Origin of the sequence: Nocardia sp. NPDC051832, from assembly GCF_040681285.1 — a bacterium.
In the GTDB taxonomy this organism is placed as follows: domain Bacteria; phylum Actinomycetota; class Actinomycetes; order Mycobacteriales; family Mycobacteriaceae; genus Nocardia.
In genome coordinates this window covers 113649-170196 of record NZ_JBFAYL010000009.1, presented here as the reverse complement: position 1 = coordinate 170196, position 56548 = coordinate 113649, and the positions used below count along the sequence as shown (strand labels likewise).

The window sequence follows — 56548 nt, the reverse complement described above, 5'->3', positions numbered from 1 at the left end:
CGACAATCCGGTGACGCGCCGCGAGGCGGCCACCGAGCAGGTCGAAAACCAGCGCACCGCGGACAAACCGGACGGCGGTCTCTCCGAGCGGGTGCTCTGGGACGCGCTCGACGCCGGCGCCGACCCCACCGACGACAGCCCGAAACCCGGTGCGCAGGCCACTGATTCGCCCGGCGGCAAGGCCGGCTGACGTGACCGCTACCACTTTCGGCGCCCGATTGCCTCGAATTCGCGAGCGGCCCGCGCGTCGCCAGCCCAACCCCGGCGCGACCGGGAAACTGCCCGCCATTTATTCTTTGTCAGCATCGGTGAGACAGCGCCTGGGGGGATTCTCAGGCAGCAAGTCCGTCTCCCCAGAAAGGATTCGAGCCAGATGACGGTACTCGACTCGATTCTCGACGGGGTCCGCGCGGATGTGGCCGCTCGGGAAGCCCTCCTGGATTTCCAGGCCATCAAAGCCGCCGCGACCAAGGTCCCCGCCCCGCTCGACGCGCGCGCCGCGCTCCTCGAAGACGGCATCGGCGTGATCGCGGAGGTCAAGCGGTCTTCGCCCTCCAAGGGCGCGCTGGCCGACATCCCGGACCCGGCCAGCCTCGCCAAGGCCTACGAGGACGGCGGCGCCCGGATCATCTCCGTGCTCACCGAGGGCCGCCGCTTCGGCGGTTCGCTCGACGACCTGGACGCGGTCCGCGCCTCGGTGTCGATCCCGATCCTGCGCAAGGATTTCGTGGTCGGCCCGTACCAGATCCACGAGGCGCGCGCCCACGGCGCCGACGTCATCCTGCTGATCGTGGCGGCGCTGGAACAGGACACCCTCTCCGCGCTGATCGATCGCACCGAATCGCTGGGCATGACCGCCCTGGTCGAGGTGCACACCGAAGAAGAGGCCGACCGCGCGCTGGAAGCCGGCGCCTCGGTGATCGGCGTGAACGCCCGCAACCTCAAGACCCTCGAGGTGGACCGCGACGTGTTCGCGCGCATCGCGCCGGGCCTACCCACCGAGGTCATCCGCATCGCCGAATCCGGCATCCGCGGCACCGCCGATCTGCTCGCCTACGCGGGCGCCGGTGCCGATGCCGTACTGGTCGGCGAGGGCCTGGTGACCAGTGGCGACCCGCGGGCCGCGGTCCTGCAGCTGGTGACCGCCGGTACGCACCCCTCCTGCCCGAAGCCGGCGCGGCGGGGCCGGTGATGAGCGCTCTGCCCAAGGCCAGCGACGGCGTCCACGACAAGAGCGCGCACGAACCCGATCCGGGCGGCCACTGGGGCGTCTACGGCGGGCGGCATGTGCCCGAGGCGCTGATGGCCGTGATCGAAGAGGTCACCGCCGAATACGAGAAGTGCCGGCTGGATCCGAACTTCCTCGACGAGCTGGATCGGCTGCAGCGCGATTACACCGGGCGCCCGTCGCCGGTGTTCGAGTGCACCAAGCTGGCCGAACACGCCGGTGGCGCGCGCATCCTGCTGAAGCGCGAAGATCTGAACCACACCGGTTCGCACAAGATCAACAATGTGCTCGGTCAGGCGCTGCTGGCCAAGCGAATGGGCAAGACCCGGGTCATCGCCGAGACCGGCGCGGGCCAGCACGGCGTCGCCACCGCCACCGCGTGCGCGCTGCTCGGACTCGAGTGCGTCATCTACATGGGCGCGGTCGACACCGCCCGGCAGGCGCTGAACGTGGCCCGGATGCGGCTGCTCGGCTCCGAGGTGGTCTCGGTGGATACCGGTTCGCAGACCCTCAAGGACGCGATCAACGAGGCGCTGCGCGACTGGGTATCCCACGCCGAGGACACCTACTACTGCTTCGGCACCGCCGCGGGCCCGCACCCGTTCCCGATGATGGTGCGCGATTTCCAGCGCATCGTCGGCATGGAGGCGCGCGCCCAGGTGCTGACCCAGACCGGGCGGCTGCCCGACGCGGTCGTCGCCTGTGTCGGCGGCGGTTCCAACGCGATCGGCATCTTCCATCCCTTCCTGGAAGACCGGGACGTGCGGCTGATCGGTTTCGAGGCGGCCGGTGACGGCGTCGAAACCGGAAGGCACGCGGCCACTTTCACCGGCGGCACGCCCGGCGCCTTCCAGGGCGCGTACTCGTACCTGCTGCAGGACGAGGACGGCCAGACCATCGAATCGCATTCGATCTCGGCCGGTCTGGACTACCCGGGCGTCGGCCCGGAGCATGCCTACCTCAAGGATGTCGGCCGCGCCGAGTACCGGCCGATCACCGACACCGAGGCGATGGACGCGCTGTTGCTGCTGTCCCGCACCGAAGGCATCATCCCGGCGATCGAATCCGCGCACGCGGTGGCGGGCGCGCTGCAGCTGGGCAAGGAGCTCGGCGAGGGCGCGATCATCCTGGTGAACCTGTCCGGTCGCGGCGACAAGGATATGGACACCGCCGCGAAGTGGTTCGGGCTGATCGACGAGAACGCCGAGGAGCAGAAGTGAGCCAGCAGTCCCGCCTCGCGGACACCTTCGCCGCGGCGCGCTCGGAGAACCGGGCCGCGCTCATCGGCTACCTGCCCGCGGGCTACCCGGATCTCGACGGTTCCATCGCGGTGTGCAAGGCGATGGTCGAATCCGGGTGCGACATCATCGAAGTGGGCGTCGCCTACTCCGATCCGGTGATGGACGGCCCCACCATCCAGCAGGCCGCCGAGCAGGCGCTGCGCGGCGGCGTGCGGGTCAAGGACGTCTTCACCGTGGTCGAGGCGATCACCCAGGCCGGCGGCCAGGCGGTCGTGATGACCTACTGGAACCCGGTGCTCAAGTACGGCGTGGACCGCTTCGCGCGCGACCTCGCCGGTGCGGGCGGCGCGGGCCTCATCACCCCCAATCTCATTCCCGAGGAAGCCGACGACTGGTTCGTCGCCTCGGCGGCACACGATCTGGATCGCATCTTCCTGGTCGCGCCCTCCTCCACCGAGGAGCGTCTGGTCAAGACGCTCGAGGCGTCGAGCGGCTTCATCTACGCGGCCTCCACCATGGGCGTCACCGGCGCCCGGGACGCGGTGTCGTCGATGGCGCCCGCGCTGTGCGCGCGGGTCCGCGCGCACTCCGATATCCCGATCGGTGTCGGCCTGGGCGTGCGTTCCGGCGCGCAGGCGGCGGAGATCGCCTCCTACGCGGACGGCGTCATCGTCGGCTCGGCTCTGGTCAGCGCCGCGGGCGAAAGCCTGGACGCGGTGCGTGCTTTGACCGCCGAACTCGCCGAGGGCGTGCGCTCGGCCACGGTCTCCTCCTAGCGGCTACCGCCCGTCGTCCCGGCGCGCGCCGGGCCCCGGTACGGTGGCCAGCGTGACCGTACAAGCCTTGGCAGACACCGCGGCGGCCGGAACCAGCGTGCTGGCCTACATCCCCAGCCCGCCGCAGGGGGTGTGGCACCTCGGGCCGCTCCCGCTGCGGGCCTACGCCCTGTGCATCATCATCGGCATCATCGTCGCCATCTGGTGGGGTGACAAGCGGTGGCAGGCGCGCGGCGGGCAGCAGGGGACAGTCCTCGACGTCGCGATGTTCGCGGTGCCCTTCGGCTTGATCGGCGGCCGCCTCTATCACGTGGCGACCGATTGGCAGAAGTACTTCGGCGCCGGCAAGGACCCGATCGAGGCGCTCTATATCTGGCAGGGCGGCCTGGGCATCTGGGGCGCGGTCTTCCTCGGCGGCGTCGGCGCCTGGATCGGCTGCCGGGTGTACCGAATCCCGTTGCCCGCCTTCGGCGATGCCATCGCGCCGCCGATCCTGCTGGCGCAGGCCATCGGCCGGCTCGGCAACTACTTCAACCAGGAGCTCTACGGCCGCGAAACCGACCTGCCGTGGGGCCTGGAGATCTACCCGCGCTTCGACGACAACGGCAAGCTGGACATGATGAACGGCGTCTCCAACGGGATCGCCGAGAAGGTCGTGCAGCCGACCTTCCTGTACGAGCTGGTGTGGAACGTGCTGGTGGTCTATCTGCTGGTGCAGATCGACAAGCGCTACCGGATCGGGCACGGGCGTTTGTTCGCGCTCTACGTCGCGGGTTACTGCGTCGGCCGCTTCGTAGTGGAGTTGCTGCGCGACGACGAGGCCACCCACATCGCGGGTATCCGGATCAACTCCTTCACCGCGGCGCTCGTATTCCTCGCCGCCATCGCCTATTTCGTGTTCGCCACCCGCGGCCGGGAGACCCCGGCGCAGTTGCAGCCGGGCGGGATGGAGCGGCCTTGGCCCTGGCAGATCGGCGCCTTGCGCCAGGCGGGCGCCGAATCCGCTGCGCCGGAAAAAGAATCCGAGCCCGATGTAAACGAATCCGAGACCACCGGCGATAAGGATCCGGAGACCGGCGATACCACGCCGGCGGCCGAGTCGTCGGGGATCGATGCGACAAAATCGGGTGATTCGGGCAAGAATGTCACCTGATCGTCGCGGGTAGCTTGTTCGCCCCGTTCGGCAGATCGACGAAAGCCGGGGGCCGGCAAGGGGTACCCGCGCACGAATGAGGAGGACATTTAGTGACCGACCCTTACCAGAACAATCCTGGATACGGCGGCCAGCCACAGTACGGCCCGCCCGGTACGGGTCCTGATCTGAGCAAGCAGCCGTCGGATCCGTATGCGCAGCAGCCGCAGTACGGCCAGCCGCCGTCGGATCCGTACGCGCAGCAGGCGCAGTACGGTCAGCCGCAGTACGGCCAGCCCGGTGGCTACCCGCCGGCCGCTCCGTACGGCGGCATGCCGGGCATGGATCCGGAAGCGCCGTACGGCCGCGACATGTACGGGGTTCCGTTCTCCGACAAGCAGAAGCTGGTCGCGGGCCTGCTGCAGATCTTCCTCGGCGCGTTCGGCGCGGGCCGCTTCTACACCGGCCACACCAACCTCGCCATCGCGCAGATCGCGGTGGTCTGGCTGACCTGTGGCATCGGCGGCATCTGGCCGCTGATCGACGGCATCCAGATGCTGATGGGCAGCGTGCCCGACGCGCAGGGACGTCCGCTGCGCGAGGGCTAGACTTCGACAGCACAACACCCCACTTCGTTCAGAAGTGGGGTGTTTTCGTTGTGTCAAGTGTTTCGTGCGGCAAGATCGCGTTACTGTGCAACGCAATGGACCCGGAGTAGGTTGGGTCGGATTTTGCGCTTAAGAGATGAGGGATCCCGATGCGCCGCAAGCTATTCGCCGCCGCCATGCTCGCCATCGTCGCCGCCACCGGGCTGTCCGCCTGTGGCAGCGACGATTCGTCCGTGCTCAAGGTCGGCACCGAGGGCACCTACGCTCCGTTCAGCTTCCAGGGGCCGGGTCTCAAGCTCACCGGCTACGACGTCGAGATCATCGAGGCAGTAGGCCAGAAGCTGGGCCGCAAGGTGGAATTCGTGCAGACCCCGTGGGACGCGATCTTCGCCGGCCTGGAGTCCAAGCGCTTCGACCTGGTCGCCAATCAGGTGACCATCAACGACGAGCGCAAGAACAAGTACGCGCTCTCGCAGTCCTACACCACCTCCGAGGGTGTCATCGTCACCAAGGCCGACAACAACAGCATCAGCACGCTGGCCGATCTGAGCGGCAAGACCTGCGCCCAGTCCGCGACCTCCAACTGGGGCAAGGTCGCCACCCAGGCGGGCGCCAAGGTCGAATCGGTGGAAGGTTTCGTGCAGGCCATCCAGCTGCTCAAGAACAGCCGCGTGGACGCCACCCTGAACGACACCCTCGCGGTCGCGGAGTACACCAAGAAGACCGGTGACACCGGGGTGAAGGTGGCGGGCAAAACCGGCCAAACCAGCCAGCAGGCTTTCGCCGCCCGCAAGGGTGACGCGCTGATCGGCGACGTCGACAAGGCGCTCAACGATCTGCGTGCCGACGGCACCCTGGCGAAGATCTCCGAGAAGTACTTCGGCACCGACGTCAGCAAGTAACCGCTGGTGGATGCGAATACGAAGGAGCTGATCTGGCAGAACCTGTGGCCGATGTTGAAGGCCACAGTGCAGATGACGCTGCCGCTCACCGCGGTCAGCTTCGTCATCGGCTTGGCCATCGCGCTGTTCGTGGCGCTGGCCCGGATGTCACCGGTGCGGCTGCTCTCGGCGGCCGCCCGGTTCTACATCTCGATCATCCGGGGCACGCCGCTGCTGGTGCAGCTGTTCATCATCTTCTACGGTCTGCCGCAATTCGGGATCACGCTGGATCCGATCCCGGCGGCGATCGTGGCGTTCAGCCTCAATGTCGGCGGGTACGCAGCCGAGGTGGTGCGCGCCGCGATCCTGTCGGTGGCGCACGGTCAGTGGGAGGCGGCCGAGGCGCTGGGCATGTCCTACGCGCAGGAGATGCGGCTGATCATCCTGCCGCAGGCTTCGCGGATCGCGGTGCCGCCGCTGTCGAACACCTTGATCTCGTTGGTCAAGGACACCTCGCTGGCGTCCACCATCCTGGTCACCGAATTGTTGCGGACCGCGCAGATCGCGGCGGCGCCCACGTTCGACTTCTTCGCCCTCTACGGTGTCGCCGCGGTCTACTACTGGGCGATCTGCCTGGTCCTGGGCTTCGGACAGACCCGATTGGAGACGCGACTGTCTCGGCATGTGGCTCGCTCGTAGCTTCGCCCAAACTGCGGTTCATTATTTTCACCCACTTTTCACCGAGGCCACGGCAGCACCTGGTACCCCGACGGGATTAGGCTCTAACCCGTGATGCGACGGACGAAGATTGTGTGCACGCTCGGCCCGGCCACTGCCACCGAGGAACGGATCCGCGAACTCGTCGAGAGCGGTATGGACGTAGCGCGGCTGAACTTCAGCCACGGTGAGCACGCCGACCATGCCGAGAACTACAAGAAGGTGCGTGCGGCCTCCGACGATCTCGGCCGCGCGGTCGGCATTCTCGCCGACCTGCAGGGCCCGAAGATCCGGCTCGGCCGTTTCAAAGAGGGCAAGACGATGTGGGCGACCGGTGAAGAGGTGCGCATCACCGTCGACGAGATCGAGGGTTCCCACGATCGCGTCTCCACCACCTACAAGGAGCTGGCCGCAGACGCCAAGCCGGGCGACCGGCTGCTGGTCGACGACGGCAAGGTCGGCCTGACGGTCACCGCGGTCGAGGGCAACGACGTGGTCTGCCGGGTCACCGAGGGCGGCCCGGTCTCCAACAACAAGGGCGTTTCGCTGCCGGGCATGGACGTGTCCGTGCCGGCGTTGTCCGAGAAGGACATCGAGGACCTGGAGTTCGCGCTCGAACTGGGCGTCGACTTCATCGCGCTGTCGTTCGTGCGGTCGCCGTCGGATGTCGAGCTGGTGCACGACATCATGGACAAGGTCGGCAGACGAGTTCCGGTCATCGGCAAGCTGGAGAAGCCCGAGGCCATCGACAACCTCGAGGCCGTGGTGCTGGCCTTCGACGCCGTCATGGTCGCCCGCGGTGACCTCGGTGTCGAGCTGCCGCTGGAGCAGGTGCCGATCGTGCAGAAGCGGGCCGTGCAGATGGCGCGCGAGAACGCCAAGCCCGTCATCGTCGCGACCCAGATGCTGGAGTCGATGATCGAGAACTCGCGCCCCACCCGGGCCGAGGCCTCGGACGTGGCGAACGCGGTGCTCGACGGCGCCGACGCGGTCATGCTCTCCGGTGAGACCTCGGTCGGCGCGTACCCGATCGAAACAGTGCGCACCATGGCTCGGATCGTGAGCGCGGTCGAGGCCGAGTCGACCCGGGTGCCCCCGCTGACTCACGTGCCCCGCACCAAGCGCGGCGTGATCTCCTACGCGGCCCGCGATATCGGCGAGCGGCTCAACGCCAAGGCGCTGGTGGCGTTCACCCAGTCCGGTGACACCGTGCGCCGCCTGGCCCGGCTGCACACCCCGCTGCCGCTGCTCGCGTTCACCCCGCTGCCGGAGGTGCGCAGCCAGCTGTCGCTGACCTGGGGCACCGAAACCTTCATCGTGCCGACGGTGGACAGCACCGATGCGATGATCCATCAGGTGGATGTCGCACTGCTGTCGCTGGGCCGTTATCAGAAAGGTGACCTCGTGGTCATCGTGGCCGGCTCGCCGCCGGGTACTGTCGGATCCACCAACCTGATCCACGTGCACCGCATCGGCGAGGAGGACCACTGATTTGTCTGCACCCCTAGGCGGTTCCGTCGGGCTCGGAGCCGCCGCCGGCACCTCCGATCTCGATGTGCTGCTGGGCCTGCTCGATCTGGAGCAGGTCGACGAGGACGTCTTCGTCGGCCAGCATCCGGCGAAGGTGTGGAGCCGCACCTTCGGCGGGCAGCTGGTGTCCCAGGCCATCATGGCCGCCGGGCGCACCTGCGGTGATCGACCGGTGCATGCCGTGAACGCGCATTTCGTGCGCGGCGGCGACACCAAGCAGCCCATCGAATATCGCGTCGACCGCCATCGCGACGGCCGGGCCTTCGCCAACCGCACCGTCACCGCCAGCCAGGACGGGCAGGAACTGTTCGTCATGCTGGCCGCGTTCCAGGACTGGGGCAAGGGGCTGGAGCATTCCCATGCTCAGCCGCAGGTGCCCGATCCGGAGACGCTGCCGCGGGTGGAGGAGAGCTTCGAAGGCTTGGAAGACAAGCTGGAGATGTTCGTCAAAGCGCCGCATCCGATCGACATGCGCTACACCAACGACCCGGCCTGGATCCTCAAAGGCACCGGGGAGCGGCTCAACCACAACCGTGTCTGGATGAAGGCGGACGGCACCCTGCCGGACGATCCGCTGATTCACGTTGCGACGCTGGGCTACTCGTCCGACACCACGGTGCTGGATTCGATCATCACCACACACGGCCTGTCCTGGGGCCTGGACCGGATCGTGGCGGCCACGGTGAACCACTCCATCTGGTTCCATCGGCCGTTCCGGTTCGACGACTGGGCGCTGTACTGCACCGAGTCGCCGGTCGCGGCGGGCTCGCGCGGGCTGGCGACCGGGCGGTTCTATTCGCGCTCGGGTGAACTGCTCGCGACGACCGTGCAGGAAGGCCTTATCCGGCACTTTCCGGCGCGTTCGCGCTAGATCTCGACCGGGGAGCCCCGTCGTCCACTCGGGCGGCGGGGTTTTTCGTTCAGAGGTATTCGCGTTCGAATTCGAAGTCGAAACTGTCGCGCCGTTGCGTCCGGATCGTCCGGGGAATTTCCAGATCCGTTGTGGCCCGGGCTGTTTCGAGCATCAGTCTGCGTTCCAGCGCGGCTAGGCCGGGCGCGGTGAGATCGCGCGGCGCGCCGACCAGGCTGAGCGCGATTTCATAGGTGCGCCGGTCGCCCGGATCGGCTTCGGGATGATCCACCCGCCACTGGGATTCCAGGACGATATGCGCCGGGTCCTCCGGATCGACCGGGAGGGTGAATCGCCAGGCGAACACTTCACGGTCTTGCAGGTGATCGTCGACGACATCGCGGACCGTCTCGACCACCTGGTCGAGAGTTTCCGGTGTCACATAAACATGGAGCGAAACATCCGAAATGCGTTTCGGCATGTCGATTCCTGTCGTGTCCGAACCAGCAACGGCGGAATTGTGTCCGCGGGGAGTGTAATCCCTGCATTGGTACGAATCACAGAGGCGACGGCGATTTGCCCGGCGCGTCCGGTGTTTCGGGTCCGGTGTCACCGGATGCGCTGTGCCGCCAGGAAGCTCGCGAGCGGGGCCGGACCGGCCACTGGGCCTACCACCAGGCCGGGCTCGTCCTGGGCGGGGCGGCTCTGCTCCCGAGGCGCCAGCGCGACCAGCAGGGGCACAAGCGCTTCGGCGATGCGGTCGCCGACTTCGCAATAGGCGGTGTCGGACAGCCCGACCGGATCGGCGATGTTCTCCCGGCCGACCAGCGAAAGGTCATTTCGCGCGTCATGTAATTCGGCGATGGTGTGCGCACCGGTCACTTTTGCGATCCGATGCGCTTCCAGCAGGGTGAAAGTCCGGGCGCCCACCCCGAATCCCATGTCGGCGATCTGGTCCCGGATCTGCTCGGTCATGGTGAGCACCAGATCCGCCCGATCGATCATTTCCGGCTTCAGTTTCCGGGCCCGAAACCCGTCCGGATCCGCCCCGAGCCCCGCAATGGTCTGCGCGGCAAGCGGTTCCACCGGAAAACCGACCAGCGCCCGGGTTCCGGCGCTTTCGGCGGTCAACCCCGCCAGTTCGTATTCGATCGCCACCGCCCGCGCCACCCGCTCAGCAATCACCGACCTACAGACATTGCCATTGCAGACGAACAGGACGTGCATGCGCTCACGCTAAAACGCCGGCCCGGGTTCCAAAACCTGCTCGGCACCGAATCACACCCGCACAGAAATATATTCATCTGGACGTAGCGCGCCGTATACCGACCGCACGGTCGGTGGTCTGCTGTCGGCTCAGGTTTGTTCCGGGCCGCCGGCGGGGAGCGCGGGTGCGCCCGAGGTGCGGCCGGGAATCGCTGCGGCGCCGAGTTCCTGGCGCATCGCCGTTTTCAGCCGTTCGAGCGCGCTGCGAAACGGTTGGTGGACAGCGTGCCATTCGGGGGAGCCGTTGTTCGGGCCGCCAACGGTCAGGGTGGTGGTCGCCAGCGTTTCTCGGATATCCCGCAACCGCTCGTACGTGTGCTGCGCTGATTCGCGCACCTCGTGCGGGGCCACGAGCTCCAGTTCGAGTAGGGCGGCGACCAGATGGTGAGACCGGAACGCGGCGATGCTCTCCTCGCGGCCCAGCGGTGTCGGTCCGCCGATGGCCAGCGCCTGCATGGCGTTGTCCGTCTGGACGACAGTGGTCAGGAACTTCACGTAGATCTGGCGTTGGATGTCGTTGGATCGCAGCGCTTTGTCGCGCCGCGCCCGGATGACGTCGGCGAGCAGTGTGGTGCCGGCACCGACCACAGCGCCGCTCAGGGTGCCGATGATCGCCAGCCATTCCATGGCCATGATCACCACCCTAGCCGACCCGGGAACCACTCTCGGTCTGGAAAGACCAGAGCTGCAACGGCTTTGCCGTTATCCGGCGACACTGTCGAAGAGCTCGAGTTGTTCGCTGCCGGGCAGCGGCAAGCGCGGCGGTCGGCGCGTGATCCTTGGGCGCGGTGCAGCGGCCCGCGTCGGCGGTCCGCCCAAGCGGACCGCGACCACCTCGGGGGCGATCCCGTCGCGCAGCATCTTCTGCTCCGCGGTTGCCCGTAGCACCTCCGCGGACAACTCCACACCCGCGTCGCGGCCGATCCCGCGCACCACGTCGTCGAGCGTGCGCTGGAGCAGTCGGCGCGGGGGAGCCTGTTCGGTGAGGAACAGCGCGCGGTGCTCTTCACCGCGCAGAATCCGGCGGCGTTCGGGCAGCCATGCGGCCACGGCGGCGCGGGACACCGGCGTCAACGGCACCGTGCGGCTTCCGCCGGCGGATTCCGGGATCCCCAGTTGCCCCGGCCATTTCGCGAGCTCCAACCCCGTCAGATCCATGGCGGCGAGTTCGGCGGTGCCGAGGGCGAGGTCGAGAGCGAACACGATCAGCGCGTAGGCGCGCGGGCCGCGGGCGGCGGCCGCGCGCAGCACGGCGCGCTGCTCGGCCAGCGCCAGGGCGCGCGGGTCCACCGGGGTGGTCATGACCCGCGGCACCGCGGGGCGGCCCAGGCCGAGCCATTCGTAGAAGGCGTTCAACGCGCTCAGGCTCAGTTCGATCGTGCGCCCGGCCACGCCCCGATCCGCCACGGCCGCACCGAGATAGGCGTCGACCGCGCGGTCGCGGCCGCGGGCGCAGTGCAAGGCGTCGGCGAAACCGCCGGTCTCGCGGATCCAGGCGAGGAAATCCCGCACCCGCTCCCGATAGACCTTGCGCGACCGGGGCGCGAGATCCGCCCGTGCGCCGAGCAGCGCGCCGAACCCCGTCAGCAGCGGCCCCGCCGCGACCTCGATCGCGAACAGATCCATCGGCGCCTCCATGGCGTCCATCCCCACCTCCGGCCCTCCCGTGCGATCGGTGACGACCACAGCATCGCAGCGGCCACCGACATACTCGGTGGCCGAAGGGGGGTGAAAAGAATAATGGCGGCCCGGTAAGGGGCCGCCACCTCGGTGCCGATGGTGGGACTCGAACCCACACATCCTTTCGGATAACGGTTTTTGAGACCGTCGCGTCTGCCAGTTCCGCCACATCGGCTAGCACCGGGAGAGAACTATAGCCGGTCGGCGGCCGAAACCACGAACCGGTTGCGACTTGCGTCACCGCGGCCCGGTTTGCGCAGGGTATATACGGTCTGAGGGCGGGTGAACGGTACTCTTTACATCACTCGACGCCCGCGGCGGGCGGGCGGAGGCTTGGGTAGATCGGTCTCGGCTGCCGTGCTGTGCGTCGTGACAGGCATCGGAACCAGAGGGGTCTACCTATGAGTGAAACAGCAGGGGGCGCCGGCTCGAAGCGCGACGCCGGGGCGAAGCGAGTCGTCGTTGCTGAGGATGAGGCGCTCATTCGGATGGATCTGGTGGAGATGCTGACCGAGGAGGGCTACCTCGTCGTCGGCGAGGCCGGCGACGGTCAGCAGGCGGTGGATCTGGCCGTGGAGCATCGCCCGGATCTGGTCATCATGGATGTGAAGATGCCGCGCCGCGACGGTATCGACGCCGCGGCCGAGATCGCTTCCAGACGGGTTGCGCCCGTGGTCATCCTGACCGCGTTCAGCCAGCGTGATCTGGTGGAGCGGGCCCGCGACGCCGGCGCCATGGCCTACCTGGTGAAGCCGTTCACCAAGTCGGACCTGGTGCCCGCCATCGAACTGGCCGCGAGCCGCTTCCACGAGATCGCCGCGCTGGAGAGCGAAGTCGCGAACCTGTCGGATCGCCTGGAGACCCGCAAGCTGGTCGAGCGTGCCAAGGGTGTGCTCATGCAGACGCACGGTCTGTCGGAGCCGCAGGCTTTCAAGTGGATTCAGCGCACCGCGATGGACCGTCGCACTACGATGAAGGCGGTAGCCGAGGTAGTGCTGGAGAACCTGACGCCCAAGTGAGCCGGAGCAGTTCGTTTCCAGCCCTCGGTCGCTGGGGGCTGGAAAATTTGCTCAGACTTCACACGATCTTCAGAAATCCTTCGAATAAAGGTCATCGGCATCACTCGAATGTGATGCGGATCTAACGTACCAACGCTATGTTCTGGACGGGCCAACGTAGTAGGTCCACCCTGATGAGGGTTCAGCAGGACGTAGAGGTGAGACGTGCTTAGTTCGACATGGCGCAGTCGTTCCACGCGAGGCGCATTGGTTTTCAGCGCTGCCGCCGCGCTGGTGCTGTCCGGATGCAGTGACAAGTCGACCGACGACGGGAAGGCCACCGGCACGGAGGGGAACGGCAGCAGTCTGTCGATCTCGCCTGTGGTGCAGGTGGACTCCGCCGGCAAGGAAGTCAAGGCGACGGACGCGGCCAAGGCCGCGGACCCGGCCGGTGACGGCAAGGCCACCTGCCCGGCAGGTACGGCGATCGCCTTCGCGGGCGCGTTGACCGGCCCGAACGCGCAGCTCGGCATCAACATCAACAACGGTGCGAAGCTGGCGTTGGATCAGCACAACAAGGCCAACCCCGGCTGCAAGATCGAGCTGAAGTCCTTCGACACCGAAGGCGATCCGCAGAAGGCCACCTCGGTCATCCCGCAGATCGTCAACGACAAGTCGATCATCGGTCTGGTCGGCCCGGCCTTCTCCGGTGAGACCCGTGCGACCGGCAAGGTGCTCAGCGACGCCGGCCTGGTCTCGGTGACCTCCTCGGCCACCAACGCCGGCCTGACCAAGAACGGCTGGACCACCTTCTTCCGCGGCCTGGCCAACGATGACGTGCAGGGCCCCTCGGTGGCCAAGTACCTGGTCAACTCCGCCGGCTACAAGAAGGTCTGCGTCGTCGAGGACAACAGCGACTACGGCACCGGCCTCGCCCGCAGCATCAAGGAAGGCCTCGGCGCCGCCGCGGACCCGAGCTGCGCGGCCGCCATCAAGGCCGGTGACAAGGACTTCTCCGCCACCGTCACCAAGATCAAGGGCGCGAACGCCGACGCCGTGTTCTACGCCGGTTACTACGCCGAGGGCGCGCCGTTCGCGTCGCAGCTGAAGTCCGGTGGCGTCAAGTCGGTCTTCGTCGGACCCGACGGTGTGAACGACCCGCAGTTCCTCAAGCAGGCCGGTAACGCCGCGAAGGGCGCCACCCTCACCTGCCCGTGCGGCCCGGCCCCGGAGAAGTTCGCCAAGGACTACCAGGCCCTGAACAACGAGCCGCCCGGGGTCTACTCGGTCGAGGCCTACGACCTGGCGACGATCCTGATCAAGGGCATCGACGGCGGCAAGGTGACCCGACCGGATCTGCTCGAGTTCGTCCGCTCCTACGACGGCGCGGGCCTGGCCCGTCAGTACAAGTGGAGCCCGGACGGCGAGCTGACCAACGCGCTCATCTGGATTTACACGGTCAAGTAGTCGGGTAGCCCGCGGGCACGGCAGCGCAGCACGCATGGGGTTCGTGCGAATCCCATGCGTGCTGCTTTCGTGACCGGGGTGACGGGATGAGGGCGAAATACGCATGACAACAACAGCATTGGCCGAGGGCGTACAAGTCCTCGGCGGGTCGATCGACTTCAATTACACCGCGGTGATCGACAATTTCTGGCAACTGACCGTTGACGGAGTGACCTACGGCGCTATATACGCCCTGGTCGCCGTGGGCTACACCCTGGTCTACGGCGTGCTGCGGCTCATCAATTTCGCGCACTCGGAAGTCTTCATGCTCGGCTTGTTCGGGCAATTGATCGGGTTGATGATCTTCGGCTTCGCCGCGGCGCCCGATCCGTATGCGCAAGGCGCGGTCCTGACGATCGTCTATCTCGCGCTGGCGGGCATCGTCGGCGCGATGATCTCCGGCGGCGCCGCCGTCGCCTTGGAGCGGTCGGCTTACCGCCCGCTGCGTCGGCGCGGCGCGAAACCGCTGAGCTTTCTCATCACGGCCATCGGCATGTCGTTCGTGCTGCAGGAATTCGTGCACTTCATCCTGCCGAAGCTGTGGCCCAACATGGGTGGCACCAACGCCCAGCAGGGTGTCCAGCTGGTCGAGGCGACCGATCAGTTCTCCTTCGGTGGCGCCAGCGTCACCAACATCATGATCATCATCGTGCTCGCCGCAGTCGTCCTGGCGATCACCACCGAATACCTGATCAACCGAACCAAATTCGGCCGCGGCATTCGCGCCGTGGCGCAGGATCCGGACACCGCGACGCTGATGGGCGTCTCCCGGGAACGGGTCATCATGCTGACCTTCCTCATCGGCGGCATCCTCGCCGGTGCGGCGGCGCTGCTGTACACGCTCAAGATCCCCAACGGCATCATCTATTCCGGCGGTTTCATCCTCGGCATCAAGGCGTTCAGCGCGGCGGTGCTCGGCGGCATCGGCAACCTGCGCGGCGCGCTGCTCGGCGGTCTCATCCTCGGCGTGGTCGAGCAGTACGGCCAGTTGTTCTTCGGCACCCAATGGCGTGACGTGGTCGCGTTCGTGGTGCTGGTGCTGGTGCTGATGGTGCGTCCGACCGGCATTCTCGGCGAGAGTCTGGGGAGGGCCCGGGCATGACGACAGACACGATCAAAACCCAAGCGCCGCACGAGCGTCACGGTATCGGCGACGCGCTCCGCACCTGGTGGGAGGGGCTGAGCCGACCCGGGCAGTGGGCGGTCGGCGTGCCGTTCATCCTGCTGCTGGCGCTGCTGCCGCTGTTCCCGCCGCCGCTGGTGGACACCCCCGCCTACAACTTCGGCCTGGTGATGGCCAAGGTCGCGATGTTCTGCCTGATCGCGATCGGCCTGAATGTCGTTGTCGGACAGGCGGGTCTGCTCGACCTCGGCTATGTCGGCTTCTACGCGGTCGGCGCGTACACCGTCGGCCTGCTCACCAGTAAGAACAGTCCGTGGAATCAGACCGACGGCGGCTGGCTCGATCCGAAATGGGCCTGGCTGGCCTGTCTGCCGCTGGCGGTGCTGGTCACCGCGTTCTCGGGCTTGATACTCGGGTCACCGACGCTGCGCTTGCGCGGTGACTATCTGGCCATCGTGACGCTGGGCTTCGGTGAGATCGTCCGGCTGCTCGCCGACAACCTCGGCGAGATCACCAACGGCAGCCTCGGCCTGTCCGAGGTCGCGTACCCGCGCATCGGCGAATCCGAGGAGAAGCCGAACGGCGTGTTCTCCGCGGGCAATATCGGCGACGCGGATTCCTCGAACCTGCTCGACCGCGCCAGCTACGGAACCTATTGGTACTGGCTGGGAATGGCGCTGATCATCGTCATGCTGCTGATCGTCGGCAACCTGGAACGCAGCCGCGTCGGCCGCGCCTGGGTCGCGATCCGCGAGGACGAGGATGTCGCCGAGATCATGGGCGTGCAGACCTTCAAGTACAAGCTGTGGGCCTTCATGATCGGCGCGGCGGTCGGCGGCATGTCGGGTGCGCTGTATGCCGGGCAGGTGCAGTTCGTGAACCCGACCCGCTTCGACATCGTCAACTCGATGTTGTTCCTGTGCGCGGTCGTGATCGGCGGCCAGGGCAACAAGCTCGGCGTGCTGGTCGGCGCGTTCATCATCGCCTACCTGCCGGACCGGCTGGCCTCGGTGCAGCTGGTCACCAACGAGAGCACCGGCTACACGCTGCTGATCCTCGACGTCGCGGCGTTCATCGCGCTGGCGCTGTTCTGGCGGTTCAAGGGCAAGTATCTGGATGGCTGGCGAAAACGCGGGATCACGCTCGGCATGGTGATCACCGGCGTCATGGGTGCGCTGTTGCTAGGCAGTGTGCTGTTGTTCCGGCCGGGCGGCGCGCAGTCGCTCGGTGATCTCAAGTATCTGTACTTCGGTATCGCGTTGGTGGTGATGATGATTCTGCGTCCGCAGGGTCTGTTCCCGGTGCGGCAGAAACTGCTCACCTACGGCCGGCAGGTCTACCAGGCGGTCCGCCGCCCGGGCGCGTCCGGAGCGGGACAGTGACCGGCCCGGGCGCGGGTGACGCGCTGTTCGACAACGAGGACATGGCCGCCGGTCACGTGCCCCCGCCCGAGGCGGAGAGTGCCGGCGAGGTCGACCTCACCGCGGTGATCCCCGAGCTCGGCGATGCCGAGACCGTCGCCGAAGTCGTTGCGCCGCATCGCGAGATCGAGACCGAGGTCGGTGCGCCGCTGCTGCGCACCGAGGGGCTGACCGTGAAGTTCGGTGGTCTCACCGCGCTGGATTCGCTGGACTTCGAGATCCGCCGCGGCGAGATCCTCGGGCTCATCGGGCCCAACGGCGCGGGCAAGACGACCTGCTTCAACGCGATCACCGGTGTCTACAAACCGGCGTCGGGGCTGGTGTACTTCGACGGTAAGCCGCTGACGAAGTCCAAGCGCAACGAGATCACCCGGCTCGGCATCGCGCGCACGTTCCAGAACGTGCGGCTGTTCAACGAGATGACGGCGCTGGAGAACGTGGTGGTCGGCACCGACGCCCGGCACAAGACCTCGGTGCCGGGCGCGATCATCCGCACCCCGCGGCATCGCCGCGAGGAGCGCGACGCGATCGAGCGCGGCATGGCGCTGCTCGAATTCGTCGGTATCGCACCGCGTGCGGTGGAGAAGGCGCGCAATCTCTCCTACGGCGATCAGCGCCGGCTGGAGATCGCACGCGCGCTGGCCACCGAGCCGAAGCTGCTGTGCCTGGACGAGCCGGCCGCCGGGTTCAACCCGGCCGAGAAGGCCGCGCTCATGGATCTGATCCGCAAGATCCGCGACGACGGGTTCACCGTGCTGCTCATCGAGCACGACATGCGCCTGGTCATGGGTGTGACGGACCGGATCGTGGTGCTGGAGTTCGGCCGCAAGATCGCCGACGGGCTGCCCGCGGCGGTGCGCGAAGACCCGGCCGTGATCGCGGCCTACCTGGGCGTGCCGGACGAGGACGCGCACGTGGCCGAGTCCGAACCGGAGCACGAGCCCGGGGCCGAATCCACGCCGCCCGCGGGGGATATGCGGGACGACCCGCCCACCCAGGTGCTGCCGATTCCCGAGCCCGGACGCGGTCCGGACAAGGTGTCGATTACCAAGCGGACGCCCAAGGCCGGACCGGAGCGCGACTTCACCGACGCCCCGGTGCTGCTGGAAGTCCAGGACATGGTGGTCAACTACGGCAGAATCCAGGCGCTGCACGGGATTTCGCTGAAGGTGGCGGAGGGCGAGCTGGTCACGCTGCTGGGCGCCAACGGCGCGGGCAAGACCACCACCATGCGGGCGCTGTCGGGTCTGCTGCCGCTGACCCGCGGCAAGATCCTGTTCGAGGGCCGCGACATCACCGGCGTGAAAGCGCACGACCGGGTGACCGACGGGCTCATCCAGGCGCCGGAGGGCCGCGGTGTGTTCCCCGGCATGACGGTGCAGGAGAACCTCGATATGGGTTGCTACGGCAGGCCTTTCAAGGTGAAGGCGGAGTACGACCAGACCTTGGACTGGGTGTTCGAACTCTTCCCGCGGCTGTCCGAACGTCGTAAGCAGGTCGGCGGCACGCTCTCCGGTGGTGAGCAGCAGATGCTGGCCATCGGCCGGTCCCTGATGGCGCGGCCGCGGCTGCTGCTGCTCGACGAGCCGTCGATGGGCCTGGCGCCCATGGTGATCCAGCAGATATTCAAGATCATCAGCGAGATCAACCGGCAGGGCACCACCGTGCTGATGGTGGAGCAGAACGCGCAGCAGGCGCTGGTGCGCAGCGACCGCGCCTACATCCTGGAGACCGGCGAGGTCACCAAGTCCGGTACCGGCGGGGATCTGCTGGTGGACTCGGCGGTCAAGTCGGCCTATCTCGGCGTAGGTTAAGTTCAGCCAAAGCGGCGGCGGCACATCGGGTTTCCGGTGTGCCGCCGCCGTCGTGTTGGCATGATGGCCACCATGAACTCCCACGAAGAGTTGATCAACCTGGCCGATCAGTACTGGGACAGCAAGCTCGAAGCCGCGCCTACCGCCGCGACGCTGCTGGGCGACCATCGCTTCGACGACCGCATCGAAGACCTGTCCGCCGAAGCCGAAGCCCGCCTTCTCACCACCTGCCGCGAGCTCCTCGCGCAGGTAGACGCCCTGGATCCGAGCGGACTCAGCCTGCAGGACCGCACCACCCGCAGCCTGCTGCACGCCGAGCTCACCGGCGCCATCGACCAGTTGTCCTGGCGGCCGTTGGAAATGGCCTCCGATCAGATGATGGGCGTGCACGCCGAACTGCTGACCATGGCGCCGCAGATCAGCGCGCCGAAACCCGAGAACGCCACCGCGCTGGTGCAGCGGCACCGCCAGATCGGCACCCTGCTCGAACAGGCGGTCGAGCGCTTCCGGGCCGGCCTGGCCGCCGGGCGCGCCCCGGCGAAGATCACCATCGAGCGGTCGCTGAACCAGCTCGACGGCTACCTGGACTCCGACCTCACCGGCGATGCGTTCGTCACCCTCGAGGGTCCGCCGGACTGGGCCGGCGAGGAGGCCTGGCGCGCCGAATTGGCGCAGGTCGCAGCTGAAGTCATCCGCCCGGCCTTCCGCCGCTACCGGGCGGCGCTCGCCGAGGAGCTGCTCCCGGCGGCGCGCCCGGACGACCGGGCCGGACTGTGCTGGCTCGGCGACGACGGCGCGGACATCTACACCCGGCTGCTGCGCGAGCACACCACGCTGCCGGATCTGGGCGCCGAGGAGATCCACCGCACCGGGCTCGCCGAACTGGAATCGCTGCGGGCGGAATACGCGGAGATTGGGGCGCGCCAGTTCGGCACTTCCGACCTGGCGGAAATCTTCACCCGGCTGCGTGAGGACCGGGAGCTGCGCTACCGCGACGGCGACGAGATCATGACCGACGCGCGCAGCGCGCTGACGGTGGCCACCGCGGAGATGAAGAACTGGTTCGGGCGACTGCCCCGGGCCTCCTGCGACATCGTGCCGGTGCCGGAGTTCCTGGAGGCGGATTCCGCGACCGCCTACTACTTTCCGCCGCCGGCCGACAACTCCCGCCCCGGCACCTACTTCGTCAACCGGCACCAGCCGACCGAGCAGCTGCGCTACGAAACCGCCTCGGTGGCCTACCACGAGGCCATTCCGGGACATCACCTGCAGCTGGCCATCGCCAACGAGCTCGACCATCTGCCACGCTTCCAGCGCCAATCCTTCGCCAACACCGCGTTCGTGGAAGGCTGGGCGCTCTACGCCGAACGGCTGGCCGACGAAATGGGTTTGTACGCCGACGATCTGGGCCGGCTCGGCATGCTGGCCGGGGATTCGTGGCGCTCCTGCCGATTGGTCGTCGACACCGGGATCCACGCCATGGGCTGGAGCCGGCAGCAGGCCGTCGACTTCATGATCGCCAACGCGCCGGTGGGCGAGAACCACATTCGGGTCGAGGTCGATCGCTATATCGCGATGCCCGGTCAAGCCGTCGCCTACAAGACCGGCCAGATCGAAATTCGCACCCGGCGTGCGGAAATCGAGCGGAAACTCGGAAACGCGTTCGATATCAAGGGTTTCCACGATGTCGTGCTCGGATCCGGCTCGGTGAGCCTGCCGGTGCTCCGGGAACTCGTTGCCACACTGTGACCCGCGGAGGGCCTGCCCGAGTTGCAGGCCCCCGCGCCGTCGGCTTCCATAGAAGGGCGTCGACGGACCTTGGTCAGGGGGAAACATGAACCAGCCGTTGACATCTCGCCAGCCGCCCGGTAACCGCGGGCACGGCCTCCCGATCACCGCGATCTGCGGCGCGATCGCGATCATCGCCATGGTCGGTCTCGTCGTCGCGGCGGGCTGGCCCGCCGGTGCGCCCCGGCCGGCCGATCGGGCCGGCGCGTACGCGATCGGCGCCGGGCTGGCATTCGGTCCCGGATTCACCGGCGCCCCTTCCGATCCCGCGAAACCGGCGGGCTTTTCCGCCGCCCCGGTGGATCCGGTGCGGCTGTCGGGCGCGGCGCAATTCCCGTCCAGCCGGCAGGTTTACGCGCTGGCCGACCACCCGTTGTTCGCCCAGCATGTCGGGTTGACGAAGGTCGACTGCACACTGCCCGGCTGGGGCGCCGACGCCACCGCGGCCCGCGCGTTCTATCTCGCCGCCATCGACTGCCTCGACGCCGCGTGGGAGCCGACGCTGCGCGGCGCGGGCCTGCCGTTCCGCTCGCCGCGGGTCGCGGTGCCCGCGCAGCCGGGCACCCTCAGCAGCCCGTGCGCCCGGGAGGAGGGCGACATCGCCGAATCCTTCTACTGCACGCTCGACGAGACGATCATCCTGCCGTTGGACGGATTGCGGTCGGTGACCAATGGCTCGCGGCGCGGCGCCCAGCTGGCCGTGCTCGCCCATGAATACGGGCACCACATCCAATCGCTGATCGGCGTCATGCGCGCCTACCAGGACAAACGCCTCGGAGCCGGCTGGGATACCGGACCCGGGCAGGAGCAGAGCCGCCGGCTGGACCTGCAAGCCTCGTGCTTCGCCGGAATGTTCTTCGGTAGCAACTACGGCCGGCTGGACCTGGATCAGCAGAGCTGGGACGAGGCGGTGCGGGTCACCCGGGTCGCCGGTGATCGCCCCGGGTACGCGCGGCTGCACGGCACCGACTTCAATGTCTGGGGCTGGTGGAAATGGGGCGCCGATCTGGGCGATACCGCCGAGTGCAATACCTGGTATTCGGCCGCGCCCTACGTGGCGTGAGCAGTGATTCGCGCCCTGCCGTGGACTTGTCGGTGGGTCTCAATAGACTCTGACACGTGACTCCAGCGACCACCGATCAGCGTCCGGGTTCTGCCTCCAGCACCGCCGTCGAAGTGCCGGGGGAGCGGCCGACGCTGCTGTTGCTGGATGGGCATTCCATCGCCTATCGCGCCTTCTTCGCCTTGCCCGCGGAGAACTTCAAAACCGTCACCGGGCAGACCACCAACGCGGTGTACGGCTTCACCGCGATGCTGATCAACCTGCTGCGCGACGAGAAGCCCAGTCATGTGGCGGCCGCGTTCGACGTGTCCCGCAAGACCTTCCGGACCGAGGCGTACCCGGAGTACAAGGCCAATCGCAGCCAGACGCCGGACGAGTTCCGCGGCCAGGTGGAGCTCACCAAGGACGTGCTCGGCGCGATGGGCATCCCGGTGATGGCGATCGACGGCTTCGAAGCCGACGACCTGATCGCCACGCTCACTACCCAGGCCACCGCGCAGGGTTTCCGTGTGCTCATCGTCTCCGGCGATCGCGACTCCATCCAGCTGGTCAATGACGATGTCACCGTGCTGTACCCGCGCAAGGGCGTCTCGGATCTGACCCGTTTCACCCCCGACGAGGTGATGACGAAATACGGCCTCACCCCGTCCCAGTACCCGGATTACGCGGCGCTGCGCGGCGACCCGAGCGATAACCTGCCCGGCATTCCCGGGGTGGGGGAGAAGACCGCCGCCAAGTGGATCCGCGAATACGGCGATCTGAACACCTTGGTGGAGAAGGTCGACGAGGTGAAGGGCAAGGTCGGTGACGCGCTGCGCGCCAACCTCTCCAGCGTGGTGCTCAACCGTCAGCTCACCGAGATGGTGCGCGACGTCCCGCTGCCGTACACCCCCGATCAGCTGGCGCAGCAGCCGTGGGACCGCAACAAGATCCACCAGCTCTTCGACGATCTGGAATTCCGGGTGCTGCGCGACCGGCTGTTCGAGACGCTGGCCCCGAAGGAGCCCGAGGCCGAGTCCGGTTTCGAGATCAGCGGTGGCGCGCTGGAAATCGGCGGGGTCGCGTCCTGGCTCGGCGAGCACGCGAAAGCGGGTGTGCGCCATGGTGTTTCCATCGTCGGCAGCGGCACCCCGGGCAGCGGCGACGTGAAGGCGCTCGCCATCGCGGCCGCCGACGACGAGAGCGGCTACATCGACGTCACCGTGCTCACCCCGGAAGACGAAGCGGCGCTGGGCGCCTGGCTCGCCGATCCGGAGGTGCCCAAGGCGCTGCACGAGGCCAAGTCGGCCATGCACATGCTGCGCGGGCGCGGCTGGACCCTGGGCGGGCTCACCAGCGATACCGCCCTGGCCGCGTATCTGGTCCGTCCCGGCCAGCGCAGCTTCAACCTCGACGACCTCTCGCTGCGCTACCTGCGTCGCGAGCTGCGCGCCGAAACCGACGACACGCAACAGCTCTCCCTGCTCGACGACGCCGAGACGGTGGACGCCGAAACCGCGCAGACCGAAATGCTGCGGGCTCGCGCCGTCCTCGATCTCGCCGCGGCGCTCGACACCGAACTGCTGCAGATCGAATCCGTGGCGCTGCTCGACGATATGGAGCTGCCGCTGCTGGGCGTGCTGAGCCGCCTGGAGGATTCGGGCATCGCGGTCGACGTCGAACAGCTGGAGACGCTGCAACGGCAGTTCGCCGACAAGGTCAGCGCGGCCGCCAACGCCGCCTACGAGGTGATCGGCAAGCAGATCAACCTGGGCTCGCCCAAGCAGCTGCAGGTGGTGCTGTTCGACGAGCTGGACATGCCGAAGACCAAGCGCACCAAAACCGGGTACACCACGGACGCGGACGCGCTGGAATCGCTGTACGAGAAGACCGAGCACCCGTTCCTGCAGCATCTGCTCGAGCATCGCGACGCGACGCGCTTGAAGGTCACCGTCGACGGGCTGCTCAAGTCGGTCGCCGAGGACGGGCGCATCCACACCACCTTCAACCAGACCATCGCGGCCACCGGCCGGCTGTCCTCCACCGAACCGAACCTGCAGAACATCCCGATCCGCACCGACACCGGCCGCCAGATCCGCGACACCTTCGTCGTCGGCTCCGGCTTCACCGAGCTGATGACCGCGGATTACAGCCAGATCGAAATGCGCATCATGGCGCACCTTTCCGGCGACGAGGGCCTGATCGAGGCCTTCAACTCCGGCGAGGACCTGCACACCTTCGTCGCCTCCAAAGCCTTCGACATTCCGCTCTCGGAGGTGCATCCGGAGATGCGCCGCCGCATCAAGGCCATGTCCTACGGTCTGGCCTACGGCCTGAGCGCCTTCGGCCTGTCCGCGCAGCTGAAGATCAGCACGCAGGAGGCCAAGGAGCAGATGGACGTCTACTTCGAGCGCTTCGGCGGCATCCGCGACTACCTGCAGGACGTGGTCGATCAGGCCCGCAAGGTCGGCTACACCGAGACCCTCTTCGGCCGCCGCCGCTACCTGCCCGACCTGGATTCCAGCAACCGCCAGCGCCGCGAGGCCGCCGAGCGCATGGCATTGAACGCCCCCATCCAGGGCACCGCCGCCGACATCATCAAGGTCGCGATGATCAACGTGAACAAGGCGATCGAGGCCGCGAACCTGCGCTCCCGCATGCTGCTCCAGATCCACGACGAACTCGTCTTCGAGGTCGCCGAGGGCGAACGTGACGCCTTGGAGGCGCTGGCCCGCGAACACATGGCCGCCGCCATCCACCTGTCGGTGCCACTGGACGTCTCCGTCGGCACCGGTCGCAGCTGGGACAGCGCCGCGCACTGACGCATGGCATGGCCGCCGCGGTTCGGGCGGCTGTGCTGGTTCGCGGTCAGCGGGGTTGCAGGCCGAGCATGACGTGGGCGACGAGGCCGTCGAGCCATTCGTCGGCGGCGTCGGCGGCGACGAGACCCGAGCCGAGGAAGGTGGCCAGGCCTTGTAGGGCGGCCACGGCGGTGAGGGCGATGCGGCGGGGGTCGCCGGGGATGATCTCCCCACAGTCTTGGCCGTGGGCGATCAGCGAGACCGGGACGGCGAAGGCGCGGTCCACGGCCTGGGCCATGGCGTCGCCGGCGACGGGGCTGTGCCGGCGGGCGAACATCAGGGCCAGCAGCGCCGAGTTCTGGGTGGCGAAGTCCAGGTAGGTGCGGGCCATGGTGCGGATCGGGTCCGTGGATACCGCGTCGCCGGTGAGGTTTTCGAAGCTGGCCCCGAGGCGCTCGAAACCGGCGACGGCGAGGGCGTCGAGCAGGGCCTGCTTGTCGCGGAAGTGGCGGGTGGGCGCGGCGTGGCTGACGCCGGTGTCGCGGGCGAGCTGACGTAGCGACAGTCCGTCGACGCCCGCCGTTCGCAGGGTCGTCTCCGCGTGCTGCAACAGCTCGGCGCGCAGGTCGCCGTGGTGGTATGAGCGAGCGCGGGTCTTGGTCATGGTGAGTGCAGGATAACAAAATGTAGGCGTTGACTACTTTGTAGGCACTGCCTACATTCGATTCCATGACGGTTCGGAACTTCACCGCCCCGGTCGCGCTGCTGACCGTGTTCGCCGCGCTCCTCGCCACCATGTACCTCGGCTATGCCAGCAATACCGAGAAGAACCTGCACGACTTCCCGGTCGCGCTGGTCAATCAAGATCTCGGCGACGTCATCGACGGCACGCCGACCAATATCGGCGACCAGATCACCGACGGTCTGGTCGCGGGTATCCCGGCCGACAAGGTCGATCTGCGGGTCGTCGGAATCGCCAGTGCGCGAGCGCAACTGGAGAACGGTCAGGTCTACGGCGCGATCGTCATCCCCTCCGACTTCACCAAGCGCCTGGCCATCCTCGGCGCGGCGGCGGTGCTGCCCGGCGACGTGGAGCGCCCGGTCATCACCGTGCAGAGCAACCCGCGCATCGGTCCCTACACCGCGGGCATCATGTCGCGTATCGCCGACCGCGCGCTGGCGCAGGTCCAGCAGACCGTCGGCAAGAACCTCGCGGAACGCGTGAACACTGCTGTGGGCCCGGATGGGGCTGCCCAGATCAGCGGCGCGGCCCGCCTGGCCATCGCCGACCCGGTTCACATCGTCGACGTCCCGTTCCGCCCGATGTCCGACGGCGCGGGCCAGGGCTTGGTCGCCTTCTTCTACACCCTGATCCTGCTGCTGGCCGGATTCACCGGCGCGATGATCATCCACACCCTCATCGACTCAGTCCTCGGTTTCACTCCCACCGAATACGGCCCCTGGTTCGTTCACCCGCCCGCCACCGGCACCAGCCGCCTGCGCACCCTGCTCATCAAGTGGGCGGTGATCGGCACCGCCGCACCGCTGCTGTCGGGCGTATTCCTCGGTACCGCAAAGATTTTGGGCGTCCCGCTGACCAGCCCCCTGCTGCTCTGGCTCTACGGCACCCTCGCCATCATCGCCGTCGGATTCACCGCGCTATCGGTCCTGGCGACCTTCGGCACCGCGGGTCTGATGGTCAACCTCGTCCTCTTCGTGGTCCTCGGCCTGCCGTCCTCGGCCGCCACCGTCCCCCTGGAGGCCGTTCCGACCTACATCGCGGCCCTGGCGCGCTTCGAGCCCATGCACCAGATCTACCTTGCCGTCCGCGCCATCCTGTTCTTCGACGGCCGCGCCGAAGCCGGTCTATCCCAAGGTATCTGGATGACGCTGGTCGGACTGGCAGTCGGCATCACCCTCGGTGTCGCGGCGACCTTTGCCTACGACCGCCGTGGCCTGCATCGCACGGCGGGCGACGCCAAGGGGTAGCGTGAGCTGCGCGGATGGTACTCGCGAGTAGCGAAACCCACTGCGGAATATGGTTGCTAATACGCCGCGATGTGCCTATTGTCGATCGCGTGCCGAATCCCGCCTGCCGCCACAGCATCGTGCTGAACGTCGCAACCCGCGACGCACTCAGTGCTGTGCTTCCGCTCACCGCGATGGTGGCGCAGGCGCGACTTCTCGTAGTAACCCGCCGTAGCGGGGTCTGATTCGGACCGGCCCCCTCGCTGCGGGCTGTTGATTGTTGAAGCTGGTCCCCTCCACCGACATTCTTCGGGAAGACCTGAATCGCAATGACCACATTGACCTTTGATACCCACCTGTTCATCGCCGCCGCGCCCAAGGGTTTGCGGGCAGAATGCGCCGGCCTGACACCGGAACAGTTCTTCGACCGGTACTGCGGCCAGGACGGCCCGATCCGGATCAGCGACTGGGCCGCGACCGGCGGGCGCATGGCCGCCTTCACCGCGACCCTGGAATTCGCCGATCGCCTGCGATCGGTCGCCGCCATCGGCAGCCCGGTCGCGGCGCTCACCTCGGCGCTCTACGACGAGGGCTACCCGGTCGAGATCCTGCAGTTCCATCAGCGCCGCACCGAGCTCGGCACCGCCACCTTCGTGCAGTGCGAGTTCAACGGCCGACGCGGCTGGGGCGCGGCCCTGGCCGACGGCAGCGCCGAATCCACCGCTCGCGCAATGATTTCCGGCGTCAACCGGCTCGGCGCCTGAGTTCACGCAGCAGAACCGGCCGTGCACCACGAATGGTGCACGGCCCGTTCCAGGTCGTCTTATTCCGCGGTGGCCTGCTGCTCGGCCAGCTGCTTGCGCACTTCGTCCATGTCCAGGCCCTTGACCTGGGTGACAAGGTCCTCCAGCGCGGCCGGCGGCAGCGCGCCCGGCTGCGCGAAGACCAGCACGCCCTCACGGAACGCCATGATGGTCGGGATCGAGCGGATGTTCGCGGCCGCGGCGAGCCCCTGCTCGGCCTCGGTGTCGACCTTGCCGTGCACGACGTCGGGGTACTTCTCCGAGGAGGCCTCGAAGGTCGGTGCGAATTGCTTGCACGGTCCGCACCAGTCTGCCCAGAAGTCGACGAGTACCACGTCGTTTCCGGTGACTACCTCATCGAAGTTCTGCTGCGTCAGTGTCTGGGTGGCCATGACGTCCTCTCGTCTAGTTTGTCGCCAGCTATAACACCCGGCTCGAGCACTATCTTCCCTCGCGACCGGTTACCCACTCGCGCCGCGATAGAACCTCCCCGGCGTGTCCGCAGGCCCGGTGCCCGGCCGGCGCCGGGCCGGGCGCGAGGATAGGGGCCGTGAGCAGAGCGAAGGAACGGCTACGACTAGGCCTGATCGAGGGCGACGGCATCGGACCCGAGGTCGTGCAATCCACCCGCCGGGTGGTGGACGAGGCCTTGGCCGCCGCGGGCGCGTCGCCCGTCGAGTGGGTGCCGTTGCTGATGGGTCACCGCGCCATCGAGGAATTCGGCGCGCCGCTGCCCGAGCAGACCCTGCGGACGCTCGAAGGTCTGGACGCCTGGATTCTCGGCCCGCACGACAACGCCTCCTACGCCGCCGAACACCGTCGCGCGGTCGCCCCCGGCGGCGCTATCCGCAAACACTTCGGCCTGTATGCCAATATCCGCCCGGCGCGCGCTTTCCCGGGGGTCCGCGCCACCGCCCCCGACATCGATCTGGTGATCGTCCGGGAGAACAGCGAAGGCTTCTACGCCGACCGCAATATGTTCGCCGGTTCCGGCGAGTTCCGTCCGACTCCGGATGTCGCGATGGCCGTCGGCGTCGTCACCCGGCGCGCCTGCGAGCTGATCGCGCACGAAGCCTTCCGGCTGGCCTCGGCGCGCCGCAAGAAAGTCACCATCGTGCACAAGGCCAATGTGCTCCCCATGACCATGGGTCTGTTCCGCGACGTCTGCTATGAGATTGCGCACTCCTACCCCGGGGTGCAGGTCGAGGACGAGCATGTCGACGCCATGGCCGCGCATCTGGTGCGCTCGTCCGGCGCGTACGACGTCGTGGTCACCGAGAATCTCTTCGGCGACATCCTTTCCGACCTCGCGGGTGAGCTCAGCGGCTCGCTCGGCATGGCGGCCTCGCTGAATTGCTCGGCCACCCGCGCCATGGCCCAGGCGGTGCACGGCGCCGCGCCGAGCCTGGCCGGGCACAACCGCGCCAACCCGGTCGCACTCCAACTATCTGCTGCGATGTTGCTGAATTGGCTCGGCACGCGCGACGGCGACCCGAAGCCGGTGCACGCCGGCGAGCGGATCGAGCACGCGGTCGCGGCGACCTTCGAGGCCGGGATCGCCACTGCGGATCTCGGCGGAATCGCCTCCACCAGCGAATTCACCGAGCAGATCTGTGCTAGGGTCCACCGCCGGTAGTCGATTGCCCGTCTGGATGAGTTCTGCACAGGGCGGGGTTAATCTTCCGTTTCTTGCCAGCACGAAGCGTCTCGGTCGCTTAGATTGCCAAACGGGTGGTAAAACCCGGGTTTCACGTATCCGAAATGTGGAGGGCTGCTGTGTCTGTTCGTACCGTGCTTGGCAGGCGCGCGTTGGAGGTGATGTGCGTACTCACCGGTGGCGCACTGATCCTGACGGGTTGTTCGAATACCGAAGATTCCGGAGCTCCGGTCTCGAAGGAAACGGTGGAGAAGGTCGACTCGATCGCGTCGACGCTCCCCGACAAGATCAAGTCCTCCGGCAAGCTCGTGGTCGGGGTGAACATCCCCTATCAGCCCAACGAGTGGAAGGACGGCGACAAGATCGTCGGCTTCGACGTCGATCTGATGGACGCCATCGCCTCCGTGCTGGGCGTCAAGGCCGACTACGTCGAGTCCGCCTTCGACAAGATCATTCCCGCGACCCAGGCCGGCACCTACGACCTCGGCATGTCCTCGATCACCGATACGAAGGAACGCGAGCAGCAGGTCGACTTCGCCAACTACTTCATCGCCGGTGTCCAGTGGGCGCAGCCCAAGGGCAAGGCGATCGACCCGAACAACGCCTGCGGCAAGCGGGTCGCGGTGCAGGCCACCACGTATGAGCACACCGAGGAAGTGCCCGCCAAGAGCGCCAAGTGCGTCGCCGAGGGCAAGGCCCCGATCGACATCAAGGCCTTCGACGAGCAGAGCGCCGCGACCAACGCGCTGATCCTCGGCCAGGTCGACGGCATGTCCGCCGACTCGCCCGTCACCGCGTACGCGATCAAGCAGAGCGAAGGCAAGATCGAGGAAGCCGGCCCGGTGTTCGAGTCGCAGCCCTACGGCTGGGCCGTGGCCAAGGGCTCGCCGCTCGCGGGCGTCCTGCAGAAGGCGCTGCAGCACCTGATCGACAACGGCCAGTACAAGAAGATCTGTGAGAACTGGGGCGTCCAGGAAGGCGCGATCACCAAGGCCAGCATCAACGGAGCCGTGGGCTGATCTATGTCCGACCCGAAAACCGACACCGTGCCCGGCGATCCCGGGCACGGTGGGGGCACAGAGCCGGAACCGATCAAAGCGGTTCCGCTACGCCGGCCGGGCCGCTGGATCGCCGCGGCCCTGATTCTCGTTCTGCTCGGACTCTTCGTCTACGGCGCCGCGACGAAGGAGGAGTACAAGTGGAACACCTTCGGGAAGTACCTGTTCGATAAGCGCATCCTCGACGGCGCGCTGGTCACCCTCGAACTGACGGTGCTGTCGATGGCGCTGGCCATCCTGCTCGGCATCGTGCTCGCGGTGATGCGGCTGTCGCCGAACCCGGTGCTCCGCTCGGTCGCCTGGGTGTATCTCTGGGTCTTCCGCGGCACCCCCGTGTACGTCCAGCTGGTGTTCTGGGGCCTGTTCCCGTCGCTGTACCAGCACATCGTCCTGGGCGTTCCGTTCGGGCCGTCGTTCGTCGATTTCAATGTGCAGGAGTTGCAGGCCGCGTTCCTCTTCGCGGTCATCGGCCTCGGTCTGAACGAGGCCGCCTACATGGCCGAAATCGTCCGCGCCGGCATCAATTCCGTGGGTGAGGGACAGCGCGAGGCCTCGGTGGCGCTCGGCATGTCCTGGACCCAGACCATGCGGCGGACCGTGCTGCCCCAGGCGATGCGGGTGATCATTCCGCCCACCGGCAACGAGCTCATCGGCATGCTGAAGACCACCTCGCTGGTCACCGCGCTGCCGCTGACCACCGACCTCTACGGGCGGGCCCGCGACATCTCCAGCGTCAATGCCCAGCCGGTGCCGCTGCTGCTGGTCACCGCGGCCTGGTATCTGGCGATCACCAGCGTGCTGATGGTCGGGCAGTTCTACCTGGAGCGGTACTACTCGCGGGGTATCTCCCGGCAGTTGACCGCCAAGCAGTTGCAGGAACTGGCCGACGCCCAGGGCCCGGTGGAGAAGGCGAAATGAGCGAACCCATGATTGTCGCCGACCGGGTGTGCAAGAACTTCGGCGCGCTGCAGGTGCTCAAGGGCATCTCGCTGGAGGTCGGCCGCGGGGAGGTGCTGTGCCTGATCGGGCCCTCGGGCTCGGGCAAGTCCACCTTCCTGCGCTGCATCAACCACCTGGAGCAGGTGAACGCCGGCCGGCTCTACGTCGACGGCGACCTCGTCGGCTACCAGCAGAAGGGCGACAAGCTCTACGAGCTGCACCCGCGCGAGGCCGCCAAGCAGCGGCGCGATATCGGCATGGTGTTCCAGCACTTCAACTTGTTCCCGCACCGGACGGCGCTGGAGAACATCATCGAAGCGCCGACCCAGGTGAAGAAGGTCAAGAAGGCCGACGCGATCGCCAAGGCGAAGGAACTGCTGGACCGGGTCGGCATGGCGGACAAGGCGAATGCCTACCCCGCCCAGCTCTCCGGCGGTCAGCAGCAGCGCGTCGCCATCGCGCGAGCGCTGGCGATGGATCCGAAGCTGATGCTGTTCGACGAGCCGACCTCGGCGCTGGACCCCGAACTCGTCGGCGAGGTGCTCCAGGTGATGCGGGAACTCGCCGCCGACGGCATGACCATGGTCGTGGTGACCCACGAGATGGGCTTCGCCCGCGAGGTCGCCGACCAGCTGGTGTTCATGGACGCCGGCGTGGTCGTCGAATCGGGTGTTCCGCGTGAGCTCCTGGCGGATCCGAAGCACGAGCGCACCAAGTCGTTCCTGTCGCGGCTGCTGTAGTCGCCGCCCTGATCGATACTGTGGACCGGTCCCTCGGGCCGGTCCACAGTCGTTCACCGGCTGAACGCGATACGCATCTGCCCCAGCAGAACTTTCGTAGCCGGATTGCCGGGGCGATCGCGCCGCCAGACCAGCGCGAGTTGACCGTGCAGGTGCGGATCGGTGATCTCCAGTGTGCGGACACCGAATTCGGCCGCTTCTTCCGCCATCAGCTCGGGCACCACGGCGGTGCCGAGGCCATGCGACGCGAGTTGCAGCAGGACCGCGGGATTGGCGGCCTCGAAGGCAACCTCGGGCGCGAGACCGGCTGTGGCACAGGCGTGTTCGAAGACGCTGCGCAAGCCGGTGCCGCGGGGCAAACAGATCAACCGGTGCCCGGCCAGCTCCGCCAACGTGATTCGGGTGCGGGACGGCTCGCTGTCCGGTGCGACCGCGGCGACCACCGTGGTGTCGAGCACGATGTCGACGCCGAACGTCGCGTCGAGTGCGGTGCCGGGCAAGCCGATCAGCGCGATGTCCAGGTCGCCGTGCCGCAGTGCGTCCAGCATCTCCTCGGAGGTGTGTTCGCTCAGGCTGATGCCGACCTGCGGGTGGTCGGAGTGGAACGCCGCCAGCACCGCGGCGAGATCGAAAATCTCACCCGCGATACCGGAGACGGAGCCGAGGCGGACCTGCCCGCGCAACAGGCCGGTGAATTCGTCGACGGTGTCGGTGACCTGTTCGACGGCGGCCAGTGCGGCGCGAGCATGCGGGAGCACCGCCGCGCCGACCGGGGTGGGCGTGACCGACCGGGATCCGCGCTCCAGCAGCGGCTGGCCGAGCTCGCGTTCCAGCTGCCGGATCTGGGAGCTGAGGCCCGGCTGGGCGAGGTGCAGGCGCGCTGCGGCGCGCGTGAAGCTGGCTTCTTCCACGACCGTGACGAAATAGCGGAGCTGACGCAGTTCCATAACTAATGATTCTAGCTGCGATACAAACCATCTGTTGTACTTCTTGCTCGGTGCGGAGCAAGGTCGAAGACATGGGAAACGCAAAGCAATTCATCAGCTCTGAGGCCGGCGTGATCTTCCGGCTCGGCGACGCCGGGTACGACGAGGAGCTCGCGGGCTTCCAGACCGCCTACACGCATCGGCCCGCCGTAGTGGTCGCGGCCCGGCATGCTGAGGACGTCCGGGCTGCGGTGGAATACGCCGCGCGCCACGAGCTTCCGGTCGCGGTGCAGGCCACCGGGCACGGGCTGTCCGTGCCCGCCGACGGCGGCGGCGTGCTGATCAGCACCCGCCGGATGACCGAGATCAGCATCGATGCCCAGGCTCGGACCGCGCGGGTCGCCGCCGGTGTGCCCGCCGGGGATCTGATCCGGGCTGCCGCCGAGCACGGGCTCGCGCCGCTGAACGGGTCCTCGCCGTCGGTCGGTGTGGTCGGCTACCACCTGGGCGGCGGAATCGGTTTGCTGGCACGGGAATTCGGATACGCCGCTGATCACGTCCGGCAGATCGAACTGGTCACCGCCGACGGCCGGATGCGCACCCTGACACCCGGTGACGAGCTCTTCGGCGCGGTGCTGGGTACCGGCGGCAACTTCGGTGTCGTAACGGCGCTGGAAGTGGATCTGGTGCCGGTGACCACCGTCTACGGTGGGCAGCTGATGTTCGACACCCCGCTGGTCGAACCGGCCTTGCGGGCGTGGCGCGAGTGGACCGCCACGGTGCCCGAGCAGTTAACCTCGACCATCGCGATGCTCGCCTTCCCGGATATCCCGCAGGTGCCGGAGCCGATGCGCGGCCGGTTCGTGGCCTCGATCCGGGTGGCGTTCAACGGCTCTCGCGAGGAGGGGGAGCGGCTGGTGGCTCCGCTGCGTGCGGTGGGCGACCGGTTGAAGGACGACCTGCGCGAGATGCCGTACACCGAATCGCACACCATTCACAGCGATCCGGACCACCCGCACGGGTACGCGGCCACCAACGCGATGCTCTCCGAGCTGACTCCGGAAACGTTGTCCGCCTTGCTTTCCGTAGCCGGTCCGGGTCGACCGATGCAGGTGGTGCTCGACATCCGGCACCTCGGTGGCGCGCTCGCCGAGCCGAGCCCCAACGGCGCCGCGGTCGACCACCGTGCGGCGACCCATGTCGTCCGCGCCATCGCGATGAGTGACGGGACCGCCTCGCCGGCGAGCCTCGCGGCGATCCGAACCGCCCTGGCGCCGTGGACCATCGGCCACAGCCTGAACTTTCTCTACGGCGCGGGTGCGGCCGCGGACGAAGCGCAAACTCGCGCGGGGTACGACGCGAAAACCTACGCTCGCCTGACCGAACTCAAGCAGCAGTACGACCCCCACAACATGTTCCGCTTCAATCGCAACATCCGGCCGAGCTGAACTTCCGGATCGCCGCCGCTGAACTCGTTGTCTAGTTATTAGCTGGCCTCTCTGGAGACGGGGATCGTAGTCGTCCAACTCTGAGCGACAACCTTTCGTCGACACGAAAGTTGTCGCTCAGAGTTGGACGACAAGCTATGTCCTACCGCGGAGAGATGGCCCGCTCCGTTACCGGCTGGCGAACGCTGTGCGGCCATGCTGCCGGCGGCGGGTGCGCCCAGAACTACCTATCCGCGGCGGGTGAGGACGACCCTGTCGATCAACCGTTCCGGTTCACCCGGCGGGGTGAAAGAGATCTCCATGACCGTGCGGTCGTCCGACTCCAGCTTGATCACCGTCCGCATCGGGATGGTCGCGCCGGGGTGACCGGCGATCCCGGGATCGGTGAAATTGCCTGTCATCGTGATCTCGCCAGCGCTGCCACTGGCTTTCGCGCCCCGGTAGATCATCATCATCGGCGTCACGTTGTCCACGGTGGTCCACTCGTACCGGTCGTCGGTGGGGGAGTAGCCGAGCATGCCGAGTCGGTAGTACGGCCGGTCACCTTGCACACCCTCCACCTCTTCCTGGAGGAAGTTGTTGCCGGTCTTGGTGATCCACCGCCACCGCGACACCACATCGCGCGCGACCAACGGGTTCTCCGGAGTTCCGCCCGCCACGAATGTCTGCTTCTCGGCGGTCCATTCGCCGACGAGCTGATCGAGCCTGGTATGTCCGGGGAACTGGTGGGCGGGCGCGGCCGCCGCGGTCGAAGGCATTGCCGCGCTGTCGGTCTGGTTACAGGCGATGCCGAGCAACGCGACTGCGACCAGCACTGCCGGAAGCAACCTACCTAGCCGACGTCCCGGCGACCTCAGCTGTTCTGCCGGTGCATGCCGGGATCCATTGTTGCGAAGCTCGTTCATCAGGTCCTCCGTTGCTGTCATTCGTCGTCGAAAGTGGTGGCACGCGTGACCTTTTCCCACTCGTGCACCTCGTCCCGCACCGAATCCAGGTGCCCGAGAATCGCATCCACCGAATCCTCGCCGAGCGGCAACCGCAGCGGCGTGTGCTCCGCCTCCAGCGCCGCGCGGATCGCGGCGGCGGCCTTGGCCGGATCGCCCGGCTGGGTGCCGTCGCCTTCCTGCACCATCCGCCGGGTCGCACCAGCGGTCGCGTCATAGACCGGATTCTCGGCACTGAAATACGCTGCGCCGGGCCCGAACAAGCCGGTCCGGAAGGCGCCGGGCTCGACCACGAGCACCTTGATACCGAACGGCTTCACCTCGTCGGCCAGCGCTTCGGACAGTCCCTCCAGCGCGAATTTCGTTGCGCTGTAAGCGCCGAATCCCGCAAAAGACAACTGCCCGCCGATGCTGCTCATCTGCACGATCGCCCCGCCCTGCTGCGCCCGCATGTGCGGCAGCACCGCCTTGGTCAGGGCTGCCGGGCCGAACAGGTGCAGGTCGAACAGCTGCCGCAGTTCGGCCTCGGTGGTCTCCTCGACCGCGCCGACCTGGGTCCGGCCCGCGTTGTTGACCAGCACGTCGATCCGCCCGTGCCGGGCCACCACATCGGCGACCACCTCGTCGATGCGCGCGGTGTCGGTGACGTCGAGGCTGATCGCCTCGATCTGATCGGGGTGGGCGGCGACCAGATCGTCCAGCGCCGCGGTGCGCCGGGCGACCGCGATCACGGTGTCGCCGGCGTTGATCGCGTCCTGCGCGATGGCCCGGCCGAAGCCGCTGCTCGCGCCGGTCACCAGCCAGATCTTGGGGTTGCTCATCAGGTTCTCCTAGCTCGTCGCTGTACGAGAACCAGCATCACTGTTGAAAACGGTTGTCGTCCAATACCTGTTGTGATAACCATCGGTTATGGATGTGCACGGCAGAGATCTGCGTTATTTCCTCGCGGTCGCGGAGCAGTTGAACTTCACCCGCGCGGCTGAAGGGTTGTTCGTGTCTCAGCCCGCGCTGAGCAAGCAGATCCGCATGCTCGAAAAGCAGCTGGGCGCAACGCTGTTCGTGCGCGACGGGCGGTCGGTCCAGTTGACCGCGGTGGGCGAGGCGCTGCTGCCGCACGCCCGGCAGGTGCTTTCGGCTTGGGGTGCAGCGCATTCCGCGGTCGAGGCCGCGAAGACGGCCCAGGCTGCCACGCTCACCGTCGGCATCAGCACCAGTCCGGGGCGTGGCATATTGCCCGCGGTCCGATCCCGGTTCGGCGCGACCTATCCGAACGCCAAAGCCATTCTGCGCCAAGTGGGTTGGGCCGATCCGACGGCGGGCCTGGCGGACGCGAGCGCCGATGTGGCCTTCGTCTGGCTGCCGCTCGAAGGCGGTGAGCGGTACCACTGGCTCGTGGTCGCGCAGGAACCGCGCATGGTCGCGCTGCCGGAAACCCATCGGCTCGCCCGGCGCGAGACCGTCGATTTCGGCGACCTGCTCGGCGAACCGTTCCTGGCCCTCCCGGAAACCGCGGGTGTCCTGCGCGACTACTGGCTGGCTCTGGACGCCCGCGACGGGCGCCCGCCGATCATCGGCGGCGAGGTCGCCAGCGCCGAGGAGACCTACGAGTCCGTTCTCAACGGCGACGGCGTGGTCCTGCTCGCCACCGGCAACGCGCCGCTGATCGCGCACGACGGTGTCGTGGTCCGCGAGGTCCGTGGCATCAGGCCGAGCGAACTCGCCCTGGCCTGGCGTCGCGACGACCATCGCCCCCTGGTTCGTGGCTATATCGAGGCCTGCCGGCTGGCCACTGCCGGTAGACGGTGACGCGGATGCCTGCTATCTTCGTGATATCACTTTGATACCCGGAGGATGTCATGAAACTCAGGTCCGCTTTCCATATCAACGGCTTCCTGGTGCTGGTGGGCTGGTTGGTGCTCACCCTGTTCTTCGGCGCGGTGGCGGCCTTCGGCTTCGTCTCCGCCAAGGACGGCAACGTGCCCGCCCTGGTCGCGGCCATCGCGGCCTGCGTCGTCGTGGTCGTGCTGCTGTTCCTGGCCACCGGGCTCACCATCGTGAACCCGAACGAGGCCAAGGTGGTGCAGTTCTTCGGCCGCTACATCGGCTCGATCAGCGAACCCGGCTTCTACTCGACGGTCCCGCTCACCGATCGCAAGAGCATCTCGCTGCGCGTGCGGAACTTCGAGACCCAGAAGCTGAAGGTCAACGACGCCGACGGCAACCCGGTCGAGATCGCCGCCGTGGTCGTCTACCGGGTCTTCGACAGCTTCAAGGCCGCGTTCTCGGTCGACGATTACGAGGAGTACGTCGAGACCCAGTCCGAGGCCGCGGTTCGCCACCTCGCCACCACCCACCCTTACGACGCCCACGACGACGAGCGCACCAGTTTGCGTGACGGCGCCGAGGTCGCGGAGGAACTCACCGTCGAACTGCGTGAGCGCACCGAGCTGGCGGGCATCGAGGTCCTGGAGGCCCGCATCACCCACCTCGCCTACGCCCCGGAGATCGCCCAGGCCATGCTGGTCCGCCAGCAGGCCAACCAGGTCGTCGCCGCCCGCGCGCGCATCGTCGAGGGCGCCGTCGGCATGGTCGGCATGGCCCTGGATCGACTCGCCGAGCAGAACCTCGTCGAACTCGACGAAGAACGCCGGGCCGCCATGGTTTCCAACCTCCTGGTAGTGCTCTGCAGCGACCGAGCGACCCAGCCCGTCGTCAACACCGGCACCCTCTACAACTAGAGGTCGGCTCATGCCCGCCGAACGCAAGAAGCTCTTGCTGCGGCTCGACCCGGCCGTCCATGAAGCCCTGGCCAAATGGGCGGCCGACGACCTCCGCAGCATCAACGCCCAAATCGAATACGCGCTCCGCCGGGCCTTGAAAGAGGCCGGGCGCGAACCGAAACAGAAATAAGCCGGCCTGGCCCTCAGGCCGGCTTTTCGGTCACGAAGATGGCGGTGCCGGGGAAGAGCTCGCCGCGCAGCGGGCTCCACTGCCCCCATTCCCGGTCGAGCCATTCCGGCCAGTCCGGTTCGATGATGTCGGTGACGAGCAATCCGGCGGCGACGATCTCGCGGACCCGGTCGCCGAGGGTGCGGTGGTGTTCGACGTAGGTGGGTTCGCCCTCGGAGTCGACCTCTACATAGGGCGTGCGGTCGAAATAGGGGATGGCGGCGGTGAGACCGGCGGGGCCCGGGTCGTCGGGGAAGATCCAGCGGATCGGGTGGTTGACGGAGAACACCCAGCGCCCGCCCGGTCGCAGCACCCGGGCGACCTCGCGCATCACCTGGGCCGAGTCGGCGACGAAGGGCACCGCGCCGAACGCGGAGCAGGCCAGATCGAAGGAGGCCGCGGCGAACGGCAGGGCTTCGGCGCCCGCCTGGACCAGCGGGACCCGGGGACCGCCCGCGGCCATGGCGGCCAGGCCGCGTTCGAGCATCTTGCCGGACAGATCCAGGCCGACCGGATGGGCGCCGTGCCCGGCCAGCCAGCGCGAGCAGGGCGCCGAGCCGCAGCCGATCTCCAGGATCCGCTTGCCCGTGATGTCGCCGAGGAGGTGCATGTCACCCTCGTGTAACCCCTCCGGACACCAGACGAACTCGCCGCCGGGGGAGTCCACGCCCAGGAAGTCGGCGTGCGTCTGGTGATACTGATCGGCGTCGGCGTCCCACCATCGGCGGCTCGCGCGCTGACTGTCGGCCGAGCCGATTCGGGTGCGAGTGGTCCCCGTGGTTCCTAGCAGTGCGTTTGCTTGCGCATGGCGATCTTCCGACACGCCGTCACCATATCCCGGCGTGGCGGGCGCACCGGTTTGCCCGCGCCGACCAAGGTCGCGTACGCTGAACGTCGCGAGTTCCTTGTGCCTTGCTGTGTGCCTGTCCCGGAAGTAACGATCCATCGACGGTTACAGAGTACTGAGTAACGACAGAGCCCGTGCTGAGTTTCACGAGTGGGGTTTGCGGTACGTTCCTTTGTGTCCGTCGTCGCATCGTCGCGGTGAGAACGCAGCGTACCGAAAGTTCCAATGTCCGCAACCGACCACAATCCGTCCGGAGCAAACCGACACATGCCCACCACCGTCACCTCGCCGCAGGTAGCCGTCAACGACATCGGCTCTGCCGAGGATTTCCTCGCCGCCATCGACGCCACGATCAAGTACTTCAACGACGGCGACATCGTCGAAGGAACCATCGTCAAGGTCGACCGCGACGAGGTCCTGCTCGACATCGGTTACAAGACCGAAGGCGTCATCCCCTCCCGCGAGCTCTCCATCAAGCACGACGTCGACCCGAACGAGGTCGTTTCCGTGGGCGATGAGGTCGAGGCTCTCGTCCTCACCAAGGAGGACAAAGAGGGTCGTCTGATCCTGTCGAAGAAGCGGGCGCAGTACGAACGTGCGTGGGGCACCATCGAGGAGCTCAAGGAGAAGGACGAGGCCGTCAAGGGCACCGTCATCGAGGTCGTCAAGGGCGGCCTGATCCTGGACATCGGCCTGCGTGGCTTCCTCCCCGCCTCCCTCGTCGAGATGCGTCGCGTCCGCGATCTCCAGCCGTACGTCGGCAAGGAGATCGAGGCCAAGATCATCGAGCTGGACAAGAACCGCAACAACGTGGTCCTGTCCCGTCGCGCCTGGCTCGAGCAGACCCAGTCCGAGGTCCGCAGCGAGTTCCTGCACCAGCTGCAGAAGGGCCAGGTCCGCAAGGGTGTGGTCTCCTCGATCGTCAACTTCGGTGCCTTCGTGGACCTGGGTGGCGTCGACGGCCTGGTGCACGTCTCCGAGCTGTCCTGGAAGCACATCGACCACCCGTCCGAGGTTGTCGAGGTCGGCACCGAGGTCACCGTCGAGGTTCTCGACGTCGACCTGGACCGCGAGCGTGTCTCCCTGTCGCTCAAGGCGACCCAGGAAGATCCGTGGCGTCAGTTCGCCCGCACCCACGCGATCGGCCAGATCGTCCCGGGCAAGGTCACCAAGCTGGTTCCGTTCGGCGCCTTCGTGCGCGTCGAAGAGGGCATCGAGGGCCTGGTGCACATCTCCGAGCTGGCCGAGCGCCACGTGGAGGTCCCGGACCAGGTTGTCGCCGTCGGCGACGACGCGATGGTCAAGGTCATCGACATCGACCTGGAGCGTCGCCGGATCTCGCTGTCGTTGAAGCAGGCGAACGAGGATTACCACGCCGAGTTCGACCCGTCGAAGTACGGCATGGCCGACAGCTACGACGACCAGGGCAACTACATCTTCCCCGAGGGCTTCGATCCCGACACCAACGAGTGGCTCGAGGGCTTCGACAAGCAGCGCGAAGAGTGGGAAGGCCGCTACGCCGAGGCGGAGCGTCGCCACAAGATGCACACCACTCAGATGGAGAAGATGGCGGCCGACGCCGCCGCCGAGGCCGCCAACGGCACCGCCTCCGGCAACTACTCCTCCGAGAGCGGTTCGCAGGCTTCCTCCTCCTCCAGCAGCACCGAGTCGGCCGGCGGTTCGCTGGCCAGCGACGCGCAGCTGGCGGCTCTGCGGGAGAAGCTCTCCGGCAACGCCTGAGTTCACCAGCACCAACTCGAAGGCCCCGATCCGATGGATCGGGGCCTTCGGGCTTTTCAGGCGGCGGCGACGGTGAAGCGGCGCTGTAGGTAGCGCGGGTTCTCCGCTTCGTCGAGCAAGGCGACCGCGAGGTCCTCGGCGGAGATGTCGGCCTCGCCCGGAAGCATCTGGTCGCCGCCGACGCGGTACCGGCCGGTGCGCGGGCCCGGATCGATGCGACCCGAGGAGGGGCTCAGGTAGGTCCAGTGGCGGTTGGACAGGCGGTAGACGTTCAAGGCTTCACGCAGGGCGAGCACCACCGTGCGGTATTCGGCGGGAACGCCCAGCACATCGGTGAGGATCTGCGTGAATTCCGTTCCGGTGTCGACTAATTGACGGCCCGGTGCGACCTCCAGACTGCCGCCGCCGCCGACGGCGATGAGCCGGATCTCCGGATGCTGTTCCAGGGCGCGAACCATCGCACGCGCCCCGTTCACGAAATTCTGCGCGTTCGCGATCGTGTCGTCGATACCGTGGCCGGCGTTCACCGCGCTGATCACCACGTCCAAGCCGTCGATTGCGCCGGCGATGGTGCCGGCGTCCAGCCAGTCGGCTACCTGCCAGGTCGCGCCGTCGGGGACGGCCGGAAACCGGCTCGCGTCCCGCGCGAACGCGGTGACCTGATGGTCGCGCCGATGCGCCTCGGCTACTACGCGGGTCCCGATGACCCCGGTAGCGCCGAACACTCCGATCTTCATGATGCTCCTCGATCTACATGCGGTTCATTTACTACACGGTGTTCAGTATGTGCACGGCCGATAGTAGTCAAACGCTGTAGAGTGTCAACCGTGGTGCAGGAAGTGCAGAGCCGTCGTGAACGCCTCCGGGCCGAGGCCACCCAGGAAATCAAGGCGATCGCCTTGCGTCTGCTGGCCGAAAGCGGCCCGGACGCAGTGACTTTGCGCGCCATCGCCCGCGAAATGGGCATGACCGCCGGCGCGCTCTACGGCTACTTCGCCACCCGCGACGACCTGATCACCGTCCTGATCTCGGACGTCTACACCACGCTGGTGGACCGCGTGGAAGCCGCGCGCGATGCCATCCCCGAAGCGGATCCGGCCGCGCGGATCATCGCCTGGGGCACCACGGTCCGTGAATGGGCCATCGAAAACCCCGCCGGCTTCCGCCTGATCTACGGCGACCCGGTGCTGGGCTATCAACCGCCCCCGGGCGGCCCCGCCCGCACGGCGGAAATGCGCGCCTGCAACGGTCTGGTAGGCCTGGCGTCCGCGGCTTGGCCGCACGCCGTCAAGTCCCAGACCATCGGCAACGCGGACTGGCCCGACTTCGATCCGGCCTTGGCCGACCACGTGCGCGAGGAATTCCCGGACCTGCCTCCGGCGGGCCTCGCCCTCGCCCTGCGCATGTGGGGCCGCATGCACGGCCTCGTCGCCCTGGAGGTCTACGGTCACCTCCGCCCGCAATCCCAGGACCCAGCGAAGCTCTATCACGCCGAGATGCTCGACTTGGTGCGCTCGCTGGGGCTCTGATCGCCGGGCGGGGCTGAAATCCCTTGGGGCAGGAGTTCTTTGCCGGGTAGTGTGCGCCCATGGGGAGCAATCCGGGCAAGAATACGTATCTCGACCAGGTGGTAGCGCAGTCGGCGGCGCTCGAGGATGATCTGCGGACGCGCAAGCCGGTGCCGCCGTTGCCGCCGGCCGCGCCGGGTGCGCCCGCGCCGCGCGGGGCGCTGGCCAAGCGCGCGGACCGGGTCGGAGGGACGCAGACGGGGGAGGGGGCCGGGCCGGTGGAGGTCCGGGTCACCGGGTTCTGGCGGTGGCAGACGGTGCTGGTGCCGCCGAATGCCTTTGTGGTGCATACCCGCCGGGGGCGCAGCGAGCCGATGCACATCGGGCTGGGCGTGTCGTTCGGGTTCAATCCGGCCACCGATTCCTACCTGGTGGTGCCGGGCGCGATGCAGACCATCCTGATCAACGCCTACTGCATCTGCAGTGAGTTGCAGGGGGTGCTGGTGCAGGGGTACGTGCAGTGGATCATCGAGGATTTCGCGACCGCGTACCGCAAACTGGACTTCTCCGATCCGGAGGATCCCATGCGGCTGGTCAACATCCAGTTGCGCGAGCAGGCCGAGGCCGCCATCAAGGACAAGGTGTCCACGATGGGCGTGCGTGACGTGCTCAGCGACAAACAGCCGATCATCGAGGAGTTGACCGCGCGGCTGCGCGCGGTCGCCGAGGGGTCGGCGGACGCCTCGGGCAACGGGCACGGCGATCGGGGCCTAGGGCTGCGCATTGTCACCGTGCAGATCAAGGAGGCGGTGGTCAGCTCCTCCACGCTGTGGGAGAACCTGCAGAAGCCCTACCGCAGCGAACAGAACCAGATCGCCCGGCTCGCGGAACTCGCCGCACAGGAAGTCATTTCGGCCCGCGAAACGGCCGCGCATCGGTCCGCCGAGGAGCGCCGCATCGAGAACGAGCGCGAACTCGCCGAACTGCGCGCCCGCAACGAAGCCGCTCGCTTCGACCGCGAGACCGTCGAGCAACTGCGCCGCACCACCCGCGAGCACGACGACCAGCGCGCCGTCGCCGACCTCGCCCAGGAGACCGCGCTGCACGCCCTGCGCCTGGAACGCGAACAGCACGACCAGAAGGTCGAAAATCTGCGCCGCCGACTGGAACTGCAGAGTCAGGAGCTGGACGGCAAGCTGGCCCGCGCCGCCGCCGAATCGCAGGCCCAGCACAACGGCGAACTGCTCGCCCTGGAACGGGACCGCGTCCGCGTCGACACCGCGAACACCCAGAACGCGGCCAACCTCCAGTCCCAGCTGGTTGACGGCCTCCCGGAGATCGTCGCGAAACTGCCCAAACCGGCGGAACTGAGGTCCTATCAGATCGGCGGCGACCTCACGGCGGTGTCCACGCTGCTTACCCAAATCGGCGCGGTCGTCGAATCCTGGTCGGCGGCAAAGGGTTCCGACCGCAACGGCGCACCGTCGCAGCCGGACCCTCAGTAGCCTCCGGCCGCGGCAGTCCTGGCTCCCCTCAGCGGCAGATCACGTCGCCGAGTCGCGGCAGGAGGTTGCGCTTCCAGGTGCGTTCCATGGCATTGCGGGCCATCTTCTGCCGACGGTCCGCGATATCGAAACCTGTCTGCGTCAACAACAGCCGGGTACCGCGACCCTGCGGCCACAGCCTCCAGTCGACAATCCACCGGGCGGGATACTCGGATTGCGGATAATTCCAGCTGTGAGTTAGCCGCTCGCACGGCTCGGCCACGAGCACCTCGCAGACGATCTCATTGATCGTCGCGTCCGGGACGGTGAACCGGAAGCGGGTTCCGGTCACGGCGGCGAACCCGGTCGGTCGAAGCAGCCACCGCTCCAGCAGGTCCGGCTCGGTCAACGCGCGCCACACGGCTCGGGTGGGTTGCGGGAAGAAGCTGCCGAGTTCGATCGCGGCTGGATTCAGGTGGGTGTCGGCGATCAATTCCCCTGACCTTCCTTGAATTTCGCCTCCATCTCCGCGGCCAGCTGCGGCTGCTCGGCCTCCATCTTCTGCACGTAGACGACCGCGTCGGCGACGGTGCGCAAGCTCGCCAGGTCTTCGTCGGGGATCTTCACGGCATACTTGTCCTCGAGTTGCACGGCGATCTCCACCAGCGACAACGAGTCGATGTCGAGGTCCTCGACGAAGGCCTTCTCGACGGTCACCTCGTCGGCCTCGATGCCCGTCACTTCCTCGACGATCTCCGCGATGCCGGCGACGATTTCTTCCTCAGTGGTAGCCACGAATCGATCTCCTGTGTAATCACTTGTCCGGTACGCCATTACGCTAGGAGCTCCACCGGGGTGGAGGTTCAACAGGTTGTGACAGAAGACACACAAGCCGGCGCGTTGATGAGTATCGGGGAGCTGGCGCGCAGCGCCGGGCTCGCGGTACGGACGATCCGGTTCTACTGCGACGAAGGCATTCTGGAGTCGCGCCGCAGCGCGGGCGGGCATCGAATGTTCGATGCGGAGGCCGCGACCGAGCGAGTGCTGCTGATCCGCCGATTGCGCGCGCTCGGCCTCGGTCTGAGCGCGATCACCGAGGTGTTGCGCGGCGAGCGGTCGCTGGCGGAGGCCATCGCCGTCGAAAGTGCGCGCCTCGACGTCGAATTCCGGTCGCTGGCGTGGCGGCGGGCGGCACTCCGGGCGGTCGAGACCGCCGCGCCGGACCAGCGCGCCGCGCGTCTGACCGTGCTCGCCGCCGCGCACGACGGCGCGGTGGCGCACGATTGCCTCGTGCGGTTCTGGCGTCGTGTGCTTGCGCCGCTGCCGCATGGGGATGTGGCGATGTGGCTGTGCGGAAATGTCCCGGAACCGCCCGCCGACCCCGCGGTGGACGAGGTCGTCGCGTACGCCGAGCTGACTGCTCTCGTCGCCGACGGCGACATGGACAGTGTTGTGCGACAGCAATTCTGGCGGCATCGGCCGGATCTGATCCGAGACTGCCATGGCCTCTTTGTCGAGATGGGCGACGTCATGTGCGACGTGGTGACGCGGATCTGCGAGGGCGCGCGCCCGAACCAGGGCAGCGAACTCGATGGCTTCGTCAACGCCCACGCGGGCGCGCGCGGTGAACGCGACTCCCGCCGCTTCCGGGCGCGACTGCTGACCGGCGCCACCGACGACGACCACCGGATTCACCGCTATTGGGCTTTGACGGATCAGGTTCTCGGCGACCGAGTCACCATCGGGCGAGCCCACAACTGGGTGTACGAGGCACTGGCCGGTTCCGCCACCGTGCACTGAGCCGCCTATGGCGTGGATCACCTTGGTACTGACAATCATTGTCGGTAAGCCTACGCTGCTGGGCTATGACCCAAGCCATGCACGTACTGACCCGGACCGATCTGGAGGATGTCGAACTCACCCCCGCCGAAGTGATCGATCTCGTGGAAGAGGCGTATCTGGCCTTCGCGCACGGGGATTCGCGTTGCCCGGTCAAGCTGATGATGCCGATTCCGAAGGCCGAGCGGGACGCGGTGTCGTATTCGATGCTCGGATATGACGGCTCGCTGGAGCAGATCGGGTTCAAGACCTCCTATCGCCAGGGCAGCGAGAGCGCCGAGAAGTACTACACGACAATCAGTTTGTATGACGACGTGACAGGGCTGCCGTTCGCGTTCATGGACTGTCAGCGGGTCGGCGCGGCGCGGACGCCGGCCACCACGGCCATCACCGCGAAGCACTGCGCGCGCCCGGGCGCGACGAGCGCGTTGATGCTCGGCACCGGGGTGCAGGGGCGGAATACGTTGCCGTACTTGGCGACCGCGCTGCCGGGGTTGGAAAAACTGCGGCTGTTCGGCACTCATCCGGACGGAATCGCCGAGAGCATTTCCACCATGCGGCGCTGGTTCCCGGAGCGCGAGATCGAACTGGTCGACGACGTGCCCGCCGCGGCGGCCGAATCCGACATCGTCGTCGTCGCGTCCGGGCGGGCGGCGCACCCCAAGGTGCGCACCGACTGGCTGCGGCCCGGTGGCCTGCTCATTTCCGTGGCGAGCAAAGGCGTGGAGAGCGGGGCGCTACGGCAGGCGGATTACGCGATCGCGACCAGCACCGGCCAATTGGGCGTCACCGGAACGCGTTTGGCAGGCCCTGGCGGCGAGGTCCGGATCGATGCCGAGCTGCCGGAGGTTATCGCGGGCCGCGCGCCCGGGCGGCGAACCGACGACAACCGAGTCTTCGCGTTCTCCAGCGGGATGATCATCACCGACATTCCGGTGGCGCACGCGCTGGCTACCCGTGCGGTGGCGGCCGGACGCGGACAGCGGGTCGAACTGTGGACCTGAGCACTGAACTGGTGAAACTGCCCGCGCTGGAACAGGAGTGGCAGCGACGGGTCAGGTCCGAGCCGGGCTTCCTGTTCGGCATCCACCAAGCCGTCGGCGGGCCGTTCCATATCGTCTACCCGCGGCAGTTCGAGAAGAACCTGCGGTCCTTCCAAGAAGTGCTTGCCGCGCACCGGATTCCGGGCCGCGTCTACTACGGCAAGAAGGCGAACAAGGCGGGCTGCTGGCTCGACGTGGTCGCCGACGCCGACGGCTCGGTGGACGTGGCGAGCGAACCGGAGCTGGTGCACGCGCTGGCGCACGGGGTGCGGGGTCGCGACATCGGTGTGACCGGCGCGGCGAAGAGCGCCGGGTTGCTGCGGCTCGCCGCCCGGCACGACTGCGTGGTGGCCGTCGACGCACTCGACGAGCTCGAAAGACTGGCGACTATCGCGGAGACCGCGGGCCGGGTGCGAATCCTGTTGCGCTGCTTGCCGCCCAACGCTCCGCACAGCCGGTTCGGATTGTCGGAAACCGACCTGCGACAAGCTGTCACCAGGTGCGGACACCTGGCGGCGGTCGACCTGATCGGTTTCTCCTTCCATCTCGACGGCTACCAGGTGCGACCGCGCGCCGAACTCGCCTACGACCTGATCGCCCTGTGCGCAAAAGCGAAAGCCCAGGGCCATCCGATCTCCGCGATCTCCCTCGGCGGCGGCTTCGCGTGCAGCTACCTGAGCCCGGAGGACTGGGCGGGATTCACCGGCGGCGAAGAGCTGTTCCACGCGGGCAAGCGGTTCGAGAAGTTCTATCCCTACGCCCAGGGGCCCAACGGCGCGGCCATGCTCGACGCGATCCTCGGGACCGGCTTCGACGGCCGCCCCCTGGCCGGCCACCTGCGCGCCAACGACATCGAACTGTTCCTCGAACCCGGCCGGGCCCTGCTCATCGACGCCGGTTTCACCGCTTTCCCGGTGCTCGGTTTCAAACGCCATGCCGACCACGGAATCACCACCGTGCAGGGACTGAGCATGAGCGTGTCCGAACAATGGAAAGGCAGCGAATTCCTGCCCGATCCAATTCTGCTGCCGCGCAACGCCGATGCCGCCGCAGTTCCGGTCGCCGCCTGCGTCGGCGGCTCCAGCTGCATGGAATACGACATGCTCACCTGGCGCAAGATCATTTTCCCGCAGCCTCCGCAATTCGGTGATCTGCTGCTGTACCCGAACACCGCCGGATATCAAATGGATAAGAACGAAAGCGAATTCCATCAACTGCCGCTGCCGCCGAAGGTGGTGGTCACCGCGGACGGCGACCGCCTGACCTGGAGGCTGGACCGGTGACGCGACTGCCCCGGATCCGGGAGAACGTGGTCCGGCACGCCTCCGAATTGATCGGCGCCACACCACTGCTCGAACTGACCCGCACCGGCGCGGGCAGCCGGCTGCTGCTCAAGCTGGAGCAGTTCAACCCGACCGGCTCGGCCAAGGTGCGCATGGCGCGGGAGATGGTGCTGCAGGCCGAACGTGACGGCGCGCTGCGCCCCGGCGGGCAGATCGTCGAGCCCACCTCCGGCAACACCGGGACGGGTCTGGCGCTGATGGCGCTGGAACGCGGCTACACCTTCACCGCCGTCGTCGACGGGCATGCGGCGCCGGACAAGCTGCGTGCCATGAAAGCGATGGGAGCCCAACTGGTTCTGGTGGACGACGCGGACACCGGCGGCCCGAGTACGGTCGAGCGCCGCCGGGTCGCCGCGGAGATCGCCGCGGCGACCGGCGCGTATCGCCCGGACCAGCACAACAATCCGCACAACAACGCCGGTTACCGCGAGCTGGCGGGCGAGCTGCGCACCGACCTGACCACCGACGTCGACTATCTGGTCGGCGCGGTCGGCACCGGCGGATCCCTGTGCGGCACAGTGGAAGAGTTGCGCCGGTTGGGTTCCCGGGTGCGGGCGATCGGCATCGAGCCCGCCGGGTCGATCATCTTCGGCGGACCGGCCGGGCGGTACTGGCAGACCGGCGCGGGCAGCCCCGCCGGGTTCGCCGTCGGCGGCAACGTGAAGTACGACGCCATCGACGAGGCCTGTCAGGTCGGTGACGTGGACGCGTTCGCCACCGCGCGGGTGGTCGCGCGCCGCATCGGCATCCTGATCGGCGGCACCGCCGGTGCGGCGGTGTTCGCGGCGCTGCGCAGGCTGGTGCAGCTGCCCGCGGGCAGCACGGCGGTGGTGCTGGTCTGCGACGCGGGGGAGAAGTACCTGGACACCGTGTACGACACGGACTGGCTGCTGGCGCGCGGGCTGTATTCCGAAGCGGCGCAACAGCGTGTCCACCGGATGTTCGACGCCTACGACGCCTCGCTGCGGCTGGCCGCCGCCGACGCGCGCCGCGCCCGGCTCGACGATGACCGCGCCCTGGCCAAGACAGGAAGCTGAAGGACCCATGACATTCTCGGAGCTGACACAGCGGTCCCGCGACTATCGCGCGATCATCGTGCTGGCCGCGCCCATCGCCGGCATCCAGCTCGCCCAGGTCGCGCTGACCACAGTGGATCTGGCGATGATGGGCCTGCTCGGTATCGCCGCGGTGGCGGCGGGCGGTATGGCCCTGCTGCTCTACAACCAGATCCGCACCATGTGCGTCGGCATGGTCACCGGCGTCGGCAATATGGTCGCCGCGGCTGTCGGCCGTGGTGAAAAGCGCACCGGCACCGGCGAACTCGATGACCAGGCGCGGGCGGAGGTGCGTGGCTACCTCCGTGCGGCGCTGGCCGTCGCCACGCTGACCGCAGTGGCGGGCGCGCTGATCCTGAGCGGGCTCGGGTACGCGCTGGCCTGGCTCGGCCAGGATCCCGCCGTCCTGGACCTGGCCCGCCCGATCATCTGGACGCTGGCGCCCGGCCTGATCCCGATGCTGTGGCTGAACGTGCTGCGCCAGTACGCGGTCGGGATGCGCCGCGCCGGGTCGCTGCTGCGGGTGACGCTGCTGTCCATCGCCGTCAATGCCGGGTTGAACGCGCTGTTCCTCTTCGGCTGGTTCGGCATCCCGAAACTCGGTCTGGCCGGAATCGGCCTGTCCACCACGCTGGTTCAGCTCTGGACCTGCCTCACCTATCTGTCCACCGTGCGTCGCGACCCGGTGCTGGGCGCGCTGCTCTCACTGCGCGCCTGGCGGGCCGATCGCGACATCATGCGGCGCATCGTCTCGATGGGCACGCCGATCTCGCTCACCTACGGCGCCGAAGCGGCCGTCACCTCGGTCGCCACCCTGCTGATGGGCGGTTTCGGGCCGGTGGCGCTGGCCGCGAGCAATATCGTGAACCAGCTGGCCTACATCGTGTACCAGGTGAATATCGGCCTGTCCCAAGGCTCGTCGATCCTGGTGAGCCGAACCATCGGACAGGGGGAGCGCGACCAGGTGCGCGGTCTCGCACAGCGGACCTTCGCGCTCGGATTCGGTTTCATGACCCTGGTCGGCGCCTGCTACGTCCTGTTCCCGCGCACCGTGCTCGCGCCGTTCCTCGGATCACACCACGACGACGCGGCGGTGGTCGCCGCCGCCTCGGCGCTGCTGTGGTTCGCGATCGCGCAGCAGTACTGCAAGGGCTCGCAGAACCTCTGCATCGGACTGCTGCGCGGAATCGGCAATACCAAAGCGGGACTTCGCAATACGCTGATCGGCTACTTCGCCGTCGGAATACCCGCGATGGCCTTGTTCGGCTACGGACTGGATTGGCGTGGACCTGGTATCTGGCTGGGATTGTGCTTGGGCTTCGGCACGACCGCGGCGCTGGTGTGGCGCACTTTCCTACGCAGCGTGCCGAAGTCGCCTCAGCTGGCGGTAGCGGGTGCCGGGGCCCAGTAGACCGCGGCGGTGGAGCGCTTGCGCATAGCGGCGAAGCTGTGCCGGGCGGGACTGAGCAGTGCGGTGTACCAAGGACGGCGATGCTCGGCGAGAGCGGCCGCGACGGCGGGGATCTGGGTGCAGTGCACGCCCCCGGCCATACCCAAACGGTGGCGACCCGTCTGGTGGATTCTGGTGCCCAATGGTGTTCCTTTGCTAGCTGGTTCTCTGGCCTGGATCGCCTGCGCCGAAGATTAGCCGAAGAAATGGGTCTGTCAGAGTATTTTGCGGAAGTAATTGCCATGGCGTGTCGGAAAGTTCGCGGGTCGGAGGCCACTTCTGCCGAAAATGTTGCGAATTGGTCTCGGGGGCGTCACGGATCGAGCAAGGGTTAGCTGTATGCGAGACTGGTCCGATGTTGCGGATCGGCCTCACCGGAGGCATGGGAGCGGGCAAGTCGACGGTGGCGCGGATTCTGGCCGAACGCGGCGCGGTGCTCATTGATTCCGATGTGATCGCCAGGGAGGTCGTAGCACCCGGAACCGAGGGCCTGGCCGCGCTGGTGGCGGCGTTCGGCGACGACATCCTCGCCGCGGACGGCAGTCTGGACCGCCCCGCCCTGGCCGCGCGCGCCTTCGCCGACGACGAATCCCGCAACACGTTGAATTCCATCACGCATCCATTGGTGGGTAAACGAACCGGCGAATTGATTTCCGCCGCGGCGCCGGATGCGATTCTGGTGCAAGATATTCCATTGCTGGTCGAGAATGGTCTCGCGCCATTGATGAATCTGGTGCTGGTGGTCGATGTCGAGGCCGAAACCCGGATCCGCCGGCTCGTCGAATTCCGTGGTGTGCCGGAAATCGATGCGCGCGCGCGGATTTCGGCCCAGGCCACCGACGAGCAGCGGCGCGCGGTCGCGGATGTGCTGCTGGACAACAACGGTGCGCCCGGCGAGATCGACGCCGTGGTGCACCGGCTCTGGGACGAGCGGCTGGTGCCCTTCGAGCGGAACAAGCGCACCGGGATCACGGCGAAGGGCGCGCTGCGGCTGGTGCCCGCCGACCCGGACTGGGCGGCGCAGGCGCAGCGGATCATCGCGCGGCTGTGGGTCGCCTGCGGCGCCGGGGCGAAGCGGATCGACCACATCGGGTCTACCGCGGTGCCCGGCCTCGACGCCAAGGACGTGATCGATATCCAGATCACCGTCGCCGATCTCGCGGCGGCCGATGAACTGCGAACCACGTTGGCGGAGGCCGGTTTTCCGCGCAAGGACCACATCACGTCGGACAACCCGAAGCCGACCGCGAACGACCCCGCGGGCACCGACCGCGAGCTGTGGGCGAAAAGGCTGCACGGCAGTGCCGATCCGGGCCGTCCGGTTAATGTCCATCTCCGCGCCGAAGGCGCACCGGGGCAACGGTTCGCGCTGGAATTCCGCGATTGGCTGCGCTCGGACGCCGCCGCCCGCGCCGAATACCTCGAGCTGAAGCGCGAGGCCGAAGCCAAGGCGGCCGGGCTGTCCGGCGCGGCGGCCGCCGACGCCTATTACGGCGTGAAGGAACCTTGGTTCGACGCCGCCTACGAGCGGCTGCGCTGAGTCAGCGCCAGGTCAGCTCGATGCCCTGACCGGCCAGCCAGCGTTCCAGCGAATAGCCGTTGGCCGCGATGCCGTCCATGGTGACGGCGGCGTGTTCGATCGCGGCCTGTGCCTCGGTCAGCTCGAGGTAGCCGGCGGCGTGTGCGGCCAGCAGCTCGTCGACGTCGAGTAGTTCGCTGTCGCGTCCGGTGCGCACGGTGATATCGAGGTAGTGGTCGACCGACTTCCAGCGCTGCGCGCCGACCTGGCTGTACTCGCCGAGATCCAGGTAGTAGTCCTGGTCGCGCTGATGCGCCGGGTTGTAATGGAAGACGGTGGCGCGCAGGGACAGTTCCGGCAGCAGCCAGGACTCGATGTAGTGGAATTCCACGTGATCGGAGGAGCGCGCCATGTACAGGCCCCAGGGCGCCACCTGATAGCTGTCGACCTCGCGGACGAACCCTTTGGGGTCCGTGTTGGTCAGGCTCGCGAGGTCGAAGTACTCGACCTTGGGCGGGTGCAAGTCCACTGCCGGTGCCTGTGTCATGCACCCAGAATCTACCGTTCCGCGCTCCCCGTCGAGTGGAGCGCGGGAATTCGCCGGATTACAGCCAGGTCAGCGTGACCCCGTGCGCCGCGAGCCAGCGTTCCACCTCGTGGTCGCAGGCGGCCAGGCCGTCCAGGGCGGCGGCCGCGCGATCGAGCGCGCGATGGGCCTGTTCGGTGCTGATCACCCCGGCCGCGTGGGCCGCGAGCAGGTTGCCGATGCCGCGCAGTTCGGCCGAGCGGCCGTGCCGGACGACGATGTCGAGGTAGTGGTTGGCCGCCCTCCAACGGCGCGGGCCGGTCGGGCCGTACTCGCCGATGTCGAGGTGGTAGTCCAGGCTGCGGTGATGGCCGAGGCGCGGGTGGATCAGATCGACCCGGACAGCGAGCTCCGGGAGCAGCCAGGATTGCAGGAACTGGGTCCCGGCGACGACGCGGGCCATATAGAGGCCCCAGGATTCGGCGCGGAAGGTCTCGACCTGGCGGACGAAGCCCCGGGGGTCGACGGTGGTGAGGTCGGCGAGGTCGAAGTATTCGACGCTGGGTCTACGGGCAGCCGGTGCCGGGCCCGGCGGGGCGGCCTGCGGCAGGTGCGCGACGGCCGGGGCGCGCATCCCTCTGGCCAGGTAGCCGGCGACGCCGGTCACAGTAGGTATACCGACAAGCAGTGGAAGCAGAGCGCTCATGATGGCGGCTCCTTCACCCCGGGGATTCGACAAGCAATCAGGCTACTCCTGGAGTGCCCGGTGCGAGCGGCCCTGAACATTTCGGTTCGGCTGTCAATTACGTTGCTGCATCAGTCATTTCGGGCAACGATTGCTGCCGGGTCGCTATCGGGCCGTGACCGGTCCCGGAACGGGCGCCGCCGGGCCGCGAAACTTGTCGGTGGCTGCGCTTACGCTGGACGCATGGCTTTCGCTACCGAGATTCCCGCTGAGGGTCAGCCGCCGCTCGCGCATTCGGAATTCCGCCCGGTCGGAGAGATCGAGCGCTCCGCCGCACGGATCGAGGTGGTCAGCGATCTCACACCGGCCGGTGACCAGCCCGCCGCCATCGCCGAGCTGGAACGCCGGATCACCGCCGGTGAGCGCGACGTGGTGCTGCTGGGCGCCACCGGCACGGGCAAGTCGGCCACCACGGCCTGGCTCATCGAGAAATTGCAGCGGCCCACCCTGGTGATGGCGCCGAACAAGACGCTGGCCGCGCAGCTGGCCAACGAGCTGCGCGAGATGCTGCCGAACAACGCGGTCGAGTACTTCGTCTCGTACTACGACTACTACCAGCCCGAGGCGTATATCGCGCAGACCGATACCTACATCGAGAAGGACAGCTCGATCAACGACGATGTCGAGCGGCTGCGGCACTCGGCCACCTCGAGCCTGCTGTCGCGGCGCGATGTGGTGGTGGTCGCCTCGGTGTCGTGCATCTACGGTCTCGGTACGCCGCAGTCCTATCTGGACCGGTCGGTGGCGCTCGAGGTGGGCAACGAGATCGATCGCGACGCGCTGCTCCGGCTGCTGGTCGACGTGCAGTACACCCGCAACGACATGTCCTTCGCGCGCGGCTCGTTCCGGGTCCGCGGCGATACCGTCGAGATCATTCCCTCCTACGAGGAGCTGGCGGTCCGCATCGAGTTCTTCGGCGACGAGATCGAGGCGCTCTACTATCTGCACCCGCTCACCGGTGATGTGGTGCGGCAGGTGGATCGGCTGCGCATCTTCCCGGCCACCCACTATGTGGCCGGTCCGGAGCGGATGGAGAAGGCGGTCAAGGAGATCGAGGCCGAACTCGAGCAGCGCCTGGCCGAATTCGAACGCCAGGGCAAGCTGCTGGAGGCGCAGCGGTTGCGCATGCGCACCCAGTACGACATCGAGATGATCCGGCAGGTCGGGTTCTGCTCCGGCATCGAGAACTACTCGCGCCACATCGACGACCGCCCCGCCGGATCCGCCCCCGCGACTTTGATCGACTACTTCCCCGACGACTTCCTGCTCGTCATCGACGAGTCGCACGTCACCGTGCCGCAGATCGGCGGCATGTACGAAGGCGACATGTCGCGCAAGCGCAACCTGGTGGAATACGGCTTCCGGCTCCCGTCCGCCATCGACAACCGCCCGCTCACCTGGGAGGAGTTCGCCGACCGGATCGGGCAGACGGTGTACCTGTCGGCTACGCCCGGCCCGTACGAGCTGGGTCAGGCCGGCGGTGAAGTGGTCGAGCAGGTCATCCGCCCGACCGGTCTGGTCGACCCCAAGGTCGTCGTCAAACCTACCAAGGGCCAGATCGACGATCTGCTGCACGAGATCCGCCAGCGCTCCGAGCGCGACGAACGCGTGCTGGTCACCACGCTCACCAAGAAGATGGCCGAGGATCTCACCGACTATCTGCTCGGGCTCGGCGTGCGCGTGCGCTACCTGCACTCCGAGATCGACACGCTGCGCCGCGTGGAGCTGCTGCGCCAGCTGCGCCTCGGCGAATACGACGTGCTGGTCGGCATCAACCTGCTCCGCGAGGGTCTCGACCTGCCGGAGGTCTCGCTGGTCGCCATCCTCGACGCCGACAAGGAAGGCTTCCTGCGCAGCAGCACCAGCCTGATCCAGACCATCGGCCGCGCCGCGCGCAATGTCTCCGGCGAAGTGCACATGTACGCCGACAAGATCACCGACTCGATGCAGCACGCCATCGAGGAGACCGATCGCCGGCGCGCGAAACAGGTGGCCTACAACGAGGAAAACGGCATCGACCCGCAGCCGCTGCGCAAGAAGATCGCCGACATCCTGGATCAGGTCTATCAGGAGGCCGACGATTCCGAGGTCGCCGTCGGCGGTTCCGGCCGCAACGCCAGCCGCGGCCGGCGCGCCCAGGGCGAGCCGGGACGCGCCGTCAGCGCCGGAGTCTACGAAGGCCGCGACATCAAGGCGATGCCCCGGGCCGAACTGGCCGATCTGGTGAAAGAGCTGACCGCCCAGATGATGAACGCCGCCCGCGAATTGCAGTTCGAATTGGCGGGCCGCCTCCGCGACGAGATCGCCGATCTCAAAAAGGAGCTCCGCGGCATGGACGCCGCCGGCCTGAGTTGAGGATCAGCGTGACCTGGCCCGGGTCAGCTCTGCTGCGCCATCCACTCGTTGACACGGCGCTCGGCTTCCGCGCGCGGGACGTCCTCGACCCGGGTCATGACCGCCCAGCGGTGGCCGAACGGGTCGATGACGACACCGAAACGGTCGCCGGTGACGAAGGTTTGCGGCTCTTCGGCGGTGCGAGCGCCGTGGTCGCGGGCGCGGGCGATGGTGGCGTCGACATCGGGGCAGTAGTGCACGACCGAGGTGTGCACCCATTCGCCGTTCGGGGCCTGGACGCCGTTGTCGGGAATGGGCATCCCCATCTGGAGGGTGGAGTCGCCGATCTTCAGTTCGGCGTGCGCGGCCTGTCCGTCGGGCAGGTCGTTGCGGCTGATGACTTCCGCGCCGAACACGGCGGTATAGAACTCGATGGCCTTGTTCGCGTCGGCGACGGCGAGGAAGCAGGTGATCGAATGGTAGTCGGCGGGGATCGGATTCACTGTGTTCGTCATGCGGACAAGTCTGCGCAGCGGCCGGAAAATGGTCTTGTAAGAATGCGACACCACGATCGGCGGGCGCGGTAATGCCGAAGTGGACGCCGGCGACCGCACCGCTCGAGGGCGTCAAGGGCATCCTGAACCCGGCGGAGCAGGCGCGCCACCGCACGCTGAACCGATTGGCCGCGGGCCCGGGCGTCGCGGCCTTCGTCGACTGGTACTGGTCGGTGCGCTGGGATCTGCGCGGCAAGCCGCCCTATGCCGCCGAGGTGCTGTCGTTCCCGTGCGTGAACGTCACCTTCGAACGCGACAACGCCCGGGTCGGCGGCTTCGTCAACGGCGTGTGCACCACCAAGTACATACGCGAATTATCCGGCGCGGGAGAGACTTTCGGGATCCGGTTCCGGGCGGGCGGCTTCGGCGCGTGCACCGGTCTGGATGTCGGGACGCTGCGCGACCGCGTGGTCGACCTGACCGAGGTGTTTCCCGACGCCGCCGACCTGACCGGCCAGGTGCTCGCCGCGCCGACGGACGAACAGCGCCGCCTCCTCGTCGAGGACTATCTCGCGCCCCGCGCCACCCGGGCGGACCCGGCCTACGAGCAGGTGCTCCGGATCATCGCCGCCATGGCCGAGGACCCGGACCTCACCCGCGTCGACCAGATCACCGAACGTTTCGATATTCCGGTCCGCACCCTGCAGCGCCTGTTCCGCCGCTATGTCGGCGCCGCGCCGAAATGGGTGCTGCGCCGCTACCGGCTGCAAGACGGCGCCGATCTGCT

The 56548-nt window shown here is 67.4% G+C and carries 57 protein-coding genes, 1 tRNA gene and 1 pseudogene (2 of these 59 only partly in view); 41 read left to right on the top strand and 18 right to left on the bottom strand.

Annotated features, from left to right (window positions below; translation table 11 throughout):
- The 10 genes from AB0M14_RS37325 to AB0M14_RS37280 all read left to right on the top strand — a co-directional run.
- On the top strand, window positions 1–190 hold the final stretch of the coding sequence (locus AB0M14_RS37325; RefSeq protein WP_365004779.1) for a TIGR02234 family membrane protein. It extends 512 nt beyond the left edge of the window; 190 of the gene's 702 nt are visible here — the last part of the coding sequence; the start codon falls outside the window, past its left edge; the stop codon is at window positions 188–190.
- Window positions 191–373: 183 nt separating this feature from the next.
- Window positions 374–1192, top strand: a complete 819-nt coding sequence (gene trpC / locus AB0M14_RS37320; RefSeq protein WP_365004777.1) for an indole-3-glycerol phosphate synthase TrpC — start codon at window positions 374–376, stop codon at window positions 1190–1192.
- Window positions 1192–2448 carry a tryptophan synthase subunit beta gene (gene trpB, locus AB0M14_RS37315; protein WP_365004774.1) on the top strand — a complete coding sequence of 419 codons (1257 nt, stop codon included), beginning with the start codon at window positions 1192–1194 and terminating at the stop codon, window positions 2446–2448. Before trpC ends, trpB begins: the two co-directional genes overlap by 1 nt.
- Complete coding sequence (gene trpA / locus AB0M14_RS37310) at window positions 2445–3245, top strand: tryptophan synthase subunit alpha (protein WP_365004771.1); 801 nt, start codon at window positions 2445–2447, stop codon at window positions 3243–3245. The genes trpB and trpA overlap by 4 nt, the downstream gene beginning before the upstream one ends.
- Window positions 3246–3297: 52 nt before the next feature.
- Window positions 3298–4398, top strand: a complete 1101-nt coding sequence (lgt, locus tag AB0M14_RS37305; protein WP_365004768.1) for a prolipoprotein diacylglyceryl transferase — start codon at window positions 3298–3300, stop codon at window positions 4396–4398.
- A 92-nt stretch (window positions 4399–4490) separates the two neighbouring features.
- Complete coding sequence (locus AB0M14_RS37300; protein WP_365004765.1) at window positions 4491–4985, top strand: NINE protein; 495 nt, start codon at window positions 4491–4493, stop codon at window positions 4983–4985.
- A gap of 149 nt (window positions 4986–5134) precedes the next feature.
- Window positions 5135–5887, top strand: coding sequence for an amino acid ABC transporter substrate-binding protein (locus tag AB0M14_RS37295; RefSeq protein ID WP_365004762.1), 753 nt, complete (start codon window positions 5135–5137; stop codon window positions 5885–5887).
- A 6-nt stretch (window positions 5888–5893) separates the two neighbouring features.
- Window positions 5894–6565, top strand: a complete 672-nt coding sequence (locus tag AB0M14_RS37290; protein WP_365004759.1) for an amino acid ABC transporter permease — start codon at window positions 5894–5896, stop codon at window positions 6563–6565.
- Between the two features lie 90 nt (window positions 6566–6655).
- Window positions 6656–8074: a pyruvate kinase gene (gene pyk / locus AB0M14_RS37285; RefSeq protein ID WP_365004755.1), complete on the top strand. Its 1419-nt coding sequence runs from the start codon at window positions 6656–6658 to the stop codon at window positions 8072–8074.
- A gap of 1 nt (window position 8075) precedes the next feature.
- Window positions 8076–8984, top strand: coding sequence for an acyl-CoA thioesterase II (locus AB0M14_RS37280; RefSeq protein ID WP_365004752.1), 909 nt, complete (start codon window positions 8076–8078; stop codon window positions 8982–8984).
- 49 nt (window positions 8985–9033) lie between these two features.
- Here the strand turns inward: AB0M14_RS37280 and AB0M14_RS37275 are convergent, their stop codons facing one another.
- From AB0M14_RS37275 to AB0M14_RS37255, 5 genes are all read right to left on the bottom strand, one after another.
- Window positions 9034–9444, bottom strand: a complete 411-nt coding sequence (locus tag AB0M14_RS37275; RefSeq protein ID WP_365004750.1) for a hypothetical protein — start codon at window positions 9442–9444, stop codon at window positions 9034–9036.
- A 128-nt stretch (window positions 9445–9572) separates the two neighbouring features.
- Window positions 9573–10190 carry a low molecular weight phosphatase family protein gene (locus AB0M14_RS37270; RefSeq protein ID WP_365004748.1) on the bottom strand — a complete coding sequence of 206 codons (618 nt, stop codon included), beginning with the start codon at window positions 10188–10190 and terminating at the stop codon, window positions 9573–9575.
- Between the two features lie 129 nt (window positions 10191–10319).
- Complete coding sequence (locus tag AB0M14_RS37265; RefSeq protein ID WP_365004745.1) at window positions 10320–10862, bottom strand: hypothetical protein; 543 nt, start codon at window positions 10860–10862, stop codon at window positions 10320–10322.
- A gap of 69 nt (window positions 10863–10931) precedes the next feature.
- Window positions 10932–11876 carry a site-specific integrase gene (locus AB0M14_RS37260; RefSeq protein ID WP_365004742.1) on the bottom strand — a complete coding sequence of 315 codons (945 nt, stop codon included), beginning with the start codon at window positions 11874–11876 and terminating at the stop codon, window positions 10932–10934.
- 124 nt (window positions 11877–12000) lie between these two features.
- Window positions 12001–12084, bottom strand: a tRNA-Leu gene (locus AB0M14_RS37255).
- 226 nt (window positions 12085–12310) lie between these two features.
- On the opposite strand from AB0M14_RS37255, the gene AB0M14_RS37250 reads away from it, so the two are divergent.
- The 9 genes and pseudogenes from AB0M14_RS37250 (at window position 12311) to polA (ending at window position 24423) form a co-directional block, all read left to right on the top strand.
- The gene (locus tag AB0M14_RS37250) at window positions 12311–12928 is read left to right on the top strand and encodes an ANTAR domain-containing response regulator (RefSeq protein WP_356978618.1); all 618 of its coding nucleotides are present in this window, start codon (window positions 12311–12313) and stop codon (window positions 12926–12928) included.
- 246 nt (window positions 12929–13174) lie between these two features.
- Window positions 13175–14374, top strand: coding sequence for a branched-chain amino acid ABC transporter substrate-binding protein (locus tag AB0M14_RS37245; RefSeq protein ID WP_365004737.1), 1200 nt, complete (start codon window positions 13175–13177; stop codon window positions 14372–14374).
- A gap of 103 nt (window positions 14375–14477) precedes the next feature.
- Window positions 14478–15515 (top strand): branched-chain amino acid ABC transporter permease, encoded by a 1038-nt coding sequence (locus AB0M14_RS37240; protein ID WP_365004735.1) that lies wholly within the window; start codon window positions 14478–14480, stop codon window positions 15513–15515.
- A complete protein-coding gene (locus AB0M14_RS37235) occupies window positions 15512–16918 on the top strand; it encodes a branched-chain amino acid ABC transporter permease (RefSeq protein WP_365004732.1) in 1407 nt (468 codons plus the stop codon). The genes AB0M14_RS37240 and AB0M14_RS37235 overlap by 4 nt, the downstream gene beginning before the upstream one ends.
- A gap of 41 nt (window positions 16919–16959) precedes the next feature.
- Window positions 16960–17865 (top strand): annotated as a pseudogene (locus AB0M14_RS37230) (ABC transporter ATP-binding protein); the annotation flags it as partial.
- A gap of 210 nt (window positions 17866–18075) precedes the next feature.
- On the top strand, window positions 18076–18771 hold the full coding sequence (locus tag AB0M14_RS37225) for an ABC transporter ATP-binding protein (protein ID WP_365004851.1): 696 nt from the start codon (window positions 18076–18078) through the stop codon (window positions 18769–18771).
- A gap of 72 nt (window positions 18772–18843) precedes the next feature.
- Entirely contained in the window at window positions 18844–20520 is a 1677-nt protein-coding gene (locus tag AB0M14_RS37220; protein WP_365004730.1) for a DUF885 domain-containing protein, read from the top strand.
- An 85-nt stretch (window positions 20521–20605) separates the two neighbouring features.
- Entirely contained in the window at window positions 20606–21622 is a 1017-nt protein-coding gene (locus AB0M14_RS37215; RefSeq protein ID WP_365004727.1) for a neutral zinc metallopeptidase, read from the top strand.
- Window positions 21623–21735: 113 nt separating this feature from the next.
- Window positions 21736–24423: a DNA polymerase I gene (gene polA / locus AB0M14_RS37210; protein WP_365004848.1), complete on the top strand. Its 2688-nt coding sequence runs from the start codon at window positions 21736–21738 to the stop codon at window positions 24421–24423.
- 46 nt (window positions 24424–24469) lie between these two features.
- Here polA and AB0M14_RS37205 read toward each other — a convergent pair whose 3' ends face one another.
- Window positions 24470–25066, bottom strand: a complete 597-nt coding sequence (locus AB0M14_RS37205; protein WP_365004724.1) for a TetR/AcrR family transcriptional regulator — start codon at window positions 25064–25066, stop codon at window positions 24470–24472.
- Between the two features lie 65 nt (window positions 25067–25131).
- Between AB0M14_RS37205 and AB0M14_RS37200 the strand changes: the two genes are divergently transcribed.
- The 3 genes from AB0M14_RS37200 to AB0M14_RS37190 all read left to right on the top strand — a co-directional run bounded on the left by AB0M14_RS37200 (window position 25132) and on the right by AB0M14_RS37190 (window position 27134).
- The gene (locus tag AB0M14_RS37200) at window positions 25132–26391 is read left to right on the top strand and encodes a DUF3533 domain-containing protein (protein WP_365004721.1); all 1260 of its coding nucleotides are present in this window, start codon (window positions 25132–25134) and stop codon (window positions 26389–26391) included.
- Between the two features lie 89 nt (window positions 26392–26480).
- The gene (locus AB0M14_RS37195) at window positions 26481–26615 is read left to right on the top strand and encodes a hypothetical protein (protein WP_365004718.1); all 135 of its coding nucleotides are present in this window, start codon (window positions 26481–26483) and stop codon (window positions 26613–26615) included.
- Window positions 26616–26699: 84 nt separating this feature from the next.
- Window positions 26700–27134, top strand: coding sequence for a 2-keto-3-deoxygluconate kinase (locus AB0M14_RS37190; protein ID WP_365004715.1), 435 nt, complete (start codon window positions 26700–26702; stop codon window positions 27132–27134).
- Window positions 27135–27193: 59 nt separating this feature from the next.
- Here the strand turns inward: AB0M14_RS37190 and trxA are convergent, their stop codons facing one another.
- Window positions 27194–27565 (bottom strand): thioredoxin, encoded by a 372-nt coding sequence (gene trxA / locus AB0M14_RS37185; protein ID WP_365004713.1) that lies wholly within the window; start codon window positions 27563–27565, stop codon window positions 27194–27196.
- 158 nt (window positions 27566–27723) lie between these two features.
- Here trxA and AB0M14_RS37180 point away from each other — a divergent pair, with 158 nt between their 5' ends.
- The 4 genes from AB0M14_RS37180 to AB0M14_RS37165 all read left to right on the top strand — a co-directional run bounded on the left by AB0M14_RS37180 (window position 27724) and on the right by AB0M14_RS37165 (window position 31567).
- Window positions 27724–28809, top strand: a complete 1086-nt coding sequence (locus tag AB0M14_RS37180) for an isocitrate/isopropylmalate family dehydrogenase (protein ID WP_365004710.1) — start codon at window positions 27724–27726, stop codon at window positions 28807–28809.
- 182 nt (window positions 28810–28991) lie between these two features.
- Window positions 28992–29849 (top strand): ABC transporter substrate-binding protein, encoded by an 858-nt coding sequence (locus tag AB0M14_RS37175; protein WP_365004845.1) that lies wholly within the window; start codon window positions 28992–28994, stop codon window positions 29847–29849.
- A 3-nt stretch (window positions 29850–29852) separates the two neighbouring features.
- Window positions 29853–30806, top strand: a complete 954-nt coding sequence (locus tag AB0M14_RS37170; RefSeq protein ID WP_365004707.1) for an amino acid ABC transporter permease — start codon at window positions 29853–29855, stop codon at window positions 30804–30806.
- Window positions 30807–30814: 8 nt separating this feature from the next.
- Window positions 30815–31567 carry an amino acid ABC transporter ATP-binding protein gene (locus tag AB0M14_RS37165; RefSeq protein ID WP_365004842.1) on the top strand — a complete coding sequence of 251 codons (753 nt, stop codon included), beginning with the start codon at window positions 30815–30817 and terminating at the stop codon, window positions 31565–31567.
- 53 nt (window positions 31568–31620) lie between these two features.
- On the opposite strand, the gene AB0M14_RS37160 is transcribed toward AB0M14_RS37165, so the two are convergent.
- Window positions 31621–32514, bottom strand: a complete 894-nt coding sequence (locus tag AB0M14_RS37160; protein WP_365004704.1) for a LysR family transcriptional regulator — start codon at window positions 32512–32514, stop codon at window positions 31621–31623.
- Between the two features lie 71 nt (window positions 32515–32585).
- On the opposite strand from AB0M14_RS37160, the gene AB0M14_RS37155 reads away from it, so the two are divergent.
- Entirely contained in the window at window positions 32586–33941 is a 1356-nt protein-coding gene (locus tag AB0M14_RS37155; RefSeq protein ID WP_365004701.1) for an FAD-binding oxidoreductase, read from the top strand.
- A 227-nt stretch (window positions 33942–34168) separates the two neighbouring features.
- Here AB0M14_RS37155 and AB0M14_RS37150 read toward each other — a convergent pair whose 3' ends face one another.
- Together AB0M14_RS37150 and AB0M14_RS37145 are read right to left on the bottom strand one after the other, a co-directional pair.
- Window positions 34169–34756 carry a DUF1579 family protein gene (locus tag AB0M14_RS37150; protein ID WP_365004698.1) on the bottom strand — a complete coding sequence of 196 codons (588 nt, stop codon included), beginning with the start codon at window positions 34754–34756 and terminating at the stop codon, window positions 34169–34171.
- A gap of 107 nt (window positions 34757–34863) precedes the next feature.
- Window positions 34864–35706, bottom strand: coding sequence for an oxidoreductase (locus AB0M14_RS37145; RefSeq protein WP_365004695.1), 843 nt, complete (start codon window positions 35704–35706; stop codon window positions 34864–34866).
- An 88-nt stretch (window positions 35707–35794) separates the two neighbouring features.
- Between AB0M14_RS37145 and AB0M14_RS37140 the strand changes: the two genes are divergently transcribed.
- The 3 genes from AB0M14_RS37140 to AB0M14_RS37130 are packed head-to-tail and all read left to right on the top strand — an operon-like array spanning window position 35795 to window position 37795.
- Entirely contained in the window at window positions 35795–36691 is an 897-nt protein-coding gene (locus tag AB0M14_RS37140; RefSeq protein ID WP_365004692.1) for a LysR substrate-binding domain-containing protein, read from the top strand.
- A gap of 50 nt (window positions 36692–36741) precedes the next feature.
- On the top strand, window positions 36742–37623 hold the full coding sequence (locus AB0M14_RS37135; RefSeq protein ID WP_365004689.1) for an SPFH domain-containing protein: 882 nt from the start codon (window positions 36742–36744) through the stop codon (window positions 37621–37623).
- Between the two features lie 10 nt (window positions 37624–37633).
- Window positions 37634–37795 (top strand): toxin-antitoxin system HicB family antitoxin, encoded by a 162-nt coding sequence (locus tag AB0M14_RS37130; protein ID WP_365004686.1) that lies wholly within the window; start codon window positions 37634–37636, stop codon window positions 37793–37795.
- A 13-nt stretch (window positions 37796–37808) separates the two neighbouring features.
- On the opposite strand, the gene AB0M14_RS37125 is transcribed toward AB0M14_RS37130, so the two are convergent.
- A complete protein-coding gene (locus AB0M14_RS37125; RefSeq protein WP_365004683.1) occupies window positions 37809–38657 on the bottom strand; it encodes a class I SAM-dependent methyltransferase in 849 nt (282 codons plus the stop codon).
- A gap of 291 nt (window positions 38658–38948) precedes the next feature.
- Here AB0M14_RS37125 and rpsA point away from each other — a divergent pair, with 291 nt between their 5' ends.
- Window positions 38949–40421, top strand: a complete 1473-nt coding sequence (rpsA, locus tag AB0M14_RS37120) for a 30S ribosomal protein S1 (protein WP_365004679.1) — start codon at window positions 38949–38951, stop codon at window positions 40419–40421.
- A 56-nt stretch (window positions 40422–40477) separates the two neighbouring features.
- On the opposite strand, the gene AB0M14_RS37115 is transcribed toward rpsA, so the two are convergent.
- The gene (locus tag AB0M14_RS37115) at window positions 40478–41158 is read right to left on the bottom strand and encodes an NAD(P)H-binding protein (RefSeq protein WP_365004676.1); all 681 of its coding nucleotides are present in this window, start codon (window positions 41156–41158) and stop codon (window positions 40478–40480) included.
- A 90-nt stretch (window positions 41159–41248) separates the two neighbouring features.
- Here AB0M14_RS37115 and AB0M14_RS37110 point away from each other — a divergent pair, with 90 nt between their 5' ends.
- Together AB0M14_RS37110 and AB0M14_RS37105 are read left to right on the top strand one after the other, a co-directional pair.
- Entirely contained in the window at window positions 41249–41950 is a 702-nt protein-coding gene (locus AB0M14_RS37110; protein ID WP_365004673.1) for a TetR/AcrR family transcriptional regulator, read from the top strand.
- A 59-nt stretch (window positions 41951–42009) separates the two neighbouring features.
- Window positions 42010–43434: an SPFH domain-containing protein gene (locus AB0M14_RS37105; protein WP_365004670.1), complete on the top strand. Its 1425-nt coding sequence runs from the start codon at window positions 42010–42012 to the stop codon at window positions 43432–43434.
- Window positions 43435–43462: 28 nt separating this feature from the next.
- Here the strand turns inward: AB0M14_RS37105 and AB0M14_RS37100 are convergent, their stop codons facing one another.
- Window positions 43463–43906, bottom strand: a complete 444-nt coding sequence (locus AB0M14_RS37100) for an SRPBCC domain-containing protein (protein WP_365004668.1) — start codon at window positions 43904–43906, stop codon at window positions 43463–43465.
- Complete coding sequence (gene acpM / locus AB0M14_RS37095; RefSeq protein ID WP_365004665.1) at window positions 43903–44208, bottom strand: meromycolate extension acyl carrier protein AcpM; 306 nt, start codon at window positions 44206–44208, stop codon at window positions 43903–43905. Before acpM ends, AB0M14_RS37100 begins: the two co-directional genes overlap by 4 nt.
- Before the next feature lie 78 nt (window positions 44209–44286).
- On the opposite strand from acpM, the gene AB0M14_RS37090 reads away from it, so the two are divergent.
- From AB0M14_RS37090 to AB0M14_RS37070, 5 genes are all read left to right on the top strand, one after another.
- Window positions 44287–45213 (top strand): MerR family transcriptional regulator, encoded by a 927-nt coding sequence (locus AB0M14_RS37090; RefSeq protein ID WP_365004662.1) that lies wholly within the window; start codon window positions 44287–44289, stop codon window positions 45211–45213.
- A 65-nt stretch (window positions 45214–45278) separates the two neighbouring features.
- Complete coding sequence (locus AB0M14_RS37085; RefSeq protein WP_365004659.1) at window positions 45279–46256, top strand: ornithine cyclodeaminase; 978 nt, start codon at window positions 45279–45281, stop codon at window positions 46254–46256.
- A complete protein-coding gene (locus tag AB0M14_RS37080; RefSeq protein ID WP_365004656.1) occupies window positions 46247–47578 on the top strand; it encodes an alanine racemase in 1332 nt (443 codons plus the stop codon). Before AB0M14_RS37085 ends, AB0M14_RS37080 begins: the two co-directional genes overlap by 10 nt.
- Window positions 47575–48675 (top strand): cysteine synthase family protein, encoded by a 1101-nt coding sequence (locus AB0M14_RS37075; protein WP_365004654.1) that lies wholly within the window; start codon window positions 47575–47577, stop codon window positions 48673–48675. Before AB0M14_RS37080 ends, AB0M14_RS37075 begins: the two co-directional genes overlap by 4 nt.
- A 7-nt stretch (window positions 48676–48682) precedes the next feature.
- A complete protein-coding gene (locus AB0M14_RS37070) occupies window positions 48683–50104 on the top strand; it encodes an MATE family efflux transporter (RefSeq protein WP_365004652.1) in 1422 nt (473 codons plus the stop codon).
- Here AB0M14_RS37070 and AB0M14_RS37065 read toward each other — a convergent pair.
- A complete protein-coding gene (locus tag AB0M14_RS37065) occupies window positions 50071–50286 on the bottom strand; it encodes a hypothetical protein (RefSeq protein ID WP_365004856.1) in 216 nt (71 codons plus the stop codon). The two genes, AB0M14_RS37070 and AB0M14_RS37065, sit on opposite strands and share 34 nt — an antisense overlap.
- Before the next feature lie 212 nt (window positions 50287–50498).
- Here AB0M14_RS37065 and coaE point away from each other — a divergent pair, with 212 nt between their 5' ends.
- Window positions 50499–51683 (top strand): dephospho-CoA kinase, encoded by a 1185-nt coding sequence (gene coaE / locus AB0M14_RS37060; protein WP_365004649.1) that lies wholly within the window; start codon window positions 50499–50501, stop codon window positions 51681–51683.
- A 1-nt stretch (window position 51684) separates the two neighbouring features.
- Here the strand turns inward: coaE and AB0M14_RS37055 are convergent, their stop codons facing one another.
- Both AB0M14_RS37055 and AB0M14_RS37050 read right to left on the bottom strand, forming a co-directional pair.
- Window positions 51685–52209, bottom strand: a complete 525-nt coding sequence (locus tag AB0M14_RS37055) for a DUF402 domain-containing protein (RefSeq protein WP_365004647.1) — start codon at window positions 52207–52209, stop codon at window positions 51685–51687.
- A 58-nt stretch (window positions 52210–52267) separates the two neighbouring features.
- Window positions 52268–52894, bottom strand: coding sequence for a hypothetical protein (locus tag AB0M14_RS37050; protein ID WP_365004645.1), 627 nt, complete (start codon window positions 52892–52894; stop codon window positions 52268–52270).
- A 222-nt stretch (window positions 52895–53116) separates the two neighbouring features.
- On the opposite strand from AB0M14_RS37050, the gene uvrB reads away from it, so the two are divergent.
- Window positions 53117–55288, top strand: coding sequence for an excinuclease ABC subunit UvrB (uvrB, locus tag AB0M14_RS37045; RefSeq protein WP_365004642.1), 2172 nt, complete (start codon window positions 53117–53119; stop codon window positions 55286–55288).
- 23 nt (window positions 55289–55311) lie between these two features.
- On the opposite strand, the gene AB0M14_RS37040 is transcribed toward uvrB, so the two are convergent.
- Window positions 55312–55782, bottom strand: a complete 471-nt coding sequence (locus AB0M14_RS37040) for a VOC family protein (protein WP_365004640.1) — start codon at window positions 55780–55782, stop codon at window positions 55312–55314.
- 71 nt (window positions 55783–55853) lie between these two features.
- On the opposite strand from AB0M14_RS37040, the gene AB0M14_RS37035 reads away from it, so the two are divergent.
- Window positions 55854–56548 carry the 5' portion of an AraC family transcriptional regulator gene (locus AB0M14_RS37035; protein ID WP_365004637.1) on the top strand. The gene runs 154 nt beyond the window's last position, so 695 of the gene's 849 nt are visible here — the first part of the coding sequence; it begins with the start codon at window positions 55854–55856; its stop codon lies beyond the right edge, outside the window.

Bases quoted from the DNA above. Each gene is read 5' to 3' on its own strand.
- AB0M14_RS37040 (WP_365004640.1), bottom strand. From the start codon at position 55,782: ATGACGAACACAGTGAATCCGATCCCCGCCGACTACCATTCGATCACC.
- AB0M14_RS37130 (WP_365004686.1), top strand. From the start codon at position 37,634: ATGCCCGCCGAACGCAAGAAGCTCTTGCTGCGGCTCGACCCGGCCGTC.
- AB0M14_RS37160 (WP_365004704.1), bottom strand. From the start codon at position 32,514: ATGGAACTGCGTCAGCTCCGCTATTTCGTCACGGTCGTGGAAGAAGCC.
- trpC (WP_365004777.1), top strand. From the start codon at position 374: ATGACGGTACTCGACTCGATTCTCGACGGGGTCCGCGCGGATGTGGCC.
- AB0M14_RS37295 (WP_365004762.1), top strand. From the start codon at position 5,135: ATGCGCCGCAAGCTATTCGCCGCCGCCATGCTCGCCATCGTCGCCGCC.
- AB0M14_RS37205 (WP_365004724.1), bottom strand. From the start codon at position 25,066: ATGACCAAGACCCGCGCTCGCTCATACCACCACGGCGACCTGCGCGCC.
- AB0M14_RS37155 (WP_365004701.1), top strand. From the start codon at position 32,586: ATGGGAAACGCAAAGCAATTCATCAGCTCTGAGGCCGGCGTGATCTTC.
- AB0M14_RS37070 (WP_365004652.1), top strand. From the start codon at position 48,683: ATGACATTCTCGGAGCTGACACAGCGGTCCCGCGACTATCGCGCGATC.
- AB0M14_RS37170 (WP_365004707.1), top strand. From the start codon at position 29,853: ATGTCCGACCCGAAAACCGACACCGTGCCCGGCGATCCCGGGCACGGT.
- AB0M14_RS37175 (WP_365004845.1), top strand. From the start codon at position 28,992: ATGTGCGTACTCACCGGTGGCGCACTGATCCTGACGGGTTGTTCGAAT.
- rpsA (WP_365004679.1), top strand. From the start codon at position 38,949: ATGCCCACCACCGTCACCTCGCCGCAGGTAGCCGTCAACGACATCGGC.
- AB0M14_RS37200 (WP_365004721.1), top strand. From the start codon at position 25,132: ATGACGGTTCGGAACTTCACCGCCCCGGTCGCGCTGCTGACCGTGTTC.
- uvrB (WP_365004642.1), top strand. From the start codon at position 53,117: ATGGCTTTCGCTACCGAGATTCCCGCTGAGGGTCAGCCGCCGCTCGCG.
- AB0M14_RS37235 (WP_365004732.1), top strand. From the start codon at position 15,512: ATGACGACAGACACGATCAAAACCCAAGCGCCGCACGAGCGTCACGGT.
- AB0M14_RS37165 (WP_365004842.1), top strand. From the start codon at position 30,815: ATGATTGTCGCCGACCGGGTGTGCAAGAACTTCGGCGCGCTGCAGGTG.
- AB0M14_RS37215 (WP_365004727.1), top strand. From the start codon at position 20,606: ATGAACCAGCCGTTGACATCTCGCCAGCCGCCCGGTAACCGCGGGCAC.
- AB0M14_RS37275 (WP_365004750.1), bottom strand. From the start codon at position 9,444: ATGCCGAAACGCATTTCGGATGTTTCGCTCCATGTTTATGTGACACCG.
- coaE (WP_365004649.1), top strand. From the start codon at position 50,499: ATGTTGCGGATCGGCCTCACCGGAGGCATGGGAGCGGGCAAGTCGACG.
- AB0M14_RS37270 (WP_365004748.1), bottom strand. From the start codon at position 10,190: ATGCACGTCCTGTTCGTCTGCAATGGCAATGTCTGTAGGTCGGTGATT.
- AB0M14_RS37240 (WP_365004735.1), top strand. From the start codon at position 14,478: ATGACAACAACAGCATTGGCCGAGGGCGTACAAGTCCTCGGCGGGTCG.
- AB0M14_RS37250 (WP_356978618.1), top strand. From the start codon at position 12,311: ATGAGTGAAACAGCAGGGGGCGCCGGCTCGAAGCGCGACGCCGGGGCG.
- AB0M14_RS37055 (WP_365004647.1), bottom strand. From the start codon at position 52,209: ATGACACAGGCACCGGCAGTGGACTTGCACCCGCCCAAGGTCGAGTAC.
- AB0M14_RS37265 (WP_365004745.1), bottom strand. From the start codon at position 10,862: ATGGCCATGGAATGGCTGGCGATCATCGGCACCCTGAGCGGCGCTGTG.
- AB0M14_RS37140 (WP_365004692.1), top strand. From the start codon at position 35,795: ATGGATGTGCACGGCAGAGATCTGCGTTATTTCCTCGCGGTCGCGGAG.
- AB0M14_RS37220 (WP_365004730.1), top strand. From the start codon at position 18,844: ATGAACTCCCACGAAGAGTTGATCAACCTGGCCGATCAGTACTGGGAC.
- AB0M14_RS37115 (WP_365004676.1), bottom strand. From the start codon at position 41,158: ATGAAGATCGGAGTGTTCGGCGCTACCGGGGTCATCGGGACCCGCGTA.
- trxA (WP_365004713.1), bottom strand. From the start codon at position 27,565: ATGGCCACCCAGACACTGACGCAGCAGAACTTCGATGAGGTAGTCACC.
- AB0M14_RS37225 (WP_365004851.1), top strand. From the start codon at position 18,076: ATGGTGGTCAACTACGGCAGAATCCAGGCGCTGCACGGGATTTCGCTG.
- AB0M14_RS37105 (WP_365004670.1), top strand. From the start codon at position 42,010: ATGGGGAGCAATCCGGGCAAGAATACGTATCTCGACCAGGTGGTAGCG.
- AB0M14_RS37145 (WP_365004695.1), bottom strand. From the start codon at position 35,706: ATGAGCAACCCCAAGATCTGGCTGGTGACCGGCGCGAGCAGCGGCTTC.
- AB0M14_RS37085 (WP_365004659.1), top strand. From the start codon at position 45,279: ATGACCCAAGCCATGCACGTACTGACCCGGACCGATCTGGAGGATGTC.
- AB0M14_RS37135 (WP_365004689.1), top strand. From the start codon at position 36,742: ATGAAACTCAGGTCCGCTTTCCATATCAACGGCTTCCTGGTGCTGGTG.
- AB0M14_RS37260 (WP_365004742.1), bottom strand. From the start codon at position 11,876: ATGGACGCCATGGAGGCGCCGATGGATCTGTTCGCGATCGAGGTCGCG.
- AB0M14_RS37190 (WP_365004715.1), top strand. From the start codon at position 26,700: ATGACCACATTGACCTTTGATACCCACCTGTTCATCGCCGCCGCGCCC.
- AB0M14_RS37050 (WP_365004645.1), bottom strand. From the start codon at position 52,894: ATGAGCGCTCTGCTTCCACTGCTTGTCGGTATACCTACTGTGACCGGC.
- trpB (WP_365004774.1), top strand. From the start codon at position 1,192: ATGAGCGCTCTGCCCAAGGCCAGCGACGGCGTCCACGACAAGAGCGCG.